Source organism: Escherichia sp. SCLE84 (assembly GCF_012584495.1).
Classification (GTDB): Bacteria; Pseudomonadota; Gammaproteobacteria; order Enterobacterales; family Enterobacteriaceae; genus ECMA0423.
The window spans coordinates 4,259,324-4,316,994 of record NZ_CP051430.1 but is presented as its reverse complement, the minus strand read 5'-3'; the positions used below and the strand labels follow the sequence as shown (position 1 = coordinate 4,316,994).

The following is a 57,671-nucleotide window of genomic DNA, read 5'->3' as shown; positions in this document are numbered from 1 at the left end:
ATAACGTGCTTTACGCACCTCTTTTGGCATCTGGACCGTGTGATAATCCCGTGCCCAGCGCGGGTTACGGCTGGCGCAAACCACCAGTGAATAGTGGCGATTAAACGCGTTTAAGCGTTCGGTATCATCACGCCGAATCCCTACCCCGGCAGCCAGTAGCCCCAGCAATGCTGAGCGCGAAGGAAGTTCATGGGTATGACGAACTTCACCTGGAGCATCGACCCCCCAGGACGCCATCGGTCCATGAAGCTGAAAAATCAGATATTGGCTCATAAGCCGCCCCTTACGCGCAGATAAAGTCCAGCACGTCCTTCATGCTTCCCTGTTTGTTCATCACGTCAAAACTTGCGCATTCGGTCTTCTGTTCGTAGACCGTATTCATGTTTTCGCGAAGCGTTGTAATACGCTGCACCGCCACATCTAACTGACGTGTGCCATTAATGGGTTCATAGAAAGCCGCCGCCAGAGAGCGTGGTTGATCGGTGCCTTTTTCTGCCAGCGCCCAGGAGGCGTAGGCACGGCTGGCAAAGCTGTTCTGTTTGCCGGTTGGGGAGACTTTAAGTGCGGCTTCCGTAAAGGCACGTATGGTCTGATTAGCTAACGCTTCGTCACCGCCGAGGTTTTCTACCAGCAGATCTTTATCAATGCAGATATAGGTGTAGAACAGCGCAGAACCGAATCCGGTTTCATCTACATGACCGGCACCGGCATCTTCAGAAGCCTGGCGTAAATCATCTACGGCGGTGAAAAAATCATTTTCGACAATCGTTTCACTGACACCAAACGCATGCGCGACCTGGCAGGCGGCTTCTACATTAAACCCGGGTTTTTTCGCCAGCATACGACCAAACATAGCGATATCTACCGCCATACGGTCTTTACGTAACAAAGCGAGATCTTTCTCTTTTGGCGCGCGCTTTTCTTCTGCCAGTTGATGGGCCAGCGCTTTTACGGCGTCAAATTCTGCCGGGCTGATATGGACGAGCTGTTCAGTTTCGGCGCTAGTGAGCGGATCTTTTGGTTTTTTGTCGTTTTTTTGTTTTTTGTCTTTTTTGGCTTTCCCAAGATAATCGGCTATCTCTACTGCCCATTCGATGGCTTTTTTATCTTCGATTCCTTTCTCAATCAGGATAGTTGCCGCCTCACGCGCAATACGCCCGCTACGAACACCAATATGGCCCGCCAGCGCCTGTTCAAAAAGTTCAGAAGTGCGCCAAGCACGCTTCAGACTTTGCGAGGAAACGCGCAGACGCGTTGCTCCACCCAGAATCACAGTTTTCGGAGAGCCGGAATCATCACGGTTAAGATTGGCAGCAGGGTAAGCGGTTAACAAATGAAGCTGAATAAATGTTGTCATGAGATAGTCCTTTATTAATTTTGTTCGTTATCGGCGTCGCCAGCCTGGTAATATTCCAGCGCCCAGCGGATACGGATAAATTCTGTTGGTCGCTGCTGGCGGCGGTGATGATTGAGCAGGTCATCGCTCTCCTGGCACCAGCGGAAGACCCCCTCTGCCAGAGAGTCAAGATTGACGGAACCGTTTAATAATTTGACCGCACGGCGTAACTGCCGCAATAAATCATCCGGCGTTTTTACTGCCAACAAACGAGTAAACCGCCCCTTTTTCATTACCGCCGCCAGTTGCGCGGCAAAAGGCTGCCGTTCGTCAATAGCTTTAACATTGGCGCTAACTGCTGCTATCAGCGCTAGTGCGGTGATACGCCACTCGGGTTCATCCTGCCACTTTATTTGTCTGTTCTTAAGAAACAGGCGAAATCCATCCGTCAGACAAACATCATTAACCGTCGTACTACGCCGCAGACTGGCACGCTCGCCGCGTTTATCCTGCAACTCTTCATGCCATTTACGCAGCGCAACTTTATGCTCATCTTTTACAATACTCATTCAGCAGCCTCCTGCTTTTTCTCCCTGGCGGCGTTAGCATTTTGCTTCTCCGCTGATGTTGTAAAATATTTCTTGCGTGCGGTCATGACGCGTTCCAAATCAACGGGCTCATATGGATTGGTAAAGACACGATCGTCAAAATCCTGACGCGCGAATAACCACATTTCCTTTTGCCATTTACTGAGTAATTCGTACGGATCCTGACCTTCTTCAATTTTGCGCACTAATCTCAGGAATCGATGCTGAGTTTTGTTCCAGAAGTCAATATCCACAAAACCGAAATCAAGCTTTGTGGTTTTCTTCTCAGAGAACCATGCTTCTTTCAACGCTCGGTGTAACAAGCTTAGAATGTGTGATGCCGCTTGCGCTGCCAGACGCAACTTAGGTATTAGGTCTTCTTTTTTGTTTAACAACAGCGGGAAATGGTGTTCATACCAACAACGAACCTTCATATCTTCAAAATCAAAACCAAATCCCCATAAGCCCACCCTTGTCTGCTTTAGATTGCTGGCATTCAAAAGTTTCACGACCTGTGCGGGGAGTTCAGTATTGTTTTTTGAGTTACCTACCTCTATGAGGCCTAACCAGTCGCGCCAGATTAAACCACCAGGTTGTGGTTTAACTGAGTAAAAATCTCCACCCTCTTTAAGCGGCAGACGGTAAGGTGTTAGAGGATGGCGCCACATGACGTATTGAACACCATAGTTTTTGAGTGACATCAAGCCCAAAAGAGCATCGCTCTGCCTACCGCAAATGTCGCAGTTACCTATTGAGGTTGTCTTAAAATCAATACGTATACGTCGTGGCATTCCCCAGTAGGCCTGAAGTTTATTGACTTGTTCATCCGTTACCACAGCACCGTCCAGTTCGCTGGTACGCGTCGGTGCAAGCCAAGGAAAGACCAGGTCATCAAAGGTTTTTGGTAAAGGTAAATCGGCTTCATCTTGCGGCATTACGTTTAGCCACAGCTTTCGCCACAAAGGGGTTTGTTGATTGCCCTGATACTCCAGCAATTCTATAAGTGTCGTCAGAGGCCCTCCGCCACGTAGCCCAGGATAGTAACCGCGTCCACCTATAGGTGCATTCAACTGGATTGAAAAAAGCGCTAAAGGCACACAATGCAGGCACAGATGCTGAGTTGTGTCTCGCTTAATAAAATGGTCTGTATTTCGTTCTTTTGTTTGTTTTCCTGGTGCGTCAGGAAGAAGCGAAGCAATAGAAGTTGCCTTAACTTTTAATTCATCAAAATCCTGCATAAATGAAGGGGAATCTGGCCCAAACTGAAAAGCATGTTCTAAAGACAGCAATGCTTCCCTTAGCTTTTCAGCTTCCAGTCCGTCTTCCCAGATATCATCCCAACGACGTTGATCTTTTGGCGCGAAGCTGGTTTGTAGTAGCCCCAACAAAAACTGCCAGGCCGCCCCCTGGAGATCTGCCCGCGGCGCAGCGATATCGACAACATTTTCATCAGCCAGATCGACTGGTGCCAGTTTGCCTGTCGTTCCGTCTTTAAAACGAACGGGCAACCACGGGGTTGTCAGAAGTGAAAACGAGTTCATACGCATCCTCTCGTAAAAAAGACCATCCCAGGTCGGTTGTCCATCCTTCCATCCTTTTCTGTATATCAACTATTCAGAGAGTCCTGTCGCAGACATCTCAACCAACCTTGCCAATCAATCCCTCCCTGGCCGAATACCCGCAACTTTCGTCATCGGTGACTAAAATCACGTTTGCCATTTCCGGATCTTGCCGCTGTTCAACGCACCACTGCCTGAACGCATCCCCTTCCAGTAAAGAAAACTCATCCCGATGTTTTTTCCACCAGCTTCGGCGCACTCTGACAACGCTCATTTCCCATGCGTGAGCACCGGTGGCATAAGGCTTCACCACACCGTCAATACAGGTAGCCAGCCACAGGGAAACAGACTCTTCAGCCAGACGTGTCGACAGTTTTTCCGGAAGGTAATCGTTGATATTGGCGGCATAGCCGGGCCTGAAGTTCAGCACATACTTTTTAGCCCTTGCGCGATCACAGTAATATTTGCCCACTTGCTCCTGCTCGCTGCGGGCAAATCCTTCCGGCATTACCACGTCCTCACCGTAAACTGATTCAATAAGAAGCCGGGCTGCGTGTGGCATCTGAATAGCGCCTTGCTCACGCAGCACACGCTGCGTCAGCCAGATTCGCCCATGATCGGGATAGACATATGCACTGTTACGCATGGCACTGCCGAACCATTCGTCACCAGGAGCGTCATCCCAGACGGGGGCCAGAATCAGCAATTCAGGGGGGGAACGCTCGTCTTTTCCGTCACGCTTTAACTGACCATTAATATCGCGGATATGCCGCTGTAATCGCCCCGCTCGCTGGATTAGCAAATCAATGGGGGCCAAGTCGGAGATCATTTCGTCCAGGTCAATATCCACGCTTTGTTCAATTACTTGTGTACAAACAATGACTTGTGACGCTCTCTGTAAACTACAATATTTACCAAAGCGTGCCAGCGTTTCCGTTTCAATTCGCTGGCGATCGCTAAAAGCAAAGCGGCTATGAAAAAGTGAAAGGCTGGAAGCAGGAATGACGCCGCGGGCAAGCAGCTGACGATACACCTGAATAGCGTCATCAACAGAATTCCGAATCCAGGCGATGCATTTCCCCTGACTTACCGCCGATTCGATACGCGCAATACACTCTTGTTCACTATGGAGCCAACCCACGCTCACGCTACGTTCAACTTCTTTGCGCGTCGCTACCCGGTGCGAATGTACATCGGTTTTCGTGACATGCGTCAGCCAGGGGTAATCATCTTTTCCCAGGAGTGGGGCTTCTTGCTGGCCCTCTGCACCACGCGCAAAGGCGGCGACGAGTTTGTCGCGCTGCTGTTGAGATAACGTAGCAGAAAGCAAAATAACGCTGTTTCCGCCACGCGCCTGCCGCTCGATCAGCCCTTCAAGAATGCACGACATGTAAGCGTCACAGGCGTGGATCTCATCAGCCAGCAGGATTTTGTTACTCAGCCCCAGAAGCCGCAGATTATTATGTTTAAACGGCATCACTGCCATCATCGCCTGATCCAGGGTGCCGACGCCAATTTCAGCCAGCAACGCCTTCTTGTTACTGTCGGCAAACCAGGCCGCACAACCCTGGCTGAAAGCTTGTTCATCCGGTTCTTCTGACCCGATTAAATCACCGGACCAGAGTGATTCATTAAAGCGGTCCATTAATGTGCGGGCACTGTGTGCCAGCACCAGGCTGGGGCGAGATTCTGGCGAATAGAAAGAAAGCCAGGTTTTGACCAGCCGATCGTACATGGCATTGGCCGTTGCCATTGTTGGCAGACCAAAAAACAGCCCCTGAGCTTTCCCCGCAGCTATCAACCTGTGCGCCAGGATAAGCGCCGCTTCTGTTTTACCTGCGCCAGTCACATCTTCCAGAATAAATAACTGCGGTCCTGGCTGGCTGATATCCAGATCCAGCACCTTTTGCTGTAACGGTGTCGGATTCTCAATAAAAGGAAACAGTGTATTAATTCCGGTGAAAGGTGCGGTTTCTGCTTTTGGAGGAAAGACGGTTAATGCGTTTTGAGCCTGCACTAAAGCCTTCTGCCAGTAATGTTTAATATCCATTGCCTGTGCGACGCGTGGAAAAAATCGCGTTGACGAACCTGTCCAGTCTGCGAGTACGACGGTTGCAGAGATATACCAGGAAAGGTGTTTTATAAGTTCAATGCCCTCGTCATCATCCCAGAATGCGGGGATCTCTATTCGCGGAAACAGTGCCTTGATTGCAAGGAGAAAATCTCGTGCTGCAGCTTTGTCTTCAGGCAGAAAATTATCCAATTCATCCATACGATCAGGGGGCCGACCATGATGCCCTGTCGTCACGGGCATCCACATTTCTATCACTCGCCTAAGTTTGCGCGGAGAGAGCGAAGATGAAGGAAGTAACTCCTGACATTCACTTAAATAATGATTCCACAACCAGTAGCCCAGCGTTGAATGAGAGATTTTTTCGTAATTTTTTCTGACACTTTCCTGAATCTTGAGTTCAGGGGGCAGGTAAAGTTGTTGAAAAGAGCGGGCAAATTTTCCAATATCGTGCCAGCACAGCAACCAGGCGAAAAATTGAGCCGCCTGTTCCTTGTCAGAAATCCCTAATTGACGAAAATAATCAGCCAGCCCGAAGCAATTTCTTTTAACCATTAAATAGCCCATCGCGGCTACATCCAGCGAATGCCAGCAAAGAAGGTGATAGTCGTCGCCCCCGTCTTTCTCGCCGCGTCGGGTTTTTCCCCAGAAATCAAAAAAAGTCACAATATTTTTATCCTTCAGTAAACTTAAAGGATATTTACGCATATTTTAAAAATTATCTGTGATATATATCAGCCAATAAAACATTTACATTATGAATAAATTAATGATTTTCATTTGAAATTCATAATAATAAATAGAGACTATATATTCACATAAAAAATATAAATTTTAAAAAAGGGTGCAGGAGACCAAACCATCACAATTCAGTACGCGGGGTTTTACCCCCGCGTGGTGGCTACTTCTTCGATTCGTAAGCGAGAACTGCCTTAAACTCCATACCACGTTCTCTGATACTCAACTCACACAACGAGTCACCTACCATCAGCGTGAATCCCAGTACTGTACAACACAGTACGATGATTGCCACAAGGGCATATTTTGTCAGCATGTCTTGCCTCCCTGCAAAGAAGAGACTAACATTCGAATTGTTTGGGTTCGAACGTAAGCCTCAGGTTGTACTGACCCCAGAAAGTTGGACAGTTAAACACGAGGCATATAGGTCTGATTCCGATATTCAATTGGAGTCAGACCTTTTAATTTCAGGCTAATTCTTCTGCTGTTGTAGTATTCAATATATTCCGTAACAGCATCCTTCAGCTCGCTTATATTACTGAACTCATCAAGATAAAAACACTCCGACTTTAAGGTTCCAAAGAAACACTCCACCACAGCATTATCCAGACAATTGCCTTTTCTGGACATGCTTTGTTTAATACCATGTTCTTTAAGGATATTTTGATATCTTCTCATACGATACTGCCATCCCTGGTCAGAGTGCAGAACAGGATGCTCGTGAGGATTAAGCTTTTTGAATGCCTGATCGAGCATATTCTCGACCATGTTCATCACTGGTCTTTCCGAAAGGCTGTAAGAAATAACTTCGTTGTTGAAGAGATCTATTACTGGAGACAAATACAGCTTGCGCCCATTGACTGCAAATTCAGTAACATCGGTAACCCACTTCTCGTTTGGCCGCGTAGCCTTGAAATCTCTTTGGAGAACATTGGGGGCGGTTTGCCCTACCTCTCCTCTGTAAGAGCGGTATCGCTTGACCTTAATCGCTGCCTTCAGTGAGAGGATTCCCATCAGGCGCTGAACAGCTTTATGGTTAATCTGTTTCCCTTCTCGATGAAGAGACAGCGTTACCCTACGGTATCCGTATCGGCCTCTATTCTCATGATAAATCTCACCAATACGCTTTTTAACGTCCGCATACTTGTCAGGCTTGCTGAGAGCCTTTAGATGGTAATAAAACGTACTGCGCGGTATCTCCGCAGCCCTGAGAAGCTCATCAAGAGGATAAAACTGCCTTAGCTCGTTGAGTACTTTCACTTTTTCGTGGGATGAGCTAAGGCTTTCAGCTTTTTTAGATACACAAGCCGCGTTTCAAGAAATCGAACTTGCCTTTCAAGATCCTCAATGCGTCGGTCTTTTGACAGCTCCAATGCTGATGCCGCTTTTTCTGGATCAACTGATATTGCAATGTTTCTTTTGGTGCCAATCTTGAGCGCGCGTAAACCAGCTTCTCCGCGCTCTTCATAAACCTTCAGCCACCTGGCTACAGAACCACTACCAGCAAGCATAAAGTGAGCAGCAGCCTGATTAAGGGACATGTGCTGCTCGATCACCGCTTTCACGACCTTAATACGCAACTCAGGATCAGCACTAACACCTTTAGGTTTGGGAATTAAACCTTTTTCTCCATGTTTTTCATAGAGGGCAACCCATGTCCTGACCTGGGTTCGGGGGACACCAAAACGTGCCGAGATGATCCTGTAACCATCATCAGTAGTGAAGTAGTGATTCACGACTTCAAGGCGCTTTTCAAAAGGGTATTTTGGCTTTGACATATCAGGGGCTATTCCATTTCATCGTCCAACAAAATGGGTGCAGTACAGGTTGATAGAAATATCGCCTGGGGCTTTTGTCCATCTGGAACCTCGCGAATGCTTAACGCCAGACAGCCTCAAGCACCCGACGCCATTCTATACCTGATAATTCTTCCAGCGGCGTTCACGTTTAAAATCAGGAATACTGCTCGCAAAATAAAAACGCCCCCATCATTTCTGACAGAGGCGTTTAATTTATCCGGCAATATTTACCCTTCGTGCAATCCACATTCCCTTTTTAAGCCAAAGAAACGTGTTTCTTCTTCCGACATGCCAGGTTCCCATTTACGGGTTGTATGGGTATCGCCCACCGATAAATATCCTTCGTCCCATAATGGGTGATATTTCAGGCCATGTTTTTGCAGATACTGATATATCGTTCGGTTATCCCAGTCGATAATCGGCAGCACTTTAAATACGCCACGCTGAATTGCCAGCACCGGTAAATTGGCGCGGCTGCCGGATTGTTCGCGGCGCAGGCCAGCAAACCACGTTTGCGCATTCAGTTCTTTCAGCGCCCGGTTCATCGGTTCGACTTTGTTGATTTCATTGTACTTTTCAATGCCTTCAACGCCCTGTTCCCACAGTTTGCCGTAGCGTGCTTCCTGCCAGGCGGCGCTTTCGGTAGCGCGGTACACTTTCAGGTTGAGCTTGAGTTTGTCCGTTAACTCGTCAATAAAGCGGTAGGTTTCCGGGAACAGATAGCCGGTGTCGGTGAGGATCACCGGAATATCCGGGTGAATCTGATTCACCAGATGCAGGCTCACCGCCGCCTGAATGCCAAAGCTGGAAGAAAGTACATATTCACCGGGCAGATTATCCAGCGCCCAGGCAACGCGGCCTTCAGCGTCCAGTTTTTCCAGTTCGGCGTTAGTTTCTGCCAGCGCCAGAATGCGATCTACCTTCGGCAGTTCGTTCAGGGCGTTTAGATCGAGTTTGGACATAGATTCCTCACTGTTTGCCTTGCCTGATGCGACGCTCACGCGTCTTATCAGGCCTACAAGACCGGGCTGATGGTTAATCCCACAAATCGCGCGCCGGATCGAGCACCGGGCGAATGATGCCCGCACGCACCGTAAAGTCGCCGAAGCCTTCACCCGCTTCGCGCTCTTTCGCCCAGCGCCCTATCAGTTCATCAAGCGACGCCAGGATTTCCGGCTCGGTGATGTTTTCTTTATACATCCGTGGGATACGTGTCCCAATGCGGTTGCCGCCAAGATGCAGATTGTAGCGACCCGGTGCTTTACCCACCAGGCCCACTTCCGCCAGCATCGCGCGACCACAACCGTTCGGGCAGCCTGTTACACGCATCACGATATGCTCATCGCTGACACCATGTTTCGCCATTAAATTATCGATGTTGTCGATAAAAGACGGCAGGAAACGCTCTGCTTCCGCCATCGCCAGCGGGCAAGTCGGGAATGACACGCAGGCCATCGAGTTTTCACGCTGCGGCGTGACGGCATTCATTAAACCGCTCTCTTTGGCGATCTTCTCGATCTTCGCTTTCTCGCTTTCCGGTACACCGGCGATGATCAGATTCTGGTTCGCCGTAATGCGGAAATCGCCTTTGTGGATCTTCGCGATCTCCAGCAGGCCGGTTTTCAGCGGACGCCCCGGATAATCAAGGATGCGACCATTTTCGATAAACAGCGTCAGGTGCCAGTTATCATCAATGCCCTTAACCCAGCCAATACGATCGCCTCGTCCGGTGAACTCATATGGACGGATCGGTTCAAATTTGATCCCCGCGCGACGCTCCACTTCCGCTTTAAACGTCTCAACCCCCACGCGCTCCAGCGTGTATTTGGTTTTGGCATTTTTACGATCGGTTCGGTTACCCCAGTCACGCTGAGTTGTCACGACGGCTTCCGCCACCGCCAGCGTATGCTCCAGCGGCAGATAGCCAAACTCGCTCGCCGTGCGGGCGTAGGTTTTCTTGTTGCCGTGTTCGATAGAAAGCCCACCGCCCACCAGCAGGTTGAAGCCTACCAGCTTGCCGTTTTCGGCGATTGCCACGAAGTTCATGTCGTTGGCATGCAGATCGATATCGTTCTGCGGCGGGATCACTACCGTGGTTTTGAACTTACGCGGCAGGTAGGTCTGACCAAGGATCGGTTCTTCATCAGTAGTGGCGACTTTTTCCTGGTCGAGCCAGATCTCCGCATACGCGCGGGTACGAGGCAACAGATGCTCAGAAATCTTCTTCGCCCACTCGTACGCTTCCGCGTGCAGCTGCGACTCGTAAGGGTTCGAGGTGCAGAGTACGTTACGGTTCATGTCGTTAGCTGTCGCCAGCGCATCAAGACCGACCGAGTGCAGCATCTGGTGCACCGGTTTGACGTTCTTTTTCAGAATGCCGTGGAACTGAAACGTCTGGCGGTTGGTCAGGCGAATGCTGCCATAGATGGTGTTTTCACCGGCAAATTTGTCGATCGCCTGCCACTGTTTAGTGGTAATCACCCCACCCGGCAGACGACAGCGAAGCAGCATCGCGTGGCGCGGCTCCAGCTTCTGTTCAGCACGTTCGGCGCGGATGTCGCGGTCATCCTGCTGATACATGCCGTGGAAGCGGATCAGCAGGAAGTTATCGCCCTTAAAGCCGCCGGTCAGACCGTCGTTTAAATCTTCCGCAATGGTGCCGCGCAGGTAGTTGCTTTCAAGCTTCATGCGCTCGGCGTCTGTCAGTTTTCCTTCGACCACTAAAGGCCCTGGATGTTTTTCGCTCATTAGTAGACATCTCGCTGATAACGGCGCTCTACGCGCAGCTCACTTAAAAATTCATCCGCCGCTTCGGTGTCCATGCCACCAAATTCGGCAATCACTTCCAGAAGTGCCTGCTCAACGTCTTTCGCCATGCGATTAGCGTCGCCGCAGACATAAATGTGGGCACCATCATTGATCCAGCGCCACAGCTCCGCGCCCTGTTCGCGCAGTTTGTCTTGTACGTAAACTTTTTCTTTTTGGTCGCGCGACCAGGCAAGATCGATACGTGTCAGCACGCCATCTTTGACGTAGCGCTGCCACTCCACCTGGTACAGGAAGTCTTCCGTAAAGTGCGGATTACCAAAGAACAGCCAGTTTTTACCTGGCGCTTCGTCGGCGGCGCGTTGCTGCATAAAGGCGCGGAACGGCGCAATACCGGTGCCTGGGCCAATCATAATCACCGGGGTTTCCGGGTTAGCGGGCAGGCGAAAGTTATCGTTATGTTCGATAAATACGCGGACTTCGCCCTCTTCTTCCACGCGATCCGCGAGGAAGCTGGAGGCACCACCGGCACGGGCTCGGCCTTCCACGTCGTAACGCACCACACCAACGGTGACGTGTACTTCGTTCTCGACTTCCGCCTGCGAGGAGGCGATGGAATACAGGCGCGGGGTCAGCGGGCGCAGCAGATTAATCAGCGCTTCGGCATCCAGTTGCGCCGGAGAGAAACGCACCATGTCGACAATCGGCGTCGTCGCGGCGTAATGCTGTAACTTCGCTTTATCGCCCACCAGCGGCAGCAGTGTTTCACTGCGGGTAAGCGTGGCGTAATTCTCAACAATGTTGGCGGTGTTGACGGTCAGTTCGAAGTGCCACTGTAGCGCTTCGTTCAGAGGCAACGTTTTGCCCTCGACGGTGACAGGTTCATCGCCTTTCAGCCACAGCAGTTCGACAAGTTCTTTCACCAGTGCCGGATCGTTCTGATACCAGACGCCCAGCGCGTCACCCGGCTGGTAACGCAGGCCCGAGTCACCTAAGTCAATTTCGATATGGCGAACGTCTTTTTCAGAGTTACGTCCGGTAATTTTCTGGTTAACCGAAAGGCTCGCCACCAGCGGAGCGTCTTTGCTGTACGGGCTGGAGTGGATTTCATTTACCGCGCCAGTAGCGACGGATTGCGAAGGTGCCGCGACAGGCGCACGCGATTTAAGCGCATCAACCACGCGGGCGCGCCACTCGCTGGCAGCAGCCTGGTATTCAACATCGGCATCGACACGGTCGAGCAGGCGTTCACCGCCCAGTTCCGCCAGCTTGCTGTCAAAATCTTTCCCGGACTGGCAGAAAAATTCATAAGAGCTATCGCCGAGGCTAAACACGGCAAATGCGGTGTTTTCCAGCTTCGGCGCTTTTTTGGAGAACAGGAACTTATGCAGCGCGACGGCTTCTTCCGGCGGTTCCCCTTCTCCTTGCGTTGACGTCACCACGATAAGCAGTTTTTCGCTGGCGATTTGTTTGAATTTATAGTCGCCCGCGTTCACCAGCTTAACGTTCAGTTTTGCTGCTAATAAATCATCGCGTAATGCTTCAGCAACCCGGCGCGCATTGCCGGTTTGCGAGGCGGAGATAATAGTTATACCCGGCATTTCTGCGGCTGGCGCTGGCGTCGCTGCAAGCGCAGCAGGCTGCTGATTGAGTACGCCCCAGAAATAGCCAGAAACCCAGGCAAGCTGGGTGGGAGTTAAATCGGTCGTGGCCGCCTGAAGGCGTGCCAGTTGCTCCGGGTTCAACGGAAGCAACGCGGAAGGTGGGACCTGTGTCGTCATGCGTCGTTATGTTCCAGTAAGCAAAGCTGTTTCTGCGCCCTGTCAGCGCCCATAAAACAGAAGAGAAGGTAAGGTTAACGGGGTGAACGGTGTGGATTAAAGACGGGATAGCGATAACTAATAACCAAATCGACTAACCTGTTTTAGCAATAGTCTTTAACAACAAAATAGATTAACCAACCTAATGAAAAACAAATGAATTTAGCCAATCATTAAGATAAATCAGCGATTTTGCGCAACAAAGTCGTTTTAGATAATGCGAAAAAACAGCCTTTCCGGTACTCTACGGCGGTTTTATCGTCCTGTAGAGAAATTATGATGTCCACCACGTTATTTAAAGATTTCACCTTCGAAGCCGCTCACCGCTTACCACACGTCCCGGAAGGGCATAAATGTGGTCGCCTGCACGGGCATTCCTTTATGGTGCGACTGGAAATTACCGGGGAAGTCGATCCGCATACGGGCTGGATTATCGATTTCGCTGAACTAAAAGCGGCGTTTAAGCCAACTTATGAGCGCCTCGATCACCATTATCTCAATGATATTCCAGGTCTGGAAAACCCAACCAGCGAAGTTTTAGCAAAATGGATTTGGGATCAGGTTAAACCCGTTGTGCCGCTGTTAAGTGCGGTGATGGTAAAAGAAACCTGCACCGCTGGTTGTATCTATCGCGGCGAATGATAAGAGTGTGTCGGCGGTCAATTTCCCTTAAGTAACGCTATGTTAGGGTGTTGTGTTCTGGATATCTGGGGCATGACATGGAAGACGACTGCGACATTATTATTATTGGTGCCGGTATTGCAGGCACCGCTTGCGCGTTACGCTGCGCGCGAGCGGGTTTATCCGTTTTGTTACTGGAACGCGCTGAAATCCCCGGCAGCAAAAATCTTTCCGGCGGGCGGTTATATACCCATGCACTCGCGGAACTCCTCCCGCAATTTCATCTGACCGCGCCTCTTGAACGACGCATCACTCACGAAAGCCTTTCCCTGTTAACGCCCGATGGCGCAACGACGTTTTCCAGCTTACAGCCCGGCGGTGAATCCTGGAGTGTATTACGTGCACGGTTCGATCCGTGGCTGGTTGCCGAAGCCGAAGAAGAAGGTGTCGAATGCATCCCCGGAGCGACGGTGGATGCACTGTATGAAGAAAACGGCAGGGTGTGTGGTGTCATTTGTGGTGACGATATTCTCCGTGCCCGTTATGTGGTGCTGGCAGAAGGTGCCAACAGCGTCCTGGCTGAGCGTCACGGGTTAGTGACTCGTCCTGCTGGTGAAGCGATGGCGTTGGGGATCAAAGAAGTGCTGTCGCTGGAACCATCCGCTATTGAAGAACGTTTTCATCTGGAGAATAACGAAGGCGCAGCGTTGCTGTTCAGCGGCAGGATCTGTGATGACTTACCCGGCGGCGCATTTCTTTATACTAATCAACAAACGCTCTCGTTAGGGATTGTTTGCCCGCTCTCTTCCCTTACGCAAAGTCGTGTTCCGGCAAGCGAGCTGCTGACTCGCTTTAAAGCGCATCCGGCAGTGCGCCCGCTTATCAAAAACACGGAATCACTGGAGTATGGTGCGCATCTGGTGCCAGAAGGTGGCTTGCACAGTATGCCGGTGCAATACGCCGGTAACGGCTGGCTGCTGGTGGGCGATGCGTTGCGCAGTTGCGTCAATACCGGAATTTCCGTGCGCGGCATGGATATGGCGCTGACTGGCGCGCAGGCGGCGGCACAAACGCTGATAAGCGCCTGCCAGCACCGCGAGCCGCAAAATCTGTTTGCGCTTTATCATCACAACGTAGAGCGCAGCCTGCTATGGGATGTTCTACAACGTTATCAGCATGTTCCGGCGCTTTTGCAACGCCCTGGCTGGTATCGGGCGTGGCCTGCGTTAATGCAGGATATTTCCCGCGATTTATGGGATCAGGGTGATAAACCTGTTCCACCGCTGCGCCAGTTATTCTGGCGTCATTTACGTCGTCATGGCCTGTGGCATCTGGCGGGCGATGTTATCAGGAGTCTGCGATGTCTGTAGCCCATAATCTCTGGCGCGTTGCTGATGCGCCGCACATTGTTCCGGCTGACTCCGTTGAGCGTCAGATGGTACAACGGTTGATTAACGCCTGTCCGGCAGGTCTTTTTTCGCTCACACCGGAAGGTGACTTACGCGTTGATTATCACGGCTGCCTGGAGTGTGGCACCTGCCGTTTGCTGTGCGACGAATCCACACTACAACAGTGGCGCTATCCGCCTTCCGGATTCGGCATCACCTACCGCTTTGGATAAATAATAAGGATAATTTATGCCCCTCTTACACCTGCTCCGCCAGAATCCGGTGATTGCTGCCGTTAAAGATAATGCCAGCCTGCAACTGGCAATCGACTCTGAATGCCAGTTTATTTCCGTGTTGTACGGCAATATCTGCACCATCAGTAATATCGTTAAAAAGATTAAGAACGCCGGGAAATATGCTTTTATTCATGTTGATTTGCTGGAAGGCGCGTCAAATAAAGAAGTCGTGATTCAGTTTTTGAAACTGGTGACCGAGGCGGACGGCATTATCAGTACCAAAGCCTCAATGTTGAAAGCGGCAAGAGCGGAAGGTTTTTTCTGTATTCATCGCCTGTTTATTGTTGATTCAATTTCGTTTCACAACATTGATAAGCAAGTTGCGCAATCGAATCCGGATTGTATTGAGATCCTGCCAGGCTGTATGCCCAAAGTGCTGGGCTGGGTGACAGAGAAAATCCGCCAACCGCTGATTGCCGGTGGGCTGGTGTGCGATGAAGAAGATGCGCGTAATGCGATTAACGCGGGTGTCGTGGCGCTTTCCACCACGAATACCGGGGTCTGGACGTTAGCGAAAAAATTACTTTGACGGGATAATCGTAACCAATTGAATTTGGTTTGATTTGTAGGCCGCACGCCACATCCGACATTCAGCGCCTGATGCGACGCTTGACGCGTCTTATCAGGCCTACAAGTCCCCAGGCCAGAACCGTAGGCAGGATCATCCGGCAACACGTTATTGGCAATCTGCGTGAATGTTTGTCACCAGTGCCTCCAGCACCACTTTCCAGTCATCAACCACGCCAACATCTGCCTGTGAAAATACCGCAGCGCTGGCGTCATGATTAATCGCCACCACAAACTTGCTATTGCGTACGCCCGCCATTAACGCTGCTGCGCCAGAAGCGCCAACAACAATACACACCTCAGGTGCCAGCAGATGTCCGGAAATACCAATCACTTTTTCAGCATCAACGCCACCGTTCATCACTCGCGCCCGACTGTAGCCCACTTCGGCTCCCAGCTTTTCTGCCAGCATAGCGATTTCCTGGTTATCTGCCTCTCCGCCCTGCCCCACCACCAGCACCCGTCTGGCCTCAGCTAATGGGTCGCGAGTAACATTTTTCAGATCCTCTGTGCTAACCAGCCAGTCGGGAAGCGCACCCGGGACAATGTTCAGTTGTTGCATTCCAGAGGGCAACGTGGCGTTTTTCGCTGCTCCCGCCTGACGCGCCAGGGAAAGGCATAGCGGGCGTTTTTCTGTTTGCAGCGTCGCCGTTAGCGCATTTCCCCAGTGGGATTTGCGCACGCTTACGGTTGGAATATCTAACGAAGTCACCTGGCAGATGCTTGCACCATGTAAACGCCAGGCCAGCCGGGTCGACAGTTCATCGCCAAACGTTCCCGGCGGAAAGAGAACAACGTCCGCAGGCGTTCGCTGCCACTGTTCCACCAACGCATCCAGCACCTGTTCCGCCACTACAGGCTGAGGTTCAATCTGCCAGTGCGCCAGGGTACAACCGCTGAAATCCTGCGCCGCCAGCCAGCTTGCTATTGCGGCATTCTCCTGATTTATTGTCACAATTGCGATATTCATGGCTGCATCCTTTGGCGTAAATAGTCCTGCCATAGCTTTTGAGCTTTTTCTGCTACCGTTTGCCCATCAATCAGCGTCGCTCCGCGTCGTTGCTCTGCTCTTGCCAGTTGCAGACACTGCATCGCTGGCATTTCGGCAGCAACAGTTTTACGGATAATTTCTGCTTTCCCCGCAGCCATTCGCTGGCGCATTCCCGGTACTGGCAAGGCCACTTCACCGCACTGACGCACGGCAATCACCGCAGGCAAGCGAACCCGGCAACAACGCAACCCATGTTCAGTACGCTGTTCGAGGGTGATAAACAGCGCGTCGAGAGTGAAACGCTCCACCTGGGTGAAGCAGGGCCAGCCCAGCATTTCCGCCAGCAAAAATGGCGTTTGCCCATTCTGCCCTTCGCTGCTTTGGCAGCCGGTAATTATCAGATCCAGCGGATTCTGATGCTGCCATTCGGCAATATGGCGAGCGACAAATTCCGGCGCAAAGCGCAGATCTGCCGCCGTCTCCAGCAATACAGCTTCCTCAAACCCAAGAGCCATGAGATAGCGCAGCCAGTGCAATGCCCGTTCATCCCCCATGCTCAACGCGGTTAAAGACATCGGCGTACCGTTTTTTCTCTGCGCCAACAGCAGCGCGGCAGCGGCCTGTTCATCAGCACCGAGTAAACTTCGCAGTAGCGAAATATCCGGTCCGCTTTTACCCTGAGCCGCCGCCTGCCACTCTTTTTCCGCCAGCATTCCGGCATCCGGTTCGGCTTTAAACGCTAACAGAATGTTCATTCGCACCTCCTACATTTCCCGCCGCCACCAGCGGGAGGGCTTTAGTTTCTGGTGCCCATAGCCAGGTCACAACAAAACCAACCAACAACACTGTCGCCAGGAGCAATAAGGTGACTTGCATTCCCCACTGCGCCAGCACCCACGGCAGCAGGCCAGTACTTACCGCCGCGCCAAGTCGACTCATGGCGGTGGCAAAACCGACGCCCAGCGAGCGAATGTCAGTAGGAAAACTTTCCGCAGGCAAAATGCCCACCAGATTACTGACTGCCGAAATGGTGGTGCTGAAGAGAACAAAAAGCAGCAGCGTTAATGAACTGCCGGAAGGCAAACAGGCCATGACTACCAGCGTTGCCGCCAGCAGCAAAAAACTTCCCAGCAAAAATTTGCGATGTGCCAGCAGGTGCGTCAGAACTAATCCCAGCAGCGCGCCCACAATTAACAACGCATTAAGCATCAGGCTGGCAGTCAGCGCATCTTCCAGACCAATAGTCTGGGCGATAGTTGGCAGCCAGGTATAAATCACAAACCATGGGATTACGAGGCAGACAAAGAAGACGCTGTTAAACGCCGTGCGCCGCCAGTAACGCGAAGAGAACAAGGTTTTGATGTGTTTATGGGTCGCCGTTACCACTTCATCGCCCAGTAAAACATGGGGACCAAAATAGCGATGCACGATAGCGTGAGCTTCTGCAAAACGCCCCTGGCGCAGTAGCCAGCGTGGTGATTCTGGCGTTCCCCAGCGTAATAACGTAATCAACAACGCGGGCAGAGCTGCCGATGCCAGTAGCCAGCGCCAGGCCTCCGGGTTTTCGGAAATAAAGTGATGTCCGGCAATACTTGCCAGCACATAGCCTACGGTCCACACCACGCTGAATGCGCCCAGCAAAATACCGCGATGGCGGCGCGGGGAAAATTCAGCCAGCAAGGTGTGACCTACTGAATAATCGCCTCCCAGACCAATGCCAATCAAAATGCGCAGTCCAATAAGATGCTCTGGCGTGGTGGCAAAAAATTGTAAAAACGAAGCAAGCGTAATCAGCAAAAAGCTGAAGGTGAAGATTTTTTGCCGACCAATATGGTCGGAGATCCACCCAAGAACCAGGCTGCCAAGGAACAAACCAAGGAGCGCCGAGCCGCCGATCATTCCCGCCATAAACGGCGTCAGTTGCATGGCGGGCGTAAGCTGAATAATGGCGTAACCAATGACGCCGAGAACATAACCGTCGGTCAGGTGTGCGCCGAAAGTGAGCGCAGCAATGCGGCAGTGAAAACGGTTAAGCGGTAAATCATCCATTCGCACCGGTGAAGTGTTCATCTTTACCCCTTCATTGTCCGGTAATAAGAACGGCTTCTCGCCTGAGAAGCCGAAAAGGCAACGCCCCGTCATCGCGGAACGCTGCCTGACACATTATTTTTCAATCGGATAGATAGTACCCGTATTCATAATGCCATTAGGATCGAACTGCTTTTTCAGCCCTTCCAGCAACGCCCACGCGCTGCCGTGTTCCAGTTTGCTCCAGTGAACGCGATGTTTACCGATACCGTGGTGGTGCACCATCGAACCGCCGAGGCGAATGGTTTCTTCACAGATGATCTTGTTGAGCGGATTGTGGTACTTGTCGATTTCCTCTTCCGGCTTACAGTCAACGACGTTGTAATCGTAGACGAAGTACATGTTGGTGCCGTTCTGATAGCTATGAGAGGAATGACCGCCCAGCATGGTGATGTCGTCGGCGTGCGGGAACTCAGTACGAATACGGTTAATAACGCTTTCGTAGATTTCGTGGATGCAGCTCCAGCAGCCGGACACTTCAGTGGTAAAGCCCATGTTGCCGGTTTTGAGGATCTGCACACGTTCGGCAGCCACTTTATCCGGTCCCCAGTTCAGGTTGTTAAACCAGGTTTCGATCAGCTTGCTGTCCACGCGCTGGCATTGCGGGTAGCGGGCAACGATTTCCGCAATCCCTTCGCCCGTCGCCTTCGCAATGCGAGGGTTACCTTCAGCCATAAAGATCAGCACGCATTTTCCGTCTGCAAAATGGGTGAAGTGTTGGGTGCCATCTTCAGCGTCATACAAACGAGCGATCGACGGACGATACCCTTCCACCATGACTTCACGCAGGATGTTGAAGCCGGTTTTCATGTCTTCCAGGATATAGCCGTAGAAGAGGTTGTTTTCCGGGGTGAATTTAAAGATTTTCACTGTTACTTCAGTGATATAGCAAAGTGCACCTTCGTTACCGATGATGATGTGGCGAATGTCCGGGCCAGCCGCGCGGCGTGGCACGTTTTTAATGCGTGTGACGGTGCCATCAGCCAATACTGCTTCCAGACCAACGACCATATCTTCGATTGCGCCGTAGAGTGTGGAGAACTGCCCGATACTGCGGGTTGCTACCAGGCCGCCCATCTGAGCCAGCGGCTTTGACTGCGGAGAATGCCCCGTGGTGTAACCTTTTTCACGCAACGCATTTTCCAGCACCTCCAGCGGAACGCCACATTGCGCCGTCGCCTGCATATTCTCAATATCAATATTAATGATTTGATTCATGGCGGAGCCGTCGAGCACCACCGAGTTTTCCACAACGGTTTCCAGCCCACCTTCAGTGGCGGAAGCGCCGGTACGCGGCACACCGTTAATTTTGTGCGCATTCATAAAATTCAGCACACGGGAGACTTGTTCTGTGGAACCGAGTTTTACGACCGCTGCCGGAATCGGCAAAGTATAAATACCATGAATATCCGGAAATTTACGAAAACGGTCAATACTGTTCTTCTTTAATACTGTTTCATCGGTAATTACGCGATCTGCACCAACAATTTCCTTTAGCTGGTCGACAATCGCTGCGCGAGATAAAGACATAGTAATTCCTTCCTGATAATAAAAATGGAATAATCATTAATAAGAGAAAACAGAAACCACCGTTATGGATTAGCGCACTAAATAACCACCATCGACCACTAATAAATGCCCATTGACATAATTTGAAGCCGGACTTGCGAGGAATACAGCTGCGCCCATTAAATCCTGAGTATCGCCCCAACGGTTTGCCGGAATATGATCAAGAACGCGCTGATTGGTTTCTGGATTACTGCGTGTCGCCAGCGTAATATCTGTTGCATAATAGCTAGGGGCGATACCATTTACCTGAATATTATATTGACCTAGCTCATCACAATAAGCTTTGGTGAACCCGGCAAGAGCATGTTTAGTGGCAGAATATGCAGGTGACCATTGTCCACCTAAGTAAGAGAACAATGAACAGATATTAATAATTTTGCCGCTTTTCTGCGGGATCATAATTTTTGCAGCTTCATAGCTTAACTCGAATGCGGCGGTCAGGTTCACATCAATCATCGGATCCCAGTCGGCACGACCGAAGTCCAGCACCTTATTCAGCTTACAAATACCGGCATTGTTTACCAGAATATCAACTGTACCGAAACGCTCACAGCAAGCAGCGATAATCTTCTGCGGCGCGCCTTCTGCGGTGATATCCACCTGCATGAAGTCCACCTCAACACCCTGTTTTTCAATCATTTCCTTTGTTTCGCCGTTATCTTTGACGAAACTAGGAATAAAGATATTTGCGCCAGCTTTGGCCAACGCCATGGCAAATGCCTGGCCTAAACCGCTATTCCCACCGGTAACAATTGCGGTTTTACCTTTCAGTGAGAAAAAATCCATTGAGAACGCATTGAGAGATTCGATTGACATAGTTAGCTCCAATTTCCGTAAGGCAAAAAAAAAGAAAGGTAACTTCCCCCGCGAGAGGGAAGTTACCTTTCTCATTATCTCTGGTAACTGGAGATAATTTTTAGCATAACGGCATAACTGCTAATGTGATCGTAATCACAGTGTGATATTCGTATTGTCAAATAGTTTTAAAAAGCAGAAGCGTGATTACTCTCACACAACACCTCTGCTTTCCATGTTATTTCTTATTGCAATTACTAGAGACCTGAGAAAAGTAATCCACCTGAAAGGGCGGCTTACTTTTCTCTTTTTTTTGTCTATTACAAATGGGAATACGATATGCAACACAACTCATATCGCCGTTGGATAACCCTCGCGATAATTAGTTTTAGCGGCGGCGTTAGTTTCGACCTGGCTTATTTACGTTATATTTATCAAATTCCCATGGCGAAATTTATGGGATTCAGCAATACCGAGATAGGTTTAATAATGAGTACCTTTGGTATTGCGGCTATTATTCTTTATGCCCCCAGCGGCGTTATTGCCGATAAATTTTCACACCGCAAAATGATTACTTCCGCGATGATCATTACCGGATTACTGGGTCTGTTAATGGCAACGTATCCACCGCTGTGGGTAATGCTCTGTATTCAGGTCGCCTTTGCGATAACGACGATTTTAATGCTGTGGTCGGTGTCGATTAAAGCCGCCTCGTTGCTGGGCGATCATAGTGAGCAAGGGAAAATTATGGGCTGGATGGAAGGGCTGCGCGGCGTCGGTGTAATGTCGCTGGCGGTGTTTACCATGTGGGTCTTTTCTCGCTTTGCACCGGATGACAGCGCCAGCCTGAAAACAGTCATTATCATCTACAGTGTGGTTTACATCTTGTTGGGGATTCTGTGCTGTTTTTTTGTTAGCGATAACAACAACCTGCGCAGTGCCAATAACGAAGAAAAACAGTCATTCCAGCTTAGCGACATCCTTGCCGTTTTGCGTATCAGCACCACCTGGTATTGCAGCATGGTGATTTTTGGTGTCTTCACAATCTACGCCATTCTGAGTTACTCCACCAACTATCTGACCGAAATGTACGGCATGTCGCTGGTGGCAGCGAGCTACATGGGGATTGTGATCAACAAAATCTTCCGCGCGCTGTGCGGCCCACTTGGCGGCATTATCACCACCTACAGTAAAGTGAAATCCCCTACCCGCGTGATCCAAATCCTTTCCGTACTCGGCCTGCTGGCGTTAACTGCCCTGCTCGTCACGAACTCTAACCCGCAATCGGTCGCGATGGGGATTGGCCTGATTTTACTGCTGGGATTCACCTGTTACGCCTCACGCGGGCTGTACTGGGCCTGCCCTGGCGAAGCGAGAACACCGTCTTACATTATGGGCACCACGGTAGGTATTTGTTCGGTGATTGGATTCCTGCCGGATGTCTTCGTTTACCCGATTATCGGCCACTGGCAAGACACCCTGCCCGCAGCAGAAGCCTACCGCAATATGTGGCTGATGGGAATGGCGGCGCTTGCCATGGTGATTGTCTTTACCTTTTTGCTGTTCCAAAAAATTCGTACTGCTGATAGCGCCCCCGCAATGGCTAGCAGCAAGTAAGCCAGGAAAATTACAGGAGAAAAATCATGTCGAAAAAATACATCATAGGGATTGATGGCGGAAGTCAGAGCACAAAAGTGGTGATGTACGATCTGGAAGGTAACGTGGTTTGCGAAGGCAAAGGCTTATTACAGCCGATGCACACGCCAGATGCCGATACTGCAGAACATCCTGACGACGATTTATGGGCATCATTATGTTTTGCCGGTCACGATTTGATGAGTCAGTTTGCCGGGAATAAAGAAGATATTGTCGGTATTGGTCTGGGATCCATCCGTTGCTGTCGTGCGTTATTGAAAGCCGATGGCACGCCTGCTGCGCCGTTGATTAGCTGGCAGGATGCACGCGTTACACGCCCTTACGAACACACTAATCCTGACGTGGCATATGTCACCTCTTTTTCGGGTTATCTGACGCATCGCTTAACCGGCGAGTTTAAAGACAATATCGCCAACTATTTTGGTCAGTGGCCGGTGGATTATAAGAGCTGGACATGGAGCGAAGATGCTGCGGTAATGGATAAGTTTAATATCCCCCGTCATATGCTGTTTGATGTGCAAATGCCTGGCACCGTCCTCGGACATATCACACCACAAGCCGCACTGGCGACACATTTCCCGGCAGGACTGCCGGTTGTTTGTACCACCAGTGATAAACCGGTAGAAGCTCTGGGGGCCGGATTACTGGATGATGAAACTGCGGTAATTTCTCTTGGCACTTACATCGCATTGATGATGAACGGCAAAGCACTGCCGAAAGATCCGGTGGCGTACTGGCCGATTATGTCTTCTATTCCGCAAACATTGCTGTATGAAGGTTACGGTATTCGCAAAGGTATGTGGACGGTGAGCTGGCTGCGTGACATGTTAGGCGAGTCGTTAATTCAGGATGCCAGGGCGCAGGATCTTTCACCGGAAGATTTACTCAACAAGAAAGCCTCTAGTGTGCCACCTGGCTGTAATGGGCTGATGACGGTGCTGGACTGGCTGACCAATCCGTGGGAACCGTACAAACGCGGGATTATGATCGGCTTTGATTCCAGCATGGATTACGCATGGATATATCGTTCGATATTGGAAAGCGTGGCGCTAACGCTGAAGAACAATTACGACAATATGTGTAATGAAATGAATCACTTTGCGAAGCATGTGATCATTACTGGCGGCGGTTCGAACAGCGATCTGTTTATGCAAATTTTTGCCGACGTGTTCAACCTTCCGGCACGCCGTAACGCCATTAACGGTTGTGCAAGTCTGGGAGCAGCGATTAATACAGCGGTAGGTCTGGGGCTATACCCGGATTACGCAACGGCTGTTGATAAGATGGTTCGCGTGAAAGATATCTTTATACCGATTGAGAGCAATGCCAAACGCTACGACGCGATGAATAAAGGCATTTTCAAAGACCTAACCAAACATACTGATGTGATCCTGAAAAAATCGTATGAAGTGATGCATGGGGAATGTGGATTCGATCCAGAGCTGGTCGAATGCGTAAGTGAGGAAGGCCGGGCGGGAAACTGCCCGGCCTGAACATACCTGAATGGTTATCCCCGCTGACGCGGGGAACATAAGTTCGACAACTTAAAAAATGATAACAAGTCCGGTTTATCCCCGCTGATGCAGGGAACATAATAAAAACTTTAACTAGTTCGGTTTATCCCTGTTTTTACAAGGAATATTAACTACACTCGATGTCTTTAGAATAAAAGACAATACGAATCGCACTTTATCAATTTTCACTTAAAGTATGAACTGGATATCTTTATTCATAAGAACTATTCATCAACAGCGTATAGAGGCGGTTATGTAAAACCACTCATTAGCCTCAAAACAAAGACAAACTTCCAGATTTATTACTTAACCAATGAATAACAAGCTTAAAAAACATACTGTTATTCTAAAGAAAAAATTAACAGGCATTAATTCAATATTAAAAAAATAATAGATTAAAATTTCTTAACGATTTAAGAATCATACAAATAACACTTTGATTAAATTTAATTTTTTGTATCGATAATTGTGAACCTCTCTGGCATGGAGAACTATTTTGAACATGAGGTGTTACGTGGATATGTTGCTTATTACAAGTACTGCTAATATAAAAACTTGAGAAAGAGATAACGGGTTATATGGTGGTTTATCCCCGCTGGCGCGGGGAACTCGCCTGACATTGCAGACGTTACAAATTGAGAGGCGGTTTATCCCCGCTGGCGCGGGGAACTCTAATCACGTTTTAGCGCGCCCTCGTCCGGTTTCGGTTTATCCCCGCTGGCGCGGGGAACTCATCACGATAACGCTGCTGTGATTCGTCCCCGTCGGTTTATCCCCGCTGGCGCGGGGAACTCGAATGATCCCAAATTTGGGTTACAGAACCAGTCGGTTTATCCCCGCTGGCGCGGGGAACTCTCGGCAGTGAACGCCGGGGCAGTAACCGGCGGCGGTTTATCCCCGCTGGCGCGGGGAACTCACCGAGGATTTCAGTAACGCCACCGCTGGCGTCGGTTTATCCCCGCTGGCGCGGGGAACCCTAGGACTCGTTGCGCCAGCGTTTGTATTCGCCCGGTTTATCCCCGCTGGCGCGGGGAACTCGCCCGCCGCCGCTGTCGTTCGGTAGTGTCCGGCGGTTTATCCCCGCTGGCGCGGGGAACTCTGTAAACATAACCTATTATTAATTAATGATTTTTTAAGCCAGTCACAATCTACCAACTTTATAGTATCACACAAACAACACATCCATTATGTTAAAGAGCACTTAATCCATTGATTAAAAAGGTAAATATTTAAAATAACTCTATACAAACTAAAATCTACCAAACTTTACCGCAATAATTTTCACTCCAGCGAAAAATTAACGCCACAGAATTTGTAGAGAATGCTAATGATTAGCCCTGGATGGGTAAAATGGAGGAGTTTTCAGAGGCGACAAACAATATAAATGAGTAGAAGTCTTTACAGGTTCCACCCATTTATAACGCTTATAAATGTTTAATCAGGCAATATTTAGATATTTATGTGTTTGCATCGACAAACGCCAATTACGCGCAATGCAGGTTTCAATGCACAAACGTGTGGCATCATCCTTTTGGCTAATCGGCTGCAGTGCAATGACTCGCGGTTTATCATCGGTCAGCGTTGCCAGTAGTTCATCCAGTGCTTCAATATCACGTACGCGCCCCACTGGATGCTTGATTTCGTTGGCTCGCTCCAGTGCCTGTGACAACACTTCATAGCCGCCGCGCATGTTCAGCTTTGGTGATACGGTAACCCAGGTATTCGGTGTGCAGCGTACTTCATGAGTTCCACTGGTTTCGATCTGGCAGCTAAAACCGTTCTTTTCGAGCAGGTCAGTCAGTGGCAGCAAATCATGAATGCAAGGCTCACCACCCGTAATCACCACATGCCGCGCGGTATATCCCTGCCGACCAATGACAGCCAGCAAATCTTCACTGCTCGCCGCCCCCCACTTATCACTCTCTTTGGTCTTCGCCAGAATGCTGAAAAGGGAGACTTCCCGATCCTCAAGCTTTTCCCAGGTGTGTTTGGTGTCGCACCAGGCACAGCCAACCGGGCATCCCTGTAAACGAATAAAAATGGCGGGGACGCCGGTAAAGTAACCCTCACCTTGCAGGGTCTGGAACATCTCGTTAATCGGGTACTGCATAGCATTCTCTGTGAAGTGGATAATTGTTAATTATTGCAGATCCTGCCGCAACAATCATGTCTTATTAACATTCTGTTACATGCAGATTTAAAGAAAAATGCGAAACATATCGTTAATAATTAAAGGGAGTAACGTATTATGTCAGAAGAAAATAAAGAAAATGGATTTAATCATGTCAAAACATTCACCAAAATTATATTTATTTTTTCTGTATTAGTTTTTAATGATAACGAATCTAAAATTACCGATGCCGCCGTCAATTTATTTATCCAGATTTAATGAGAAATTTATAATGCGCTATTTCATACTAATGTTCACTTTCGTATGTTCCTTTGTTGCAGCCCAACCAACTATTGTCCCACAATTACAGCAACAAGTTACGGATCTTACGAGTAGCTTAAACTCACAAGAAAAGAAAGAACTGACGCACAAGTTAGAATCTATTTTCAATAATACCCAAGTGCAAATTGCTGTATTAATTGTTCCCACAACCAAAGACGAGACAATTGAACAATATGCTACAAGAGTTTTTGACAATTGGCGTTTAGGAGATGCCAAACGTAATGATGGGATACTGATCATTGTTGCCTGGTCAGATCGTACTGTCCGCATCCAGGTAGGTTATGGGCTGGAAGAAAAGGTAACCGATGCTCTGGCTGGAGATATCATCCGTAGCAACATGATACCCGCATTTAAACAACAAAAATTTGCTCAGGGATTAGAGCTAGCTATAAACGCTTTGAATAGCCAACTCACTTCACAACACCAATATCCGACTAATCCTTCAGAAAGTGAATCAGCGTCTTCCAGTGATCATTATTACTTTGCTATTTTTTGGGTATTTGCAGTGATGTTCTTCCCTTTCTGGTTTTTTCATCAAGGCAGTAATTTTTGTCGCGCATGTAAAAGTGGAGTCTGTATTTCAGCAATCTATCTTTTAGATTTATTCCTGTTCTCCGATAAAATTTTTTCCATTGCTGTATTTTCCTTCTTTTTTACTTTCACCATATTTATGGTCTTTACCTGTTTATGTGTACTTCAGAAAAGAGCATCAGGTAAAAGTTATCATTCAGACAACAGCGGTTCCGGTGGAGGCTCAAGTGGCGGCGGATTTAGCGGCGGGGGCGGTTCTTCTGGAGGTGGCGGCGCATCCGGCCGCTGGTAACTCAACCATAAAAAATGCCAGCCCGGAGGCTGGCATTTTTAAATCAGATAAAGTCAGTCTTATGCCTGGCCTTTGATCTCTTTACGACCGTTGTACGGTGCTTTTTCGCCCAGAGCTTCTTCGATACGAATCAGCTGGTTGTATTTAGCAACACGGTCAGAACGGCTCATAGAACCAGTTTTGATCTGGCCTGCAGCAGTACCAACAGCCAGGTCAGCGATGGTAGCGTCTTCAGTTTCGCCAGAACGGTGAGAGATAACTGCAGTGTAGCCAGCATCTTTCGCCATCTTGATTGCAGCCAGAGTTTCGGTCAGAGAACCGATCTGGTTGAATTTGATCAGGATGGAGTTAGCGATACCTTTTTCGATACCTTCTTTCAGGATCTTGGTGTTAGTTACGAACAGGTCGTCACCAACCAGCTGGATTTTGTCGCCCAGAACTTTGGTCTGGTATGCGAAACCGTCCCAGTCAGATTCGTCCAGACCGTCTTCGATAGATACGATCGGATACTGTTTGGTCAGTTCTTCCAGGAAGTGAGTGAATTCTTCAGAGGTGAAAGCTTTGTTGCCTTCGCCAGCCAGAACGTATTTACCGTCTTTGTAGAATTCAGAAGCTGCGCAGTCCATCGCCAGAGTGATGTCTTTGCCCAGTTCATAACCAGCAGCTTTAACAGCTTCAGCGATAACAGCCAGAGCTTCAGCGTTGGAACCCAGGTTCGGCGCATAGCCACCTTCGTCACCAACAGCAGTGTTCATGCCTTTCGCTTTCAGAACTTTTGCCAGGTGATGGAAAACTTCAGAACCCATGCGGATGGCTTCTTTCACAGTTTTCGCGCCAACCGGCTGAATCATGAATTCCTGGATATCAACGTTGTTGTCAGCGTGCTCACCACCGTTGATGATGTTCATCATCGGAACCGGCATAGAGTATTTGCCCGGAGTACCGTTCAGTTCAGCGATGTGCTCGTACAGCGGCATACCTTTAGCAGCTGCAGCAGCTTTGGCGTTAGCCAGAGATACAGCCAGGATTGCGTTCGCGCCGAATTTGGATTTGTTTTCGGTGCCGTCCAGGTCGATCATGATCTTGTCAATGCCAGCCTGATCTTTAGCATCTTTGCCAATCAGCGCCTGAGCGATCGGGCCGTTTACCGCAGCAACAGCTTTGGTTACGCCTTTACCCAGGAAACGGGATTTGTCGCCATCGCGCAGTTCCAGAGCTTCACGGGAACCAGTAGAAGCACCTGACGGAGCAGCTGCCATACCGACGAAACCACCCTCCAGATGTACTTCGGCTTCAACAGTCGGGTTACCACGGGAGTCGATGATTTCACGACCGATGGTTTTTACGATTTTGGACATTAGGTTTTCCTCAAGTCACTAGTTAAACTGAAACTCCAGACAAACAACGCGTACCCAGGGTACGCGTTGCCGTTCTAACTTTTTTACTTACTTCGCCTGACGTTTCTGGAACTCGCTGGCGGCTTTCACAAAGCCTGCAAACAGCGGGTGACCATCACGTGGAGTAGAAGTAAACTCCGGATGGAACTGGCAAGCCACGAACCACGGGTGATTCGGAACTTCGATGATCTCGACCAACTGATCATCCCCGGAACGGCCCGCAACGCGCAGACCTGCATCTTCAATCTGTTTCAACAGCATGTTGTTGACTTCGTAACGGTGACGATGACGCTCAACAATTGTCGGCGCATTGTACAGCTGGCGAACCAGGCTATCGTCAACCAACTGGCACTGCTGTGCGCCGAGACGCATGGTACCGCCGAGATCGCTCTTCTCGCTACGAACTTCAACGTTGCCGTTTTCATCGCGCCACTCGGTAATCAGCGCCACAACCGGGTACTTACAGTCTGGCACAAATTCCGTAGAGTTGGCGTTCTCCATGTTGGCAACATGGCGAGCGTAATCAATTAACGCCACCTGCATACCCAGGCAAATGCCCAGATAAGGAATATTGTTCTCACGCGCAAAACGCGCGGTCGTAATCATGCCTTCTACGCCACGATAGCCGAAACCGCCAGGTACGAGGATTGCGTCCAGACCTTTAAGGATTTCAACGCCGCGCGTTTCAACATCTTGTGAATCGATCAGTTTGATGTTGACGCTGACACGATTCTTCAGCCCACCGTGTTTCAGTGCTTCGATCACTGATTTATAAGCATCCGGCAGTTCAATGTACTTGCCGACCATACCGATGGTGACTTCACTTACCGGGTTCGCTTCTTCGAAGATAACCTGTTCCCATTCGGACAGATTCGCTTCCGGGCAGTTTAAGCTGAATCGTTTACAAATATAATCGTCCAGCCCCTGAGATTTCAACAGGCCCGGAATTTTATAGATGGAATCGACGTCTTTCAGAGAAATAACCGCTTTTTCCGGAACATTACAGAACAATGCAATCTTCGCACGTTCGTTCGCCGGAACAGCGCGATCTGAACGACAAATCAGGATGTCAGGCTGGATACCGATGGAGAGCAGCTCTTTTACAGAGTGCTGAGTCGGTTTGGTTTTGACTTCACCAGACGCTGCCATGTACGGCACCAGCGTCAGGTGCATAAACAGAGTGTGCTCACGGCCAATTTCAACAGCCATCTGGCGAATCGCTTCGAGGAACGGCAAGGATTCGATATCACCTACTGTACCGCCGATTTCTACCAGTACTACGTCATGACCTTCGCCACCTTCCAGCACGCGCTCTTTGATTGCGTTAGTGATGTGCGGAATAACCTGCACGGTTGCGCCGAGGTAGTCACCGCGGCGTTCTTTACGCAGAACGTCAGAGTAGATACGACCCGTGGTGAAGTTGTTGCGGCGGCTCATTTTGGTACGAATGAAACGCTCGTAGTGCCCCAGGTCCAGGTCGGTTTCAGCGCCGTCTTCAGTAACGAACACTTCCCCGTGTTGGATTGGGCTCATAGTACCTGGATCGACGTTGATGTACGGATCCAGTTTCATGATGGTCACATTGAGGCCACGGGCTTCAAGAATGGCTGCGAGGGAGGCTGCGGCAATGCCTTTACCCAGAGAGGATACGACCCCGCCGGTCACAAAAATATAGTTCGTTGTCATGCTGAACCTGAGAAGTTAGGTTGAAAAGACGATGGAATAACCAGGACGGGAAAGCAGTATACCCGAACATGACCTGTGCCACAAACTTTCATTATCCCTCCTCTTCGCCAGCGCACTATTGAAATCAGGAGTGAGAAAATAGCCCCTTTGGGGTAAATGTTTTTGACGCAAATCAAGCGCTTGTCATTTAAAAAATGACACAAATCGCGCTTGACCGCGTAATTCCCTTAGAGATCAATTTCCTGCCGTTTTACCTGTTGCCAGACTTCTTCCATTGTTTCGAGGTCAACACCTGTCATTTCCAGTCCACGCGCGGCAACAATACGCTCCACTTCGCGAAAACGACGCTCGAATTTTTCGTTCGCTTTTTGCAATGCGATTTCTGCTTTCGTCCCTAAATGGCGAGCCAGATTAACCGTGGCAAACAGCAGGTCGCCCATTTCCTCCTCCAGTTTAGCCTGGTCGATAACAGCCTGCCGTGCCTCGTACATCACCTCGTCGATCTCTTCGTAGACTTTATCAACCACTGGGCCAAGCGTTGTCCAGTCGAAGCCAACGTTGGCGCAACGTTTCTGGATTTTTTGCGCCCGCATTAAAGCCGGTAAACTACGAGGAATATCGTCCAGCGCCGAATGCTGCGCTTTCTGCGCGCGCTCTTCGGTTTTGATTTGCTCCCAACGGGCAAGCACTTCACTACTGTTTTCGGCAGAACTGTCAGCAAAAACATGCGGATGGCGACGCTCTAATTTATCGCTAATAGCAGCGCAAATATCATTAAAGTCAAAGCGCCCTTCTTCCTGAGCCATTTGCGCGTAAAACACCACCTGGAATAGCAGATCGCCCAGTTCACCGCGAAGATCGTCAAAATCTTCACGGGCGATGGCGTCCAGCACTTCGTAGGTTTCTTCAAGGGTGTAAGGCGCAATGGTGGCAAATGTCTGCTCTTTATCCCACGGGCAGCCGTTTTCCGGATCGCGCAGGCGCTGCATAATAGTGAGCAAACGGTCGATTTGATTCATTGAATTGTCCTGAAAATTGCGGGTCTGTCAGGTGGAAACCTGTGACCAGAATAGAAGTGAGTTAGTAACACTACCCAATCAGTACGTTAATTTTGGCTTTAATGAGTTGTAATTCCTCTGGGGCAACTGTTCCTTTCTTCGTTGCTCCTCTTGCCCGCCAGGCGATACTTTTTACCTGATCAGCTAACGCTACGCCATCACGTTCCTGACCGGATAAAACAACTTCGAACGGATATCCTTTTGATTGCGTTGTACAAGGAACACACAGACACATACCTGTTTTGTTGTTGTACATGAAAGGACTCAGGACAACAGCTGGACGATGTCCAGCTTGCTCGCTACCTTTTGTCGGGTCAAAATCAACCCAAATCAGATCGCCCATATCGGGTACGTATCGGCTTACCATTACCAGACTTCCTTATCTTTCGGCTCTCCCCAGTCGATATTCTCGTGGAGGTTTTCCGGCGTGATGTCGTTGACCAGTTCAGCAAGCGTAAATACGGGCTCTTTACGCACTGGCTCAATAATTAATTTGCCATCCACCAGGTCAATCTTCACTTCATCATCAATATTCAGATTGAGCGCCTGCATTAACGTAGCCGGGATCCGCACCGCCGGTGAATTTCCCCAACGCTTTACGCTACTGTGGATCATAACCCTTTCCTCAAACCGCTATCATATGTAGATACAGTATATATCAATCTACATTGTAGATACGAGCAAATTTCTGCCTAACTCCCGTGCAACCGACGCGCGTCGATAACATCCGGCACCTGGTTGAGTTTACCCAGCACGCGGCCCAGCACTTGCAGGTTGTAAATCTCAATGGTCATGTCGATGGTCGCCAGTTGCTGTTTGGTGTCGCTACGGCTGGCAACGCCAAGCACGTTCACCTTCTCGTTGGCGAGAATGGTCGTGATATCACGTAACAACCCACTACGATCATTAGCCACCACGCGGACCACCAGCGAATATCCGGCGGAGTAGCTCTCACCCCATACCGCGTCAACAATGCGTTCTGGCGCATGGGAGCGCAGTTCCGCCAGTTGTTCGCAATCGGCGCGGTGTACTGAAATACCGCGTCCCTGGGTAATGAAGCCGACAATCTCATCTCCAGGAATCGGCTGGCAGCAGCGCGCGATGTGGTGCATCAGGTTACCAACACCTTCAACTACCACACGACCGTTATCTTTACTGCGGTTTTGCGGTGTGTAGCTTTTTTGCTGAAGCTGTTTCAGCGCGGCGGCGTCCTGCTCTTCGGCACTCGGCTTATTAAATTGCGATTGCAGGAAGTTCACCATCTGATTGAGACGGATATCCCCGCCACCAATCGCCGCCAGCAACTCGTCGACATCATTAAAGTTGTAACGCGGCAGCAGATGTTTTTCTGCTTCTTTCAGGCTGATCCCCAGATGTTCCAGCTCGTCGTCAAGGATTTGCCGCCCAGCCAGAATGTTTTTGTCACGGTCCTGTTTACGGAACCAGGCGTGAATTTTCGAACGCCCACGGCTGGTTGTGACGTAACCGAGGTTTGGGTTTAACCAGTCACGGCTGGGGTTCGGCTGTTTCTGGGTGATAATTTCAATCTGGTCGCCCATCTGCAGCTGGTAGGTGAACGGCACAATGCGCCCGCCAATTTTTGCCCCGATGCAGCGGTGTCCGACATCACTGTGGATGTGGTAAGCGAAGTCCAGCGGCGTTGATCCCGCAGGCAAATCAACGACATCACCTTTCGGCGTAAAGACATACACCCGGTCGTCAAAGACCTGGCTGCGTACTTCGTCGAGCATTTCGCCGGAATCAGCCATCTCTTCCTGCCACGCAATCAGTTTACGCAGCCAGGCAATCCGGTCTTCATGTCCCGAACGTGCGCCGCCAGCTGCCGCGCCCTCTTTATATTTCCAGTGCGCAGCAACACCCAACTCTGCATCTTCATGCATCTGTTTGGTGCGGATTTGGATCTCAACGGTTTTGCCACCTGGCCCCAGAACCACGGTATGAATAGACTGATAACCGTTTGGTTTCGGGTTAGCGACATAATCGTCAAACTCATCCGGCAGGTGGCGATAGTGAGTGTGCACTATCCCCAGTGCGGCATAACAATCCTGTAAACGCTCGGCGACAATACGTACCGCACGCACATCAAACAGCTCATCAAAGGCGAGGTTCTTTTTCTGCATTTTACGCCAGATGCTGTAGATGTGTTTCGGACGACCATACACTTCAGCTTTAACGCCTTCAGCTTTCATCTCAGCGCGCAGATGACCGACAAACTCTTCGATATAGTGTTCGCGGTCGAGACGGCGTTCATGCAGCAGTTTTGCGATGCGTTTGTATTCGGTCGGGTGCAGATAACGGAAGCAGTAATCTTCCAGCTCCCATTTCAGTTGCCCAATCCCAAGACGGTTCGCCAACGGCGCGTAGATATTGGTGCACTCTTTTGCCGCCAGTACGCGTTCATCTTCCGGCGCATCTTTTACTTCGCGCAGATGAGCAATACGCTCCGCCAGTTTGATGACCACGCAGCGAAAATCATCGACCATCGCCAATAACATCCGGCGAACGTTATCGACCTGTTCGGAGGAAACAGAATCAGTGTGCGTCGCTTTCAGCTGGCGGATCGCCGCCATATCACGCACGCCGTGAATAAGGTTAACAACCGACTTACCGACGCTCTCACGCAGCACATCTTCGCTAACTACGTTGGCATCAGCCAGAGGGAACAGCAGCGCCGCCCGCAGCGTGTCAATGTCCATACTTAATGTCGAGAGGATCTCCACCATCTCAACACCACGCCACAATAACAGACTGGCATCCGGATGCCCCTGCGTCTGTTGCAGACAATACGCCCAGGTTTCGGCTAAGCACTCACACGACTTCTGGCTGGTAATACCCAGACTTGCGATCCATTTTTCCGGATCAAATTCACCAGCCTTATTGATATGTGCACTTCTTACCGCAACCATCGTCCTCTCCTTTAGGGACCAGACCTGCCGAAATCGGCAAATCGTAACTATTTAACGCGCGAGAAAAGTACCATCGATTCCAGATGTCCCGTGTGTGGGAACATATCCAGCATCGCCAGTCGCGCAATGGTATATCCTGCTTTTAATAACGCTTCGCTATCCCGAGCCAGCGTTGCAGGATTACAGGATACATAAACTATACGAATAGGTTCCAGTTTTATAATTTGCTGCATAACACCTGCGGCACCTGCTCGCGCGGGGTCCAGCAACACTTTATCGAAGCCGTTTTTCGCCCACGGCTGCTTTGTGACATCTTCTTCAAGATTTTCATGATAAAACGTCACATTCTGTAAGCCATTAAGACGCGCATTCTGCTGGCCTTTTTCCACCAGCGCCGGAACACCTTCTACACCCACCACACTGGCAGCTTGTGTCGCCAATGGCAGTGTAAAGTTGCCCATACCGCAGAACAGATCCAGTACGCGATCTTCAGGTTGCACATCCAGCCATTCCAACGCACGCGCTACCATTTTTTGGTTCACACCCGCATTGACCTGAATAAAATCGCGCGGGCTAAAAGTTAAGCGCAACCCGTTTGAGTCATACCAGGGCATCTCACCAGAGACGGTTTCGAGTATCTCACTATCGGGGGCGAGATACAGATCCAGGCCTTCAGAATGCGAAAAGCGTTCCAGTTTTTCGCGATCAGCCGAACTTAGCGGTGCGGTATGGCGCAAAATCATCAGCGTGCCGCTGGTTGCCTGTACCAGTTCAACATGACCAAGATGGCGTATAGCTTGTAAGCTGCCCAGGCATGCCCTGACTTTGGGCAGCAATGCTTCAAGTTGGGGCACTAAAATGGGGCATTGTTTAACGTCGACAATGTCACTGGAGCCCGCTTTGCGAAAGCCCATCTGAAGTTGCTGTGTTTTCGGTAAGTAGTTCAAACTTAAACGCGCGCGACGGCGATAGCCCCAGGGAACATCGGCGATCACTTCAGAGACTTCGTGTTTCATTAATCGGGCGAGTGCCGCACTTTTGCTTCGCTGCTGTAAATCCACGCTGGCGTGTTGTTGCTGACAGCCACCGCATACGCCAAAATGAGGGCAGCGTGGCGTTTCGCGTTCCGGGCTATCGCTTAACCGGCGCACGACTTTAGCGCGGGCGTACTGTTTTTTATCTTCAGTAACAGTAACTTCCGCGTTTTCCTGTGGCAGTAATCCAGGAATAAATAACGCTTTGCCGTTATGTCGCGCCACGCCCTGACCAAAAGAGTCGAGGTCGTTGACTGAAACGGTTATGATCTGACGCGTCGTCGTGCGTCGTTTTGCAGAGTAGAATTGCGCCATTGGCGAGACTTTCTCAATTTAACAGTGTGACCTTAATTGTCCCATAACGGAACTCCATGACCAACTACAGCCTGCGCGCACGCATGATGATTCTGATCCTGGCACCGACCGTCCTTATTGGTTTATTGCTGAGTATCTTTTTCGTCGTGCATCGCTATAACGACTTGCAGCGTCAACTGGAAGATGCCGGTGCCAGCATTATTGAGCCGCTTGCAGTTTCTACTGAATATGGCATGAGCCTGCAAAATCGCGAATCTATCGGTCAGTTAATAAGCGTACTGCATCGTCGCCATTCCGATATTGTTCGCGCGATTTCGGTTTATGATGAAAATAACCGACTCTTTGTCACCTCCAATTTTCATCTTGATCCCTCATCAATGCAGCTCGGCAGCAACGTGCCGTTTCCTCGCCAGCTCACTGTCACTCGTGACGGCGATATTATGATCCTCCGCACGCCGATTATTTCTGAGAGTTACTCCCCCGACGAATCGCCCAGTAGCGATGCCAAAAATAGTCAAAATATGTTGGGATATATTGCGCTTGAGCTGGATCTTAAATCGGTTCGCTTGCAGCAATATAAAGAGATCTTTATTTCCAGCGTGATGATGCTGTTTTGTATCGGTATTGCGCTTATTTTTGGCTGGCGCTTAATGCGCGATGTAACCGGTCCGATTCGCAACATGGTGAATACCGTCGACCGCATCCGTCGCGGGCAACTCGACAGCCGGGTGGAAGGATTTATGCTCGGCGAGCTGGATATGCTGAAAAACGGTATCAACTCGATGGCAATGTCGCTGGCTGCTTATCACGAAGAGATGCAGCACAATATCGACCAGGCGACGTCCGATCTGCGTGAAACGCTGGAGCAGATGGAAATTCAGAACGTTGAGTTAGATCTGGCGAAAAAGCGCGCCCAGGAAGCGGCGCGTATTAAATCCGAGTTTCTGGCAAATATGTCACACGAGCTGCGTACACCACTGAATGGTGTTATTGGCTTTACCCGCCTGACGCTGAAAACAGAATTAACACCAACGCAGCGCGATCACCTGAATACGATTGAACGTTCGGCAAATAATTTGCTGGCAATTATTAATGATGTTCTCGACTTCTCGAAACTGGAAGCAGGTAAGCTGATTCTGGAAAGTATTCCATTCCCACTACGCAGCACGCTGGATGAAGTCGTTACTCTGCTGGCACATTCTTCTCACGATAAAGGGTTGGAACTGACGCTCAATATTAAAAGCGACGTGCCTGATAACGTGATCGGCGACCCACTGCGATTACAGCAAATCATCACTAACCTGGTGGGGAATGCAATTAAATTCACCGAGAATGGCAACATTGATATTCTGGTAGAAAAACGTGCGCTGAGTAATACCAAAGTGCAGATTGAAGTGCAGATTCGGGATACCGGCATTGGTATTCCTGAACGCGATCAATCGCGCTTATTCCAGGCCTTCCGACAGGCTGATGCCAGTATTTCCCGCCGTCATGGTGGCACCGGTCTGGGGCTGGTGATTACACAAAAACTGGTTAATGAAATGGGCGGCGATATTTCGTTCCATAGCCAGCCGAATCGCGGTTCAACTTTCTGGTTCCACATTAATCTCGATCTGAACCCGAACATTATTATCGAAGGGCCATCCACCCAGTGCCTCGCCGGTAAGCGCCTGGCCTATGTCGAACCAAACTCCGCAGCAGCGCAATGCACGCTGGATATTTTAAGTGAAACGCCGCTGGAAGTGGTTTATAGCCCAACGTTCTCCGCGCTGCCTCCCGCGCATTACGACATGATGTTGTTAGGCATCGCGGTGACCTTCCGCGAGCCGCTAACAATGCAACATGAGCGATTAGCGAAAGCGGTATCGATGACCGATTTCCTGATGCTGGCACTTCCTTGCCATGCACAAGTCAATGCAGAAAAACTCAAGCAAGATGGTATCGGCGCGTGTCTGCTGAAACCATTAACACCTACGCGCCTGTTGCCTGCCCTGACGGAATTTTGTCATCACAAACAAAACACGCTTTTGCCTGTAACCGATGAAAGCAAGCTGGCAATGACAGTCATGGCAGTTGATGACAACCCCGCTAACCTGAAACTTATCGGCGCATTGCTGGAAGATATGGTGCAACATGTGGAACTTTGCGATAGCGGGCATCAGGCGGTTGAACGGGCGAAACAGATGCCGTTCGATTTGATCTTAATGGATATTCAAATGCCTGACATGGATGGCATTCGGGCCTGCGAGCTCATCCACCAGCTCCCCCATCAGCAACAAACGCCGGTTATCGCGGTAACGGCGCATGCAATGGCCGGGCAAAAAGAGAAGCTGCTTGGCGCAGGGATGAGCGATTATCTGGCGAAACCGATTGAAGAAGAGCGATTGCATAATTTGTTGTTGCGCTACAAGCCTGGCAGCGGTATTTCCTCTCGCGTCGTGACGCCCGAAGTCAACGAAATTGTGGTGAACCCGAATGCGACCCTCGACTGGCAACTGGCACTACGCCAGGCAGCAGGAAAAACCGATTTAGCGCGCGATATGCTGCAAATGTTACTCGATTTCCTGCCTGAAGTTCGCAACAAAGTTGAGGAACAGCTGGTTGGAGAAAACCCGGAAGGCCTGGTTGATTTGATTCATAAACTGCATGGCAGTTGCGGCTATAGCGGTGTGCCGCGTATGAAGAATCTCTGCCAACTGATCGAACAACAGCTACGTAGCGGTACTAAAGAAGAAGATTTGGAGCCGGAGCTGCTGGAACTGTTGGACGAGATGGATAATGTAGCGCGCGAAGCCAGCAAAATTCTCGGGTAACGGACGTCTTGTCGAGTAGCAATCGGCTTTTTATGACGCTGGTTTCAGATTGGTGACAAAGTGCCTGTGTTTATGCCGGATGCGGCGTTAACGCCTTATCCGGCCTACAAAACCAATTAAATTCAATGAATTAAAAAATGATGTAGACCTGATACATAGCACAACAGGCTATTTTGCGTTTAGCATCAGTCTCAAGCCGGCTCCAGATAGAGCCGGTTTTGGTTTTCTGTCTTAACGCACCATGCACGGGCGCTTGTTATCGAACGTCCAGCCAGGAATCAGATACTGCATTCCCATCGCATCGTCACGCGCGCCAAGCCCGTGTTTCTGATACAGCTCATGGGCTTTCATCACTTGATCCATATCGATTTCTACACCCAGCCCCGGTTTTTCTGGCACCTGTACCAGCCCGCCTTTGATCTCAAACGGTTCTTTGGTCAGGCGCTGATTACCTTCCTGCCAGATCCAGTGCGTATCAATAGCAGTAATTTTACCCGGTGCAGCGGCGGCAACATGGGTAAACATCGCCAGGGAAATATCGAAGTGGTTGTTTGAGTGTGAACCCCAGGTCAGGCCAAATTCATGGCACATTTGCGCCACACGTACCGAACCTTGCATCGTCCAGAAATGCGGATCCGCCAGCGGGATATCAACGGATTGCAGGGAGAGCGTATGGCCCATCTGCCGCCAGTCGGTGGCGATCATATTGGTTGCGGTCGGCAGGCCAGTTGCGCGACGGAACTCTGCCATCACTTCACGCCCGGAGAAACCTTGCTCCGCACCACACGGATCTTCTGCATAAGCCAGCGACCCTTTCAGGTATTTACCAATTTTAATCGCTTCGTTCAGCGACCAGGCACCGTTAGGATCGAGCGTAATACGCGCCTGCGGGAAGCGTTGCGCCAGTGCCACAATAGACTCGGCCTCTTCTTCCCCGGCCAGTACACCGCCTTTCAGTTTGAAATCGTTGAAGCCATATTTTTCATACGCCGCTTCCGCCAGGCGCACCACCGCATCCGGCGTCATCGCTTCTTCATGACGCAGGCGATACCAGTCGCATGAGTCATCCGGCTGGCTTTGATACGGCAGCGGTGTGGCTTTGCGATCACCGACGAAGAACAGATAACCGAGCATTTCGACTTCGCTACGCTGTTGACCATCGCCCAGCAGGGATGCCACGTTTACCCCCAGATGCTGCCCCAGCAGATCCAGCATTGCCGCTTCTATCCCGGTAACTACATGAATAGTGGTACGCAAATCAAATGTCTGCAAACCGCGCCCACCAGCATCACGATCGGCAAAAGTATTACGCACCAGCGTCAGAACGTTTTTGTATTCACCCAGCGTTTTACCTACCACCAGCGGAATCGCATCTTCCAGCGTTTTACGGATTTTCTCGCCGCCGGGAATTTCCCCTACGCCAGTGTGACCAGAATTATCTTTGATAATCACAATATTACGCGTAAAGAACGGTGCGTGTGCACCACTCAGATTCATCAGCATACTGTCATGACCCGCCACCGGGATGACCTGCATTTCAGTAACAACAGGCGTCGTAAATTGAGAACTCATATTTATGTCCTTTTTCAGAATCAATGACGGCCGAAAACGGGACGTTTACGGTCAAAGGTCCAGCCGGGGATCAGGTACTGCATCGGACCTGCGTCGTTACGCGCACCGACAGGCAGACGTTTATAGGCCTCATGTGCCTTTTGTACCTGTTCCCAGTCCAGTTCCACGCCCAGACCGGGCGCATCAGGAACGGCAATTTTTCCGTTTTTAATCTCCAGCGGATTTTTGGTCAGGCGACAATCGCCCTCCTGCCAAATCCAGTGGGTATCGATAGCGGTAGGATTACCCGGTGCCGCCGCGCCCACATGGGTAAACATCGCCAGAGAGATATCGAAATGGTTATTAGAATGGCAGCCCCAGGTCAGCCCCCAGTCGTCGCAAAGCTGCGCCACACGGACTGCACCGGAAAGCGTCCAGAAGTGCGGATCGGCAAGTGGAATATCTACCGCATTGAGCATCACCGCATGACCCATTTCGCGCCAGTTGGTGGCGATCATGTTAGTCGCGACGGGCAAGCCGGTCGCCCGCCGAAACTCCGCCATAACTTCACGACCGGAGAAACCCTGTTCTGCGCCGCATGGATCTTCGGCATAGGTAAGAACATCATTCAGCCCTTTGCATAGAGAAATGGCTTCATCAAGTAGCCAGGCACCGTTGGGATCAACGGTAATCCGCGCATCAGGGAAGCGTTTCTTCAATGCACGAACAGTGTCGATTTCTTGCTCGCCAGGTAACACCCCGCCCTTAAGTTTGAAATCTTTAAAGCCATAGCGATCCTGTGAGGCTTCCGCCAGACGCACAACGGCTTCGCTGTTCATCGCTTTCTGATGGCGCAACTGATACCACTCATGGTTGCCCGGCGTATTTTCCAGATAAGGAAGATCGGTTTTGGTCCGATCACCGATATAAAACAGATAACCGAGGACGGTAATAGTCTCGCGTTGCTTGCCTGGCCCCAACAGTTCGCAGACCGGAACATTCAGCGCCTTACCTAGCAGGTCAAGCAAGGCGGCTTCCAGCGCCGCCACGGCATTAACGCGCAATTCAAAAGTCCAGGCACCTTTGCCGAAGGTATCAAAATCGGCTGCCTGATTACCTTTATGCACCTGCTGAACCACTTTATTCAGGCGCGCAACTTCCTGGCCCAGAACCATCGGAATAGCATCGACCAGTGTTTGATAAATCACCTCTCCGCCCGGCGCTTCACCAATGCCGGTATGCCCGGCGTTATCGGTGAGTACCACAATATTGCGGGTGAAATATGCGTTATGTGCCCCACCAATATTAAGCAACATGCTATCGTGCCCGGCGACCGGAATGACTTTCATATCAGTAATAACAGGACTGGATTGTGTCGTCATCTTATTGCCCCGCGACAGGTTTCAGCTCGATACGCTTGATATCGCCCACCAGCACCAGGTAGCTCAGTACCGCGATTAAGGCATGAACACCAACATAAATCAGCGCCCCATTAAAGGAGCCAGTCGTGCCAACGATATAACCAATTGCGATTGGCGTGACGATGCCAGAAATGTTACCGAACATGTTGAACAGGCCACCGGAAAGACCGCTGATCTCTTTTGGCGCGGTATCTGCCATTACTGCCCAACCCAGCGCCCCGATGCCCTTACCGAAGAAGGCCAGCGCCATAAAGCCGATGATCATCCACTCAACGTTGACGTAGTTGCAGAACACCATCACCATCGACAGCAACATGCCCATTACGATCGGTGTTTTACGCGCAATGTTCAGCGATCCCGTGCGGCGCATCAGCCAGTCGGAAATAATCCCACCCAGCACACCGCCGATAAAACCGCAAACCGCCGGAACGGAAGCCACAAAGCCCGCTTTCAGAATCGACATCCCACGCGCCTGCACCAGATAAACCGGAAACCAGGTAATGAAAAAGTAAGTCAGGGCGTTGATACAGTACTGACCGATATAAACGCCGATCATCATCCGTGACCCGAGCAGTTGTTTGATCTGCCCCCACTTCACGCTGAACGGCACTTTAACTTTGGTGTTTTGCTGATCCATATTGATCAGCGCGCCACCCGCGGCGATGTACTCCAGCTCTTTCTGATTTACCCCCGGATGTTGATTTGGCTCGTGGATGACTTTCAACCAGATAAAGCTGATGACAATCCCCAGACCGCCCATAAAGAAGAAGACGTGTGACCAGCCCACTTCATGCGTCAGCCAGCCCATAATCGGCGCGAAGATCACCGTTGCGAAGTATTGAGCGGAGTTAAAAATCGACACCGCCGTTCCCCTTTCCTGCGCCGGAAACCAGGCCGCAACAATGCGACTGTTGCCGGGGAAAGATGGCGCTTCAGCAAGCCCGACCAGGAAGCGCAGAGTAAACAGGGCAACGATAATGCCGAATCCACTAAAGATATCGACGAAGCCTTGCAGCAAGGTAAACATCGACCAGATAAAGATCGACCAGAAGTAGACGCGTTTTGAACCAAAACGATCCAGCAACCAACCACCAGGGATCTGCCCGATAACATAAGCCCATGAGAAGGCAGAGAACACATAGCCCATTCCCACGGGATCAAGGCCGATATCTTTGGCCATTTCCGAACCGGCAATAGAAAGCGTAGCGCGGTCGCCGTAGTTGAAGGATGTGACGATAAACAACATCACCACTATCCAGTAACGAGCATTCGTGCGTTTTTCCACACTGCTCGCAGCCTGACTTAAAGAACTCATTGTTGCACTCCTGAAAATTCGCGTTAGCCACGCTCACTCTGGACTGCGACATAGCCAGGAAATCAGAGGTGACGTAGGGTGTTTTTTGCCGTTTTTATAGGTCGTTCGCCGAATACGGCGCGTGTTTATATCTGGCAATAGCAGTATAAAAAGCGCGCCATAGCGGCTCACCGTGCAACAACACAACATTAATGCGTTCAATGAGGCCCGATTTTGGCATTAGCCCTGGACGGTGGAATCCACTTCACGGAAATGAAAACAAGAACAAGAAAGGAAGGGTTAAAACGAAGAAATAAAGAAGAGTATGAAATGGATCGCTTGACTCCAGGCAAACGCCAGTAAAAATCCGCGCTATGAAGCAGTTTTTACTGGCATTTGCCTGAAAATATTCGATTCAGCACCGCTAAAACGACATTTACCGCTCGCTGAACATATCAGGACAACAGCGTGCCCCACTGTTCGACCCACGGATTTGATTCCGTTTCCGGTTCCGGGTTCTCACTGGCGTCAATCAACAGCATTTCGCCAACCCGCTGAGCGCTCTGTTCCTGCAACAAGGCATCGAACTGTTTGCCGCCATTGCAGAAATTTACATAACTGCTGTCACCGAGCGCAATCACGCCATAACGCAGATTCGGCTGGAAGCCCAGACTATCTTTGATTCCCTGAAAGAGCGGCACAATGCTATCAGGAAGGTCGCCCTGCCCGGTCGTGGACGTAACCACCAGAACATACTTATCCTGATAGGGCAGCCAGTCGCTTAATTCAGGATCTTCAAATACCGTTGCTTTGTGGCCCTGTGCGGTCAGAATTGCTTCTGCTTCTTCCGCCACTAACAGCGAATTTCCGTACATGGTGCCGACAAAAATACCAATTTCCGCCATACCGTTTTCTCCCTGGATTAGGAACTTATCTCTCCATCCTGACCCGATGGCGCACTGAACTCAACCCTTTCATTTTCAGGAAGCAGACCGCGCCAGCCAAATTGTGATAACGCCTGCATCCAGGTGTCGTCCAGGCCCGCGTGAATAGTCAGCGGCTCGCCAGTAAAAGGATGCGTCAATGACAACTGACTGGCATGTAGCATTAACCGCTGGAGGCCAAAATGCTCAGCACCGCTGCGATTCTGGCGTAAATCGCCATGTTTGCTATCGCCAATAATCGGATGACGCAAATGGGCAAGATGTCGGCGAAGCTGATGTTTGCGTCCGGTTTTCGGCTCCAGTTCCACCAGGCCGTAGCGCGTGGTCGGGTAACGTCCGGTCGCTACCGGCATTTCTACGGTCGCCAGACCGCGATAATGCGTCACTGCTGGCTGCGAGCCTTTATCTTCGCGGGCAAATTTATCAGCGATTTTGTCCAGTTCTTCCACCAGTGGATAATCCAGAACTGCTTCTTCCATCAACCAGCCGCGCACAATCGCATGGTAACGTTTCTGGATTTGGTGCTGTTCAAACTGTTGTGCCAGCAGCCGTCCGGCCTCGCTGGATAATCCCATCAACAACACACCAGAAGTGGGTCGGTCCAGACGATGAGCGGTAAAAACGTGCTGGCCAATCTGATCACGCACGGTTTGCATGACCACTACTTTCTCGTCGCGATCCAGCCAGCTGCGGTGAACCAGCCAGCCGGAGGGTTTATTTACCGCAACCAGCCATTCATCCTGATAGAGTATTTCCAGCATTAGCTCGCATCATCCGCAAAAAGAGCATCCAGTTTTTCCAGCTCAGCCAGAATAAGCGCGCGTTGCGGATGGTCCGTCGCCAGCGCCATTTCATAATAGGGTGCAACGGCAAAAGCGCCCGGTAACGGCTGTTTGTTATCTAACAAATCGTGCATTCGCGGGATCAGCACCCACTGCAACCACTCCAGTGGTTCCATGGTGTCCATAAAGAACGGTTGGGTACTATTAAATTGATGCGGCTGGGGTTCATCGTTTCGCCAGTGCTGATGTTCACGCAGTAACGCTTCAAGCGCCTGCAACTGGAGACGAACGCGGTCATGAGTGGTCATAAAGCAACCTCAATAAGAAAAACTGCCGCGAAGGATAGCAGGAATAAAAAAAGGGAGCACTGTATTCACAGCGCTCCCGGTTCGTTTCGCAGCATTCCAGCTACTTTTGTTGCTCCCTGCTCATCCTTGACAACTTTTCCTCTGGCCTTGCGGCCAATCGTTCATCCTGAACTATTGCTTCCTGCTCACACCACCCCGATGTGATACTTCATCCTGAAGTGTCCCTGGCCTTCCTGACCCACCGAATCATCCTGACCGGTTCTCATTCTCCATCCTGGAGGTGTCCTTTAACGCGTCCTGCGTCATCCTCTTCGCTTCATCCAGAAGCCTTTCCCTGAAACACCATCCTGGTGTGTCCTGCAGAAGTGTCATCATCCTGATGTTCACTTCGTTGTCTGACTCCCTGTCGACGAAGATAGAATCGTCTTTTTCGCGAAGTCTTACAAGGCGCTTACAGACAATGCCTTAAGGAAAATTTCATATGAAAGTTAAGAATTAACAATCAACATTTTGATTTTAAATGAAAATAACGATTCTTATCTTTTTAAGTATTCGCTTATTTCCTGGCGATCTCCTACAGAGTCTGTAAGAGATCTCTCACAACCAGATGGGGTATTTGGATTACAGAAGAGGCTTAAGTTGATTAAGGAATTCCGCAAGATTTGAGGCTAAATGCGTCCGTTTACGTGTTCCCAGCGTCTCTTTGCACACTTCACCGGAGAGATTACACACCGAGATGACCTCTAACTCTTCTTCCAGCGTCGCGATAAATAGCGTGGGCGGCAGTTTTAGCCTTTTCTGAGTCACCAGATGACCAATCAGATTTTCCTGCACCCGACGGAAGTCGTCTTCACTCCAGGTTTGCAGCAATGTCAGTTTGATATCGCCAAACTGCGCGTGCATATCCCCGGCAAACTGAGTCGTATAAAAGGTATGAATTGTGGGTTGTATCACAATATCAAAAGCGCGTTCAACCGCGTTTACATTTTGTTCCCCGGTAAACGGCTGGGGTTGCCAGTATACGGCATCTTCGGTAGTTGAAATAATGCACGGTGAAGGAACACCGTACAGTTCCTCACTTAACGGCCAGCTTTTATGCTCTTCATGCCACGCATCGCAGTAGCGTGCAGTAAAATCTTTCAGGGCTTGTGCGGTCAAATCGTCCACTAATTTCTCTCTTCACTTAAACCAGATACACTTGTCGTTTAGTTTATCTGGTTTATGACGGTGAAACATGTCTTCTTATGCAAACCATCAGGCACTTGCGGGCCTGACTCTTGGAAAATCAACCGATTACCGGGATACCTATGACGCCAGCCTACTGCAAGGCGTTCCACGCAGCCTGAATCGCGACCCGCTGGGTCTGAAAGCGGATAACCTGCCTTTTCACGGTACGGATATCTGGACGCTGTATGAACTTTCCTGGCTGAATGCGAAAGGTTTGCCGCAGGTCGCTGTCGGTCATGTTGAACTTGATTACACCAGCGTAAATCTGATTGAGTCGAAGAGTTTTAAGCTCTATCTCAACAGTTTTAACCAGACGCGTTTTAATAACTGGGATGAGGTGCGCCAGACGCTGGAGCGCGACTTAAGCACTTGCGCCCAGGGTAAGGTTAGCGTGGCGTTATATCGTCTTGATGAACTGGAAGGCCAGCCGATAGGTCATTTCAATGGCACCTGCATTGATGACCAGGATATCACTATCGATAACTATGAATTCACTACTGACTATCTGGAGAATGCCACCAGCGGTGAAAAAGTAGTGGAAGAGACGCTTGTCAGCCACCTGCTGAAATCAAACTGCCTGATCACCCATCAACCAGATTGGGGTTCGATCCAAATTCAGTATCGTGGACGCCAAATTGACAGAGAAAAACTGCTGCGTTACCTGGTCTCATTCCGTCATCACAACGAGTTCCACGAACAGTGCGTGGAACGCATCTTTAATGACCTGTTACGCTTCTGCCAGCCAGAGAAATTAAGCGTTTACGCACGTTATACCCGTCGTGGCGGTCTGGACATTAACCCGTGGCGCAGTAATAGCGATTTTGTCCCATCGACCACAAGACTGGTTCGGCAATAAATTTTTTCTCAATTTTGCGTGCTGGATTCACGCAGAAGGTTGTGAAAGGTCATCAGGCAGGGCTATTGTAATCAAAGGGAATGACGATATTCGTCCCATAAGGAGTTTTTCTTGATTACACATATTAGCCCGCTTGGCTCCATGGATATGTTGTCGCAGCTGGAAGTGGATATGCTTAAACGCACCGCCAGCAGCGACCTCTATCAACTGTTTCGCAACTGTTCACTTGCCGTACTGAACTCCGGTAGTTTGACCGATAACAGCAAAGAATTGCTGTCTCGTTTTGAAAATTTCGATATTAACGTCCTGCGCCGTGAACGCGGCGTAAAGCTGGAACTGATTAATCCCCCGGAAGAGGCTTTTGTCGATGGGCGAATTATTCGCGCTTTGCAGGCCAACTTGTTCGCGGTCCTGCGTGACATTCTCTTCGTTTACGGGCAAATCCATAACACCGTTCGTTTTCCCAACCTGAATCTCGACAACTCCGTCCACATCACTAACCTGGTCTTTTCCATCTTGCGTAACGCTCGCGCGCTGCATGTGGGTGAAGCGCCAAATATGGTGGTCTGCTGGGGCGGTCACTCAATTAACGAAAACGAGTATTTGTATGCCCGTCGCGTCGGAAACCAGCTGGGCCTGCGTGAGCTGAATATCTGCACCGGCTGTGGTCCGGGAGCGATGGAAGCGCCGATGAAAGGTGCTGCGGTCGGACACGCGCAGCAGCGTTACAAAGACAGTCGTTTTATTGGTATGACAGAGCCGTCGATTATCGCCGCTGAACCGCCTAACCCGCTGGTCAACGAATTGATCATCATGCCAGATATCGAAAAACGTCTGGAAGCGTTTGTCCGTATCGCTCACGGTATCATTATCTTCCCTGGCGGTGTGGGTACGGCAGAAGAGTTGCTGTATTTGCTGGGAATTTTAATGAACCCGGCCAACAAAGATCAGGTTTTACCATTGATCCTCACCGGCCCGAAAGAGAGCGCCGACTACTTCCGCGTACTGGACGAGTTTGTCGTGCATACGCTGGGTGAAAACGCGCGCCGCCATTACCGCATCATCATTGATGACGCCGCTGAAGTCGCTCGTCAGATGAAAAAATCGATGCCGCTGGTGAAAGAAAATCGCCGCGACACAGGCGATGCCTACAGCTTTAACTGGTCAATGCGCATTGCGCCAGATTTGCAAATGCCGTTTGAGCCGTCTCACGAGAATATGGCTAATCTGAAGCTTTACCCGGATCAACCCGTTGAAGTGCTAGCTGCCGACCTGCGCCGTGCGTTCTCCGGTATTGTGGCGGGTAACGTAAAAGAAGTCGGTATTCGCGCCATTGAAGAGTTTGGTCCTTACAAAATCAACGGCGATAAAGAGATTATGCGTCGTATGGACGACCTGCTACAGGGTTTTGTTGCCCAGCATCGTATGAAGTTGCCAGGCTCAGCCTACATCCCTTGCTACGAAATCTGCACGTAATCTCCCCTCCCCCGGTGACGTTTGTTGCCGGGTTTTCTCGTTTTTGGTCACTTACTCATCAACTCATTTCATTTGTTATATGAATGTTTCTTACCACCCTCACGCGACAAATATCATCACAGTTAATATGTCATACAATTTATGTTGCAACGCAAACGTTTCCCTATTTTCATAAACCGTATTTTATCGCTATGAAAAAGAAATTATCGCCATGATTAACTAAAAGTATTGATTTTTTCAGTTCAACCTACATATATTGCGCGCCCCGGAAGAAGTCAGATGTCGTTTAATGGGCAAATATTGCCCTTAAATTCTCTTTTACTTTTGATTTACAGAGTAAAGCGTTGGGATAATCTATCTTCCAAGTAGATTATTGTATTTGAGATCAAGATCACTGATAGATACATAACTTGTGTGTATCTTTCCGCCCTCAAATTATTACGGCGGTAAATGATTAAGCCATCGCCGATAGACAGATTTCATTTTTACGGTCAGGCACCTTCCCGGGCTGAACTGGCTAAAAGCTGAATTATTTGCATTCCTCCAGGAGAAATAGATGGAAACGACTCAAACCAGCACGATTGCGTCGAAAGACTCTCGTAGTGCCTGGCGCAAGACAGACACCATGTGGATGCTGGGCCTTTACGGCACGGCAATCGGCGCGGGCGTGCTGTTCCTGCCAATCAACGCCGGTGTTGGCGGTATGATCCCGCTGATCATCATGGCTATCCTTGCGTTCCCGATGACATTTTTTGCACACCGCGGCCTGACTCGCTTCGTACTGTCTGGTAAAAACCCGGGCGAAGACATCACCGAGGTTGTAGAAGAACACTTTGGTATTGGCGCAGGTAAACTGATTACCCTGCTCTACTTCTTCGCTATCTACCCGATCCTGCTGGTTTATAGCGTGGCAATCACCAATACCGTTGAAAGCTTCATGTCTCACCAGCTGGGTATGACGCCACCGCCGCGTGCGATTCTGTCGCTGATCCTGATCGTGGGTATGATGACCATCGTTCGCTTCGGTGAGCAGATGATCGTTAAAGCGATGAGTATTCTGGTATTCCCGTTTGTTGGCGTACTGATGCTGCTGGCTCTGTACCTCATCCCGCAGTGGAACGGCGCAGCACTGGAAACGCTGTCTCTGGACACTGCATCTGCAACCGGAAACGGTCTGTGGATGACCCTGTGGCTGGCAATTCCGGTAATGGTGTTCTCGTTCAACCACTCTCCGATCATCTCTTCTTTCGCCGTTGCGAAGCGTGAAGAGTACGGCGATATGGCAGAACAGAAATGCTCGAAGATCCTGGCATTCGCACACATCATGATGGTGCTGACCGTAATGTTCTTCGTCTTCAGCTGCGTACTGAGCCTGACTCCGGCAGACCTGGCTGCGGCTAAAGAGCAGAACATCTCGATTCTGTCTTACCTGGCTAACCACTTTAACGCACCGGTTATCGCGTGGATGGCTCCGATTATCGCGATTATCGCTATCACCAAATCCTTCCTCGGCCACTACCTGGGCGCACGTGAAGGCTTCAACGGTATGGTGATTAAATCTCTGCGTGGTAAAGGTAAGTCTATCGAAATCAACAAGCTGAACCGTATCACTGCGCTGTTCATGCTGGTAACGACCTGGATTGTTGCCACCCTGAACCCGAGCATCCTGGGTATGATTGAAACCCTGGGCGGCCCAATCATCGCGATGATCCTGTTCCTGATGCCGATGTACGCAATTCAGAAAGTACCGGCAATGCGTAAGTACAGCGGTCACATCAGCAACGTATTCGTTGTCGTGATGGGTCTGATTGCAATCTCCGCAATCTTCTACTCTCTGTTCAGCTAAGTCCTTTCGCGCCGCTTTCGGGCGGCGCTTCCTCCGTTTTAACGCGATGTATTTCCTATGATTAGCGTATTCGATATTTTCAAAATCGGCATTGGCCCTTCCAGTTCTCATACCGTTGGACCAATGAAAGCGGGTAAACAATTTACCGACGATCTGATTGCCCGTAATCTGCTTAAAGACGTGACCCGCGTGGTGGTTGACGTGTACGGCTCGCTCTCTCTGACCGGTAAAGGCCACCACACTGATATCGCCATTATTATGGGCCTGGCGGGTAACCTGCCGGATACCGTGGATATCGATTCCATCCCTGGTTTTATTCAGGATGTGAATACTCATGGTCGCCTGATGCTGGCAAACGGTCAGCATGAAGTGGAGTTCCCGGTTGATCAGTGCATGAACTTCCATGCAGACAACCTTTCTCTGCATGAAAACGGTATGCGCATTACCGCGCTGGCGGGCGATAAAGTCGTTTACAGCCAGACTTACTACTCTATTGGCGGTGGCTTTATCGTTGATGAAGAGCATTTTGGCCAGCAGAATAGCGCACCGGTTGAAGTTCCTTATCCGTACAGTTCAGCAGCCGATCTGCAAAAACATTGTCAGGAAACCGGGCTGTCACTCTCTGGCCTGATGATGAAAAATGAGCTGGCGCTGCACAGCAAAGAAGAGCTGGAACAGCACCTGGCGAACGTATGGGAAGTCATGCGTGGCGGTATTGAGCGCGGTATTTCCACCGAAGGCGTGTTGCCTGGCAAACTGCGCGTTCCACGCCGTGCTGCGGCACTACGCCGGATGCTGGTCAGCCAGGATAAAACCACCACTGACCCGATGGCGGTTGTTGACTGGATCAACATGTTTGCATTGGCAGTGAACGAAGAGAACGCTGCTGGCGGACGCGTGGTGACTGCGCCGACTAACGGTGCGTGCGGGATTATCCCGGCAGTGCTGGCGTACTACGACAAGTTTATCCGCGAAGTGAACGCTAACTCACTGGCTCGTTACCTGCTGGTAGCCAGTGCCATTGGTTCTCTTTATAAGATGAACGCGTCAATTTCTGGTGCTGAAGTCGGCTGCCAGGGTGAAGTTGGTGTGGCGTGCTCAATGGCGGCGGCTGGTCTGGCAGAACTGTTAGGTGCAAGCCCGGCGCAGGTGTGCATCGCGGCGGAAATCGCCATGGAGCACAACCTCGGTCTGACGTGTGACCCGGTCGCCGGACAGGTCCAGGTGCCATGCATCGAGCGTAACGCCATTGCGGCAGTAAAAGCGGTGAACGCCGCACGTATGGCGCTACGCCGTACCAGCGAGCCCCGCGTCTGCCTCGATAAAGTTATCGAAACCATGTACGAAACAGGTAAAGATATGAACGCCAAGTACCGCGAAACCTCTCGCGGCGGCCTGGCAATGAAGATCGTTGCCTGCGATTAATCGCTCTCCAGAGGCCTCGTTTTGCGAGGCCTCTTCCCGATTTCTCATCCAGCCGTAGCCTGTTCCGGCATCGAATGTTACCCTTATCGCCTGATCTTTAAGGGGGTTATCGTGGCTGTTCATTTGCTTATTGTCGATGCACTGAATCTTATTCGTCGCATTCATGCCGTTCAGGGATCGCCCTGTGTCGAAACCTGCCAGCATGCGCTCGATCAGCTCATTATGCACAGCCAGCCAACCCACGCGGTCGCCGTTTTTGATGATGAAAACCGCAGTAGCGGCTGGCGTCATCAGCGTTTACCAGATTACAAAGCGGGTCGACCGCCAATGCCGGAAGAGTTGCACGACGAGATGCCTGCATTACGCGCCGCCTTTGAGCAACGCGGCGTCCCGTGCTGGTCAACCAGCGGCAACGAAGCCGATGACTTAGCCGCCACGCTGGCGGTCAAAGTGACACAGGCCGGGCATCAGGCAACGATTGTTTCGACAGATAAAGGCTACTGTCAGTTACTTTCACCGACATTACGTATTCGTGATTACTTCCAGAAACGTTGGCTGGATGCGCCATTTATCGATAAAGAATTTGGCGTTCAACCGCAGCAGTTGCCCGATTACTGGGGACTTGCGGGGATCAGCAGTTCAAAGGTACCGGGTGTTGCGGGAATCGGACCAAAAAGCGCCACGCAGCTGCTGGTCGAGTTTCAGAGTCTGGAAGGAATATATGAGAATCTGGATGCGGTTGCCGAAAAGTGGCGCAAAAAATTAGAAACCCATAAAGAGATGGCGTTTCTGTGCCGCGATATTGCCCGCTTACAAACCGATTTGCATATCGACGGCAATTTACAGCAATTGCGGTTGGTACGGTAACGGCGAGCCGGATACGCCGCAAACGTCGTATCCGGCATTATCACATCAGCGCATTTACCAGGCGGTATGGTAAAGCTCTACAATATCCTCAAGCGTTGCTTCACGCGGGTTGCCACCGGTACAAACATCATCCAGTGCCGCCTGCGCCAGTGCCGGAATGTCTTCCTTGCGTACACCAACATCACGCAAATGTGGCGGAATACCGACATCACGGTTGAGAGCAAACACCGCTTCAACAGCGGCATTACGCGCCTCTTCCAGGCTCATACCTTCCACTTTCACGCCCATAACGCGCGCGATATCGCGGTACTTCTCACCGGTAAAGTCAGCGTTATAGCGCATGACATGCGGTAACAGGATGGCGTTCGCAACACCGTGTGGAGTGTTGTAAAACGCGCCCAGTGGATGCGCCATACCATGCACCAACCCTAACCCAACATTCGAGAAGCCCATACCCGCAACATACTGCCCGAGCGCCATTTCTTCTCCGGCATCCTTATCACCAGCAACCGATCCTCGCAGCGCCCCAGCAATGATTTCAATCGCTTTAATGTGCAGTGCATCGGTTAGCGCCCACGCGCCACGGGTAATATACCCCTCAATAGCATGAGTGAGCGCATCGACACCCGTCGCAGCTTTCAGCGCTGGAGGCATACCATCCATCATGTCAGCGTCAATAAACGCCACCTGCGGGATATCATGCGGATCAACGCAAACAAACTTGCGCCGTTTCTCTTCGTCAGTGATCACGTAGTTAATGGTCACTTCTGCCGCAGTACCTGCTGTGGTAGGAATTGCCAGAATCGGTACACTGGGTTTATTGGTCGGGGAAAGCCCTTCCAGGCTACGCACATCGGCAAACTCCGGGTTGTTGCTGATAATGCCAATCGCTTTACAAGTATCCTGTGGAGAACCACCACCAATAGCGATCAGGTAATCCGCGCCGCTATTCTGGAATACACCGAGCCCTTCTTTGACGACAGTAATTGTTGGGTTGGGCACTACGCCGTCGTAAATCGCCCATGCCAGCCCTGCAGCATCCATCTTATCGGTCACTTTCGCCACCACGCCGCATTGCACCAGCGTTTTATCGGTGACGATCAGCGCCTTCTGATAACCACGGCGTTTCACCTCATCGGTTAAAGCCCCAACAGCACCCCGACCAAACCATGCCGTTTCGTTCAGAATCATTCTGTTAGCCATCATCCTTCTCCTTGTTGCTTTACGAAATTACTCTTCAATCCGTAACCCATAGGTTTTGAATTTCTCCAGCACTACGGCAATCTCTTCATCGCTCAGCACTGGCACCGGGTCCGTAATCGCCAGGGTCGTCAGGTAAAGTTGCGCCAGCACTTCAACTTCATGCGCCAGCCATAACGCTTTTTCCAGATTCACCTCACAAGCGATAAGCCCATGATGTTGTAACAAAGTTGCCTTACGATTTTTGAGAGCCTGCGCAACATGTTCAGAAAGTTCACGTGTTCCAAAGGTCGCATAAGGCGCGCAAGGAATAGAATTACCGCCAGCCGCCGCAATCATGTAGTGAATAGCGGGGATCGATCGGTTAAGAATGGAAACTGCCGTGCAATGAACGGCATGATTGTGAACAACCGCGTTGGCATCCGGTCTGCTTTGATAGGCCGCCATATGGAAACGCCATTCGCTTGAGGGGAGCTTTCCTTCCTCATGTTTACCGTTGCCATCAATAAAGACAATATGCGACTCCGTCAGTTTTTCATATGGAATGCCTGTAGGCGTAATCAGCATCCCATCCTGATAACGTACACTGACGTTCCCCGCTGTCCCCTGGTTCAGTCCCAGGCGGGTCATTTCCAGGCAAGTGTCAATAATCTGACGAGCAAGTTTATTTCGTTCCATTAGCTACCTCTCTCTGATTCAAAACAGGGCAATAATGTTGTTCCTTTCACACTATTGAATTAGCCGTTTAATTACCCACCATCTTCTTCCTGATTAACCAGAAAGAAATTCACAAGCTTATATTTTGTGACCTGGTTCAACTAATCACAGTAAATAACTGCAAGTTCTCTTTTTATAACCCCATTAAAAATGACCGCTCTTAAAAATATTTATCAAAACGGTCATTTTTCTATTCACTCAAGCCAGGAATGCCCGTTTTCGGCATAAACAATTAATACGGTCATCTGGTTTGTGTTTTTTATGATTTATTTTCTGAAACGGGCATGAAATTTCGATTATTAAAGTGATGGTAGTCACATAAAGTCACCTTCCAGCTAATAAGTGTGACCGCCGTCATATTACAGAGCGTTTTTTATTTGAAAATGAATCCATGAGTTCATTTCAGACAGGCAAATATTCACTGATATGAAGCCCGAACTCGCTGGTTTTGCACTTTTGAAAACATAACCGATTACGTGCTTAAGCTTCTGAACCTAAGAGGATGCTATGGGAAACACATCAATACAAACGCAGAGTTACCGTGCGGTAGATAAAGATGCAGGGCAAAGCAGAAGTTACATTATTCCATTCGCGCTGCTGTGCTCACTGTTTTTTCTTTGGGCGGTAGCCAATAACCTTAACGACATTTTATTACCTCAATTCCAGCAGGCTTTTACGCTGACAAATTTCCAGGCTGGCCTGATCCAATCGGCCTTTTACTTTGGTTATTTCATTATCCCAATCCCTGCTGGGATATTGATGAAAAAACTCAGTTATAAAGCAGGGATTATTACCGGATTATTTTTATATGCCTTGGGCGCTGCATTATTCTGGCCCGCTGCAGAAATAATGAACTACACCTTATTTTTAGTTGGCCTATTTATTATTGCAGCCGGATTAGGTTGTCTGGAAACTGCCGCAAACCCTTTTGTTACGGTATTAGGGCCGGAAAGCAGTGGTCACTTCCGCTTAAATCTTGCGCAAACATTTAACTCGTTTGGCGCAATTATCGCGGTTGTCTTTGGGCAAAGTCTTATTTTGTCTAACGTGCCACATCAATCGCAAGACGTTCTCGATAAAATGTCTCCAGAGCAATTGAGTGCGTATAAACACAGCCTAGTATTATCGGTACAGACACCTTATATGATCATCGTGGCTATCGTGTTACTGGTCGCCCTGCTGATCATGCTGACGAAATTCCCGGCATTGCAGAGTGATAATCACAGTGACGCCAAACAAGGATCGTTCTCCGCATCGCTTTCTCGCCTGGCGCGTATTCGCCACTGGCGCTGGGCAGTATTAGCGCAATTCTGCTACGTTGGCGCACAAACGGCCTGCTGGAGCTATTTGATTCGCTACGCTGTAGAAGAAATTCCAGGTATGACTGCAGGCTTTGCCGCTAACTATTTAACCGGAACCATGGTGTGCTTCTTTATTGGTCGTTTCACCGGTACCTGGCTCATCAGTCGCTTCGCACCACACAAAGTCCTGGCCGCCTACGCATTAATCGCTATGGCACTGTGCCTGATCTCAGCCTTCGCTGGCGGTCATGTGGGCTTAATAGCCCTGACTTTATGCAGCGCCTTTATGTCGATTCAGTACCCAACAATCTTCTCGCTGGGCATTAAGAATCTCGGCCAGGACACTAAATACGGTTCGTCCTTCATCGTTATGACCATCATTGGCGGCGGTATTGTCACTCCGGTCATGGGTTTTGTCAGTGACGCGGCGGGCAACATCCCCACTGCTGAACTGATCCCCGCACTCTGCTTCGCGGTCATCTTTATCTTTGCCCGTTTCCGCTCTCAAACGGCAACTAACTGAACATATTTTCCGAATAAAGTGAGGAATCTGTAATGAAAAAAATCAGCTTACCGAAAATTGGTATCCGCCCGGTTATTGACGGTCGTCGCATGGGTGTTCGTGAGTCGCTTGAAGAACAAACAATGAATATGGCGAAAGCTACGGCCGCACTGCTGACCGAGAAACTGCGCCATGCCTGCGGAGCTGCCGTCGAGTGTGTCATTTCCGATACCTGTATCGCGGGTATGGCTGAAGCCGCTGCTTGCGAAGAAAAATTCAGCAGTCAGAATGTAGGCCTCACCATTACGGTAACGCCTTGCTGGTGCTATGGCAGTGAAACCATCGACATGGATCCAACCCGCCCGAAAGCCATTTGGGGCTTTAACGGCACTGAACGTCCCGGCGCTGTTTACCTGGCAGCGGCTCTGGCAGCTCACAGCCAGAAAGGCATCCCGGCATTCTCCATTTACGGTCATGACGTTCAGGATGCCGATGACACATCGATTCCTGCCGATGTTGAAGAAAAACTGCTGCGCTTTGCCCGCGCCGGTTTGGCCGTCGCCAGCATGAAAGGTAAAAGCTATCTGTCGCTGGGCGGCGTTTCGATGGGTATCGCCGGTTCCATTGTTGATCACAACTTCTTTGAATCCTGGCTGGGAATGAAAGTCCAGGCGGTGGATATGACCGAACTGCGTCGCCGTATCGATCAGAAGATTTACGACGAAGCCGAACTGGAAATGGCACTGGCCTGGGCTGATAAAAACTTCCGCTATGGCGAAGATGAAAATAACAAACAGTATCAACGCAATGCCGAGCAAAGCCGCGCAGTTCTGCGCGAAAGTTTACTGATGGCGATGTGTATCCGCGACATGATGCAAGGCAACAGCAAACTGGCCGATATTGGTCGCGTGGAAGAATCACTTGGCTACAACGCCATCGCTGCGGGCTTCCAGGGGCAACGTCACTGGACCGATCAATATCCCAATGGTGACACCGCCGAAGCGATCCTTAACAGTTCATTTGACTGGAATGGCGTGCGCGAACCCTTTGTCGTGGCGACCGAAAACGACAGTCTTAACGGCGTGGCAATGCTAATGGGTCACCAGCTCACCGGCACCGCTCAGGTATTTGCCGATGTGCGTACCTACTGGTCACCAGAAGCAATTGAGCGTGTAACGGGGCATAAACTCGATGGACTGGCAGAACACGGCATCATCCATTTGATCAACTCCGGTTCTGCTGCGCTGGACGGTTCCTGTAAACAACGCGACAGCGAAGGTAACCCGAC

47 protein-coding genes, 1 pseudogene and 1 CRISPR repeat array (2 of these 49 running past the window's edge) are annotated in these 57,671 nt (G+C 50.1%); of the genes and pseudogenes, 16 read left to right on the top strand and 32 right to left on the bottom strand.

Features of this window, described 5'->3' with window-relative positions:
* The 10 genes from cas5e to cysJ form a co-directional block, all read right to left on the bottom strand.
* Window positions 1-273, bottom strand: partial view of a type I-E CRISPR-associated protein Cas5/CasD gene (cas5e, locus tag HGD79_RS20885; protein ID WP_021534495.1) — the start only. The gene continues 474 nt to the left of window position 1, outside the view; only the first 273 of its 747 coding nucleotides appear in the window; its start codon is at window positions 271-273; the stop codon falls past the left edge of the window.
* A 10-nt stretch (window positions 274-283) separates the two neighbouring features.
* On the bottom strand, window positions 284-1,357 hold the full coding sequence (cas7e, locus tag HGD79_RS20880; RefSeq protein WP_000206406.1) for a type I-E CRISPR-associated protein Cas7/Cse4/CasC: 1,074 nt from the start codon (window positions 1,355-1,357) through the stop codon (window positions 284-286).
* 14 nt (window positions 1,358-1,371) lie between these two features.
* Entirely contained in the window at window positions 1,372-1,905 is a 534-nt protein-coding gene (casB, locus tag HGD79_RS20875; RefSeq protein WP_000029313.1) for a type I-E CRISPR-associated protein Cse2/CasB, read from the bottom strand.
* The gene (gene casA / locus HGD79_RS20870) at window positions 1,902-3,464 is read right to left on the bottom strand and encodes a type I-E CRISPR-associated protein Cse1/CasA (RefSeq protein WP_001084087.1); all 1,563 of its coding nucleotides are present in this window, start codon (window positions 3,462-3,464) and stop codon (window positions 1,902-1,904) included. Before casA ends, casB begins: the two co-directional genes overlap by 4 nt.
* A 97-nt stretch (window positions 3,465-3,561) precedes the next feature.
* Window positions 3,562-6,261: a CRISPR-associated helicase/endonuclease Cas3 gene (locus HGD79_RS20865; RefSeq protein WP_096147483.1), complete on the bottom strand. Its 2,700-nt coding sequence runs from the start codon at window positions 6,259-6,261 to the stop codon at window positions 3,562-3,564.
* 193 nt (window positions 6,262-6,454) lie between these two features.
* Window positions 6,455-6,607: a Hok/Gef family protein gene (locus tag HGD79_RS20860; protein WP_000956458.1), complete on the bottom strand. Its 153-nt coding sequence runs from the start codon at window positions 6,605-6,607 to the stop codon at window positions 6,455-6,457.
* A gap of 92 nt (window positions 6,608-6,699) precedes the next feature.
* A protein-coding gene (locus HGD79_RS20855; RefSeq protein WP_087522250.1) for an IS3-like element IS150 family transposase occupies window positions 6,700-8,069 on the bottom strand; the annotation gives its coding sequence in 2 pieces (ribosomal slippage) (window positions 6,700-7,589 and window positions 7,589-8,069; 1,371 coding nt in all).
* A 248-nt stretch (window positions 8,070-8,317) separates the two neighbouring features.
* Window positions 8,318-9,052, bottom strand: a complete 735-nt coding sequence (cysH, locus tag HGD79_RS20850) for a phosphoadenosine phosphosulfate reductase (RefSeq protein WP_000039848.1) — start codon at window positions 9,050-9,052, stop codon at window positions 8,318-8,320.
* Between the two features lie 73 nt (window positions 9,053-9,125).
* On the bottom strand, window positions 9,126-10,838 hold the full coding sequence (gene cysI / locus HGD79_RS20845) for an assimilatory sulfite reductase (NADPH) hemoprotein subunit (protein ID WP_001290706.1): 1,713 nt from the start codon (window positions 10,836-10,838) through the stop codon (window positions 9,126-9,128).
* A complete protein-coding gene (gene cysJ, locus HGD79_RS20840) occupies window positions 10,838-12,637 on the bottom strand; it encodes an NADPH-dependent assimilatory sulfite reductase flavoprotein subunit (RefSeq protein ID WP_000211897.1) in 1,800 nt (599 codons plus the stop codon). The genes cysI and cysJ overlap by 1 nt, the downstream gene beginning before the upstream one ends.
* 318 nt (window positions 12,638-12,955) lie before the next feature.
* Between cysJ and queD the strand changes: the two genes are divergently transcribed.
* From queD to HGD79_RS20820, 4 genes are all read left to right on the top strand, one after another.
* Window positions 12,956-13,318, top strand: coding sequence for a 6-carboxytetrahydropterin synthase QueD (gene queD, locus HGD79_RS20835; protein ID WP_000108294.1), 363 nt, complete (start codon window positions 12,956-12,958; stop codon window positions 13,316-13,318).
* Window positions 13,319-13,395: 77 nt separating this feature from the next.
* Complete coding sequence (locus HGD79_RS20830) at window positions 13,396-14,667, top strand: FAD-dependent oxidoreductase (RefSeq protein WP_001299098.1); 1,272 nt, start codon at window positions 13,396-13,398, stop codon at window positions 14,665-14,667.
* The gene (locus HGD79_RS20825) at window positions 14,658-14,918 is read left to right on the top strand and encodes a ferredoxin family protein (protein WP_000109367.1); all 261 of its coding nucleotides are present in this window, start codon (window positions 14,658-14,660) and stop codon (window positions 14,916-14,918) included. Before HGD79_RS20830 ends, HGD79_RS20825 begins: the two co-directional genes overlap by 10 nt.
* 16 nt (window positions 14,919-14,934) lie before the next feature.
* Window positions 14,935-15,510 carry a glycerol-3-phosphate responsive antiterminator gene (locus tag HGD79_RS20820; RefSeq protein WP_001130266.1) on the top strand — a complete coding sequence of 192 codons (576 nt, stop codon included), beginning with the start codon at window positions 14,935-14,937 and terminating at the stop codon, window positions 15,508-15,510.
* Between the two features lie 147 nt (window positions 15,511-15,657).
* Here HGD79_RS20820 and HGD79_RS20815 read toward each other — a convergent pair whose 3' ends face one another.
* The 5 genes from HGD79_RS20815 to HGD79_RS20795 form a co-directional block, all read right to left on the bottom strand.
* Entirely contained in the window at window positions 15,658-16,518 is an 861-nt protein-coding gene (locus HGD79_RS20815; protein WP_001299097.1) for an electron transfer flavoprotein subunit alpha/FixB family protein, read from the bottom strand.
* Window positions 16,515-17,294, bottom strand: coding sequence for an electron transfer flavoprotein subunit beta/FixA family protein (locus HGD79_RS20810; protein WP_001299652.1), 780 nt, complete (start codon window positions 17,292-17,294; stop codon window positions 16,515-16,517). Before HGD79_RS20810 ends, HGD79_RS20815 begins: the two co-directional genes overlap by 4 nt.
* Window positions 17,272-18,681, bottom strand: coding sequence for an MFS transporter (locus HGD79_RS20805; protein ID WP_000147666.1), 1,410 nt, complete (start codon window positions 18,679-18,681; stop codon window positions 17,272-17,274). Before HGD79_RS20805 ends, HGD79_RS20810 begins: the two co-directional genes overlap by 23 nt.
* Before the next feature lie 21 nt (window positions 18,682-18,702).
* On the bottom strand, window positions 18,703-20,157 hold the full coding sequence (locus HGD79_RS20800) for an FAD-binding oxidoreductase (protein ID WP_000059312.1): 1,455 nt from the start codon (window positions 20,155-20,157) through the stop codon (window positions 18,703-18,705).
* 69 nt (window positions 20,158-20,226) lie between these two features.
* Window positions 20,227-21,012, bottom strand: a complete 786-nt coding sequence (locus HGD79_RS20795) for an SDR family oxidoreductase (RefSeq protein ID WP_000021324.1) — start codon at window positions 21,010-21,012, stop codon at window positions 20,227-20,229.
* A gap of 318 nt (window positions 21,013-21,330) precedes the next feature.
* On the opposite strand from HGD79_RS20795, the gene HGD79_RS20790 reads away from it, so the two are divergent.
* On the top strand, window positions 21,331-22,608 hold the full coding sequence (locus HGD79_RS20790; protein WP_168848492.1) for an MFS transporter: 1,278 nt from the start codon (window positions 21,331-21,333) through the stop codon (window positions 22,606-22,608).
* Between the two features lie 26 nt (window positions 22,609-22,634).
* Window positions 22,635-24,105 (top strand): annotated as a pseudogene (locus tag HGD79_RS20785) (FGGY-family carbohydrate kinase).
* A gap of 638 nt (window positions 24,106-24,743) precedes the next feature.
* Window positions 24,744-25,260: a CRISPR direct-repeat array (repeat unit 29 nt; unit sequence CGGTTTATCCCCGCTGGCGCGGGGAACTC).
* Between the two features lie 339 nt (window positions 25,261-25,599).
* On the opposite strand, the gene queE reads toward HGD79_RS20785, so the two are convergent.
* Window positions 25,600-26,271, bottom strand: a complete 672-nt coding sequence (gene queE, locus HGD79_RS20780) for a 7-carboxy-7-deazaguanine synthase QueE (protein ID WP_001199973.1) — start codon at window positions 26,269-26,271, stop codon at window positions 25,600-25,602.
* Between the two features lie 138 nt (window positions 26,272-26,409).
* Here queE and yqcG point away from each other — a divergent pair, with 138 nt between their 5' ends.
* Both yqcG and HGD79_RS20770 read left to right on the top strand, forming a co-directional pair.
* Window positions 26,410-26,550, top strand: a complete 141-nt coding sequence (gene yqcG, locus HGD79_RS20775; protein WP_001288227.1) for a cell envelope stress response protein YqcG — start codon at window positions 26,410-26,412, stop codon at window positions 26,548-26,550.
* Between the two features lie 13 nt (window positions 26,551-26,563).
* Window positions 26,564-27,436: a YgcG family protein gene (locus tag HGD79_RS20770; RefSeq protein ID WP_001268452.1), complete on the top strand. Its 873-nt coding sequence runs from the start codon at window positions 26,564-26,566 to the stop codon at window positions 27,434-27,436.
* Window positions 27,437-27,495: 59 nt separating this feature from the next.
* Here the strand turns inward: HGD79_RS20770 and eno are convergent, their stop codons facing one another.
* The 7 genes from eno to rlmD form a co-directional block, all read right to left on the bottom strand.
* Complete coding sequence (gene eno, locus HGD79_RS20765; RefSeq protein WP_168848490.1) at window positions 27,496-28,794, bottom strand: phosphopyruvate hydratase; 1,299 nt, start codon at window positions 28,792-28,794, stop codon at window positions 27,496-27,498.
* A gap of 87 nt (window positions 28,795-28,881) precedes the next feature.
* Window positions 28,882-30,519: a glutamine hydrolyzing CTP synthase gene (gene pyrG / locus HGD79_RS20760; RefSeq protein ID WP_000210878.1), complete on the bottom strand. Its 1,638-nt coding sequence runs from the start codon at window positions 30,517-30,519 to the stop codon at window positions 28,882-28,884.
* A gap of 227 nt (window positions 30,520-30,746) precedes the next feature.
* The gene (mazG, locus tag HGD79_RS20755; RefSeq protein WP_001071643.1) at window positions 30,747-31,538 is read right to left on the bottom strand and encodes a nucleoside triphosphate pyrophosphohydrolase; all 792 of its coding nucleotides are present in this window, start codon (window positions 31,536-31,538) and stop codon (window positions 30,747-30,749) included.
* Window positions 31,539-31,608: 70 nt separating this feature from the next.
* A complete protein-coding gene (gene mazF, locus HGD79_RS20750; RefSeq protein WP_000254738.1) occupies window positions 31,609-31,944 on the bottom strand; it encodes an endoribonuclease MazF in 336 nt (111 codons plus the stop codon).
* Window positions 31,944-32,192, bottom strand: coding sequence for a type II toxin-antitoxin system antitoxin MazE (gene mazE, locus HGD79_RS20745; protein ID WP_000581937.1), 249 nt, complete (start codon window positions 32,190-32,192; stop codon window positions 31,944-31,946). The genes mazF and mazE overlap by 1 nt, the downstream gene beginning before the upstream one ends.
* A 77-nt stretch (window positions 32,193-32,269) precedes the next feature.
* Window positions 32,270-34,504, bottom strand: a complete 2,235-nt coding sequence (relA, locus tag HGD79_RS20740) for a GTP diphosphokinase (protein ID WP_000226815.1) — start codon at window positions 34,502-34,504, stop codon at window positions 32,270-32,272.
* 47 nt (window positions 34,505-34,551) lie between these two features.
* Entirely contained in the window at window positions 34,552-35,853 is a 1,302-nt protein-coding gene (rlmD, locus tag HGD79_RS20735; protein WP_000046790.1) for a 23S rRNA (uracil(1939)-C(5))-methyltransferase RlmD, read from the bottom strand.
* A 56-nt stretch (window positions 35,854-35,909) separates the two neighbouring features.
* On the opposite strand from rlmD, the gene barA reads away from it, so the two are divergent.
* On the top strand, window positions 35,910-38,666 hold the full coding sequence (gene barA / locus HGD79_RS20730; RefSeq protein ID WP_000186450.1) for a two-component sensor histidine kinase BarA: 2,757 nt from the start codon (window positions 35,910-35,912) through the stop codon (window positions 38,664-38,666).
* 231 nt (window positions 38,667-38,897) lie between these two features.
* On the opposite strand, the gene gudD is transcribed toward barA, so the two are convergent.
* The 7 genes from gudD to syd all read right to left on the bottom strand — a co-directional run bounded on the left by gudD (window position 38,898) and on the right by syd (window position 46,133).
* Window positions 38,898-40,238 (bottom strand): glucarate dehydratase, encoded by a 1,341-nt coding sequence (gene gudD / locus HGD79_RS20725; RefSeq protein ID WP_000098237.1) that lies wholly within the window; start codon window positions 40,236-40,238, stop codon window positions 38,898-38,900.
* 20 nt (window positions 40,239-40,258) lie between these two features.
* Window positions 40,259-41,599 carry an enolase C-terminal domain-like protein gene (locus HGD79_RS20720; RefSeq protein WP_000211758.1) on the bottom strand — a complete coding sequence of 447 codons (1,341 nt, stop codon included), beginning with the start codon at window positions 41,597-41,599 and terminating at the stop codon, window positions 40,259-40,261.
* 1 nt (window position 41,600) lies between these two features.
* Entirely contained in the window at window positions 41,601-42,953 is a 1,353-nt protein-coding gene (gene gudP, locus HGD79_RS20715) for a galactarate/glucarate/glycerate transporter GudP (RefSeq protein ID WP_000097082.1), read from the bottom strand.
* Between the two features lie 434 nt (window positions 42,954-43,387).
* Complete coding sequence (locus HGD79_RS20710) at window positions 43,388-43,837, bottom strand: flavodoxin (RefSeq protein WP_000807753.1); 450 nt, start codon at window positions 43,835-43,837, stop codon at window positions 43,388-43,390.
* A gap of 17 nt (window positions 43,838-43,854) precedes the next feature.
* On the bottom strand, window positions 43,855-44,637 hold the full coding sequence (gene truC, locus HGD79_RS20705; RefSeq protein WP_000890008.1) for a tRNA pseudouridine(65) synthase TruC: 783 nt from the start codon (window positions 44,635-44,637) through the stop codon (window positions 43,855-43,857).
* Window positions 44,637-44,966 (bottom strand): YqcC family protein, encoded by a 330-nt coding sequence (locus HGD79_RS20700; protein ID WP_000206990.1) that lies wholly within the window; start codon window positions 44,964-44,966, stop codon window positions 44,637-44,639. The genes truC and HGD79_RS20700 overlap by 1 nt, the downstream gene beginning before the upstream one ends.
* Before the next feature lie 621 nt (window positions 44,967-45,587).
* Entirely contained in the window at window positions 45,588-46,133 is a 546-nt protein-coding gene (gene syd, locus HGD79_RS20695; RefSeq protein ID WP_000342431.1) for a SecY-interacting protein, read from the bottom strand.
* 67 nt (window positions 46,134-46,200) lie between these two features.
* On the opposite strand from syd, the gene queF reads away from it, so the two are divergent.
* From queF to xni, 5 genes are all read left to right on the top strand, one after another.
* A complete protein-coding gene (queF, locus tag HGD79_RS20690) occupies window positions 46,201-47,049 on the top strand; it encodes an NADPH-dependent 7-cyano-7-deazaguanine reductase QueF (RefSeq protein ID WP_000100430.1) in 849 nt (282 codons plus the stop codon).
* 111 nt (window positions 47,050-47,160) lie between these two features.
* Window positions 47,161-48,525 (top strand): nucleotide 5'-monophosphate nucleosidase PpnN, encoded by a 1,365-nt coding sequence (ppnN, locus tag HGD79_RS20685; RefSeq protein ID WP_000627995.1) that lies wholly within the window; start codon window positions 47,161-47,163, stop codon window positions 48,523-48,525.
* Between the two features lie 556 nt (window positions 48,526-49,081).
* On the top strand, window positions 49,082-50,371 hold the full coding sequence (gene sdaC, locus HGD79_RS20680; RefSeq protein ID WP_000450476.1) for an HAAAP family serine/threonine permease SdaC: 1,290 nt from the start codon (window positions 49,082-49,084) through the stop codon (window positions 50,369-50,371).
* A gap of 57 nt (window positions 50,372-50,428) precedes the next feature.
* The gene (gene sdaB, locus HGD79_RS20675) at window positions 50,429-51,796 is read left to right on the top strand and encodes an L-serine ammonia-lyase II (RefSeq protein ID WP_000626410.1); all 1,368 of its coding nucleotides are present in this window, start codon (window positions 50,429-50,431) and stop codon (window positions 51,794-51,796) included.
* A gap of 111 nt (window positions 51,797-51,907) precedes the next feature.
* The gene (xni, locus tag HGD79_RS20670) at window positions 51,908-52,663 is read left to right on the top strand and encodes a flap endonuclease Xni (protein ID WP_000268232.1); all 756 of its coding nucleotides are present in this window, start codon (window positions 51,908-51,910) and stop codon (window positions 52,661-52,663) included.
* A gap of 54 nt (window positions 52,664-52,717) precedes the next feature.
* On the opposite strand, the gene fucO is transcribed toward xni, so the two are convergent.
* Window positions 52,718-53,866, bottom strand: coding sequence for a lactaldehyde reductase (gene fucO / locus HGD79_RS20665; protein WP_000013588.1), 1,149 nt, complete (start codon window positions 53,864-53,866; stop codon window positions 52,718-52,720).
* Window positions 53,867-53,893: 27 nt separating this feature from the next.
* Window positions 53,894-54,541: an L-fuculose-phosphate aldolase gene (fucA, locus tag HGD79_RS20660; RefSeq protein WP_000440782.1), complete on the bottom strand. Its 648-nt coding sequence runs from the start codon at window positions 54,539-54,541 to the stop codon at window positions 53,894-53,896.
* A 546-nt stretch (window positions 54,542-55,087) separates the two neighbouring features.
* On the opposite strand from fucA, the gene fucP reads away from it, so the two are divergent.
* Window positions 55,088-56,404: an L-fucose:H+ symporter permease gene (gene fucP, locus HGD79_RS20655; RefSeq protein ID WP_000528603.1), complete on the top strand. Its 1,317-nt coding sequence runs from the start codon at window positions 55,088-55,090 to the stop codon at window positions 56,402-56,404.
* Between the two features lie 32 nt (window positions 56,405-56,436).
* Window positions 56,437-57,671: the 5' portion of an L-fucose isomerase gene (gene fucI / locus HGD79_RS20650; RefSeq protein WP_000724150.1), read on the top strand. 541 nt of this gene lie beyond the right edge of the window; the window shows 1,235 of its 1,776 coding nt (coding positions 1-1,235); its start codon is at window positions 56,437-56,439; its stop codon lies beyond the right edge, outside the window.

What these genes read in the sequence shown, in the direction of transcription:
- cas7e (WP_000206406.1), bottom strand. Translation starts at nt 1,357, where the DNA reads ATGACAACATTTATTCAGCTTCATTTGTTAACCGCTTACCCTGCTGCC.
- casB (WP_000029313.1), bottom strand. Translation starts at nt 1,905, where the DNA reads ATGAGTATTGTAAAAGATGAGCATAAAGTTGCGCTGCGTAAATGGCAT.
- casA (WP_001084087.1), bottom strand. Translation starts at nt 3,464, where the DNA reads ATGAACTCGTTTTCACTTCTGACAACCCCGTGGTTGCCCGTTCGTTTT.
- HGD79_RS20865 (WP_096147483.1), bottom strand. Translation starts at nt 6,261, where the DNA reads ATGCGTAAATATCCTTTAAGTTTACTGAAGGATAAAAATATTGTGACT.
- HGD79_RS20860 (WP_000956458.1), bottom strand. Translation starts at nt 6,607, where the DNA reads ATGCTGACAAAATATGCCCTTGTGGCAATCATCGTACTGTGTTGTACA.
- cysH (WP_000039848.1), bottom strand. Translation starts at nt 9,052, where the DNA reads ATGTCCAAACTCGATCTAAACGCCCTGAACGAACTGCCGAAGGTAGAT.
- cysI (WP_001290706.1), bottom strand. Translation starts at nt 10,838, where the DNA reads ATGAGCGAAAAACATCCAGGGCCTTTAGTGGTCGAAGGAAAACTGACA.
- cysJ (WP_000211897.1), bottom strand. Translation starts at nt 12,637, where the DNA reads ATGACGACACAGGTCCCACCTTCCGCGTTGCTTCCGTTGAACCCGGAG.
- queD (WP_000108294.1), top strand. Translation starts at nt 12,956, where the DNA reads ATGTCCACCACGTTATTTAAAGATTTCACCTTCGAAGCCGCTCACCGC.
- HGD79_RS20830 (WP_001299098.1), top strand. Translation starts at nt 13,396, where the DNA reads ATGGAAGACGACTGCGACATTATTATTATTGGTGCCGGTATTGCAGGC.
- HGD79_RS20825 (WP_000109367.1), top strand. Translation starts at nt 14,658, where the DNA reads ATGTCTGTAGCCCATAATCTCTGGCGCGTTGCTGATGCGCCGCACATT.
- HGD79_RS20820 (WP_001130266.1), top strand. Translation starts at nt 14,935, where the DNA reads ATGCCCCTCTTACACCTGCTCCGCCAGAATCCGGTGATTGCTGCCGTT.
- HGD79_RS20815 (WP_001299097.1), bottom strand. Translation starts at nt 16,518, where the DNA reads ATGAATATCGCAATTGTGACAATAAATCAGGAGAATGCCGCAATAGCA.
- HGD79_RS20810 (WP_001299652.1), bottom strand. Translation starts at nt 17,294, where the DNA reads ATGAACATTCTGTTAGCGTTTAAAGCCGAACCGGATGCCGGAATGCTG.
- HGD79_RS20805 (WP_000147666.1), bottom strand. Translation starts at nt 18,681, where the DNA reads ATGACGGGGCGTTGCCTTTTCGGCTTCTCAGGCGAGAAGCCGTTCTTA.
- HGD79_RS20800 (WP_000059312.1), bottom strand. Translation starts at nt 20,157, where the DNA reads ATGTCTTTATCTCGCGCAGCGATTGTCGACCAGCTAAAGGAAATTGTT.
- HGD79_RS20795 (WP_000021324.1), bottom strand. Translation starts at nt 21,012, where the DNA reads ATGTCAATCGAATCTCTCAATGCGTTCTCAATGGATTTTTTCTCACTG.
- HGD79_RS20790 (WP_168848492.1), top strand. Translation starts at nt 21,331, where the DNA reads ATGCAACACAACTCATATCGCCGTTGGATAACCCTCGCGATAATTAGT.
- queE (WP_001199973.1), bottom strand. Translation starts at nt 26,271, where the DNA reads ATGCAGTACCCGATTAACGAGATGTTCCAGACCCTGCAAGGTGAGGGT.
- yqcG (WP_001288227.1), top strand. Translation starts at nt 26,410, where the DNA reads ATGTCAGAAGAAAATAAAGAAAATGGATTTAATCATGTCAAAACATTC.
- HGD79_RS20770 (WP_001268452.1), top strand. Translation starts at nt 26,564, where the DNA reads ATGCGCTATTTCATACTAATGTTCACTTTCGTATGTTCCTTTGTTGCA.
- eno (WP_168848490.1), bottom strand. Translation starts at nt 28,794, where the DNA reads ATGTCCAAAATCGTAAAAACCATCGGTCGTGAAATCATCGACTCCCGT.
- pyrG (WP_000210878.1), bottom strand. Translation starts at nt 30,519, where the DNA reads ATGACAACGAACTATATTTTTGTGACCGGCGGGGTCGTATCCTCTCTG.
- mazG (WP_001071643.1), bottom strand. Translation starts at nt 31,538, where the DNA reads ATGAATCAAATCGACCGTTTGCTCACTATTATGCAGCGCCTGCGCGAT.
- mazF (WP_000254738.1), bottom strand. Translation starts at nt 31,944, where the DNA reads ATGGTAAGCCGATACGTACCCGATATGGGCGATCTGATTTGGGTTGAT.
- mazE (WP_000581937.1), bottom strand. Translation starts at nt 32,192, where the DNA reads ATGATCCACAGTAGCGTAAAGCGTTGGGGAAATTCACCGGCGGTGCGG.
- relA (WP_000226815.1), bottom strand. Translation starts at nt 34,504, where the DNA reads ATGGTTGCGGTAAGAAGTGCACATATCAATAAGGCTGGTGAATTTGAT.
- rlmD (WP_000046790.1), bottom strand. Translation starts at nt 35,853, where the DNA reads ATGGCGCAATTCTACTCTGCAAAACGACGCACGACGACGCGTCAGATC.
- barA (WP_000186450.1), top strand. Translation starts at nt 35,910, where the DNA reads ATGACCAACTACAGCCTGCGCGCACGCATGATGATTCTGATCCTGGCA.
- gudD (WP_000098237.1), bottom strand. Translation starts at nt 40,238, where the DNA reads ATGAGTTCTCAATTTACGACGCCTGTTGTTACTGAAATGCAGGTCATC.
- HGD79_RS20720 (WP_000211758.1), bottom strand. Translation starts at nt 41,599, where the DNA reads ATGACGACACAATCCAGTCCTGTTATTACTGATATGAAAGTCATTCCG.
- gudP (WP_000097082.1), bottom strand. Translation starts at nt 42,953, where the DNA reads ATGAGTTCTTTAAGTCAGGCTGCGAGCAGTGTGGAAAAACGCACGAAT.
- HGD79_RS20710 (WP_000807753.1), bottom strand. Translation starts at nt 43,837, where the DNA reads ATGGCGGAAATTGGTATTTTTGTCGGCACCATGTACGGAAATTCGCTG.
- truC (WP_000890008.1), bottom strand. Translation starts at nt 44,637, where the DNA reads ATGCTGGAAATACTCTATCAGGATGAATGGCTGGTTGCGGTAAATAAA.
- HGD79_RS20700 (WP_000206990.1), bottom strand. Translation starts at nt 44,966, where the DNA reads ATGACCACTCATGACCGCGTTCGTCTCCAGTTGCAGGCGCTTGAAGCG.
- queF (WP_000100430.1), top strand. Translation starts at nt 46,201, where the DNA reads ATGTCTTCTTATGCAAACCATCAGGCACTTGCGGGCCTGACTCTTGGA.
- sdaC (WP_000450476.1), top strand. Translation starts at nt 49,082, where the DNA reads ATGGAAACGACTCAAACCAGCACGATTGCGTCGAAAGACTCTCGTAGT.
- sdaB (WP_000626410.1), top strand. Translation starts at nt 50,429, where the DNA reads ATGATTAGCGTATTCGATATTTTCAAAATCGGCATTGGCCCTTCCAGT.
- fucO (WP_000013588.1), bottom strand. Translation starts at nt 53,866, where the DNA reads ATGGCTAACAGAATGATTCTGAACGAAACGGCATGGTTTGGTCGGGGT.
- fucA (WP_000440782.1), bottom strand. Translation starts at nt 54,541, where the DNA reads ATGGAACGAAATAAACTTGCTCGTCAGATTATTGACACTTGCCTGGAA.
- fucP (WP_000528603.1), top strand. Translation starts at nt 55,088, where the DNA reads ATGGGAAACACATCAATACAAACGCAGAGTTACCGTGCGGTAGATAAA.